47 protein-coding genes and 1 tRNA gene (1 of these 48 only partly in view) are annotated in these 57458 nt (G+C 69.1%); 26 read left to right on the top strand and 22 right to left on the bottom strand.

Annotated elements, in window-relative coordinates:
* Positions 1-336 carry the 5' end (the start) of a (d)CMP kinase gene (gene cmk, locus AC1PME_RS09720; protein WP_307550204.1) on the bottom strand. 336 nt of this gene lie to the left of the window's left edge, so only the first 336 of its 672 coding nucleotides appear in the window; it begins with the start codon at positions 334-336; the stop codon falls past the left edge of the window.
* A gap of 172 nt (positions 337-508) precedes the next feature.
* Between cmk and ykgO the strand changes: the two genes are divergently transcribed.
* The 6 genes from ykgO (at position 509) to AC1PME_RS09690 (ending at position 5148) form a co-directional block, all read left to right on the top strand.
* Positions 509-634 (top strand): type B 50S ribosomal protein L36, encoded by a 126-nt coding sequence (gene ykgO, locus AC1PME_RS09715; RefSeq protein WP_010342887.1) that lies wholly within the window; start codon positions 509-511, stop codon positions 632-634.
* A 127-nt stretch (positions 635-761) separates the two neighbouring features.
* Positions 762-1091, top strand: a complete 330-nt coding sequence (locus tag AC1PME_RS09710; protein WP_307550202.1) for a hypothetical protein — start codon at positions 762-764, stop codon at positions 1089-1091.
* Between the two features lie 165 nt (positions 1092-1256).
* The gene (locus tag AC1PME_RS09705) at positions 1257-2294 is read left to right on the top strand and encodes an agmatine deiminase family protein (RefSeq protein WP_307550200.1); all 1038 of its coding nucleotides are present in this window, start codon (positions 1257-1259) and stop codon (positions 2292-2294) included.
* Between the two features lie 142 nt (positions 2295-2436).
* Positions 2437-3321, top strand: coding sequence for a carbon-nitrogen hydrolase (locus AC1PME_RS09700; protein WP_254457860.1), 885 nt, complete (start codon positions 2437-2439; stop codon positions 3319-3321).
* Positions 3322-3332: 11 nt separating this feature from the next.
* Positions 3333-3869 carry a GNAT family N-acetyltransferase gene (locus AC1PME_RS09695; RefSeq protein ID WP_254457859.1) on the top strand — a complete coding sequence of 179 codons (537 nt, stop codon included), beginning with the start codon at positions 3333-3335 and terminating at the stop codon, positions 3867-3869.
* Entirely contained in the window at positions 3862-5148 is a 1287-nt protein-coding gene (locus AC1PME_RS09690) for a TraB/GumN family protein (RefSeq protein WP_481097972.1), read from the top strand. The genes AC1PME_RS09695 and AC1PME_RS09690 overlap by 8 nt, the downstream gene beginning before the upstream one ends.
* A 140-nt stretch (positions 5149-5288) precedes the next feature.
* Here the strand turns inward: AC1PME_RS09690 and AC1PME_RS09685 are convergent, their stop codons facing one another.
* The 3 genes from AC1PME_RS09685 to AC1PME_RS09675 are packed head-to-tail and all read right to left on the bottom strand — an operon-like array spanning position 5289 to position 12996.
* A complete protein-coding gene (locus AC1PME_RS09685) occupies positions 5289-8375 on the bottom strand; it encodes an efflux RND transporter permease subunit (RefSeq protein ID WP_481097971.1) in 3087 nt (1028 codons plus the stop codon).
* Entirely contained in the window at positions 8372-11878 is a 3507-nt protein-coding gene (locus AC1PME_RS09680; protein ID WP_481097970.1) for an efflux RND transporter permease subunit, read from the bottom strand. Before AC1PME_RS09680 ends, AC1PME_RS09685 begins: the two co-directional genes overlap by 4 nt.
* A complete protein-coding gene (locus AC1PME_RS09675; RefSeq protein ID WP_481097969.1) occupies positions 11878-12996 on the bottom strand; it encodes an efflux RND transporter periplasmic adaptor subunit in 1119 nt (372 codons plus the stop codon). Before AC1PME_RS09675 ends, AC1PME_RS09680 begins: the two co-directional genes overlap by 1 nt.
* Before the next feature lie 194 nt (positions 12997-13190).
* Between AC1PME_RS09675 and AC1PME_RS09670 the strand changes: the two genes are divergently transcribed.
* Positions 13191-13574: a c-type cytochrome gene (locus tag AC1PME_RS09670; protein WP_481097968.1), complete on the top strand. Its 384-nt coding sequence runs from the start codon at positions 13191-13193 to the stop codon at positions 13572-13574.
* A 7-nt stretch (positions 13575-13581) separates the two neighbouring features.
* Positions 13582-14043 carry a c-type cytochrome gene (locus AC1PME_RS09665; protein ID WP_017911097.1) on the top strand — a complete coding sequence of 154 codons (462 nt, stop codon included), beginning with the start codon at positions 13582-13584 and terminating at the stop codon, positions 14041-14043.
* A gap of 654 nt (positions 14044-14697) precedes the next feature.
* Here AC1PME_RS09665 and AC1PME_RS09660 read toward each other — a convergent pair.
* Both AC1PME_RS09660 and AC1PME_RS09655 read right to left on the bottom strand, forming a co-directional pair.
* A complete protein-coding gene (locus AC1PME_RS09660) occupies positions 14698-16425 on the bottom strand; it encodes a hypothetical protein (protein WP_481097967.1) in 1728 nt (575 codons plus the stop codon).
* A 13-nt stretch (positions 16426-16438) separates the two neighbouring features.
* Entirely contained in the window at positions 16439-17035 is a 597-nt protein-coding gene (locus AC1PME_RS09655) for an NfuA family Fe-S biogenesis protein (RefSeq protein ID WP_019800223.1), read from the bottom strand.
* Between the two features lie 86 nt (positions 17036-17121).
* On the opposite strand from AC1PME_RS09655, the gene AC1PME_RS09650 reads away from it, so the two are divergent.
* From AC1PME_RS09650 to AC1PME_RS09635, 4 genes are all read left to right on the top strand, one after another.
* Complete coding sequence (locus tag AC1PME_RS09650; protein WP_254457853.1) at positions 17122-17463, top strand: 4a-hydroxytetrahydrobiopterin dehydratase; 342 nt, start codon at positions 17122-17124, stop codon at positions 17461-17463.
* Between the two features lie 5 nt (positions 17464-17468).
* Positions 17469-17909, top strand: a complete 441-nt coding sequence (locus AC1PME_RS09645; protein ID WP_430543955.1) for an energy transducer TonB — start codon at positions 17469-17471, stop codon at positions 17907-17909.
* A 97-nt stretch (positions 17910-18006) separates the two neighbouring features.
* Positions 18007-18828 (top strand): zinc transporter ZupT, encoded by an 822-nt coding sequence (zupT, locus tag AC1PME_RS09640; protein WP_481097966.1) that lies wholly within the window; start codon positions 18007-18009, stop codon positions 18826-18828.
* 127 nt (positions 18829-18955) lie between these two features.
* Complete coding sequence (locus AC1PME_RS09635) at positions 18956-20767, top strand: DUF3300 domain-containing protein (protein ID WP_481097965.1); 1812 nt, start codon at positions 18956-18958, stop codon at positions 20765-20767.
* Positions 20768-20817: 50 nt separating this feature from the next.
* Here the strand turns inward: AC1PME_RS09635 and AC1PME_RS09630 are convergent, their stop codons facing one another.
* A complete protein-coding gene (locus AC1PME_RS09630) occupies positions 20818-21807 on the bottom strand; it encodes an RluA family pseudouridine synthase (RefSeq protein ID WP_048490262.1) in 990 nt (329 codons plus the stop codon).
* A 394-nt stretch (positions 21808-22201) separates the two neighbouring features.
* Here AC1PME_RS09630 and AC1PME_RS09625 point away from each other — a divergent pair, with 394 nt between their 5' ends.
* Entirely contained in the window at positions 22202-25714 is a 3513-nt protein-coding gene (locus AC1PME_RS09625) for an Rne/Rng family ribonuclease (protein ID WP_481097964.1), read from the top strand.
* 427 nt (positions 25715-26141) lie between these two features.
* On the opposite strand, the gene AC1PME_RS09620 is transcribed toward AC1PME_RS09625, so the two are convergent.
* Complete coding sequence (locus tag AC1PME_RS09620; protein WP_481097963.1) at positions 26142-26789, bottom strand: response regulator; 648 nt, start codon at positions 26787-26789, stop codon at positions 26142-26144.
* A 461-nt stretch (positions 26790-27250) separates the two neighbouring features.
* On the opposite strand from AC1PME_RS09620, the gene AC1PME_RS09615 reads away from it, so the two are divergent.
* The 3 genes from AC1PME_RS09615 to AC1PME_RS09605 all read left to right on the top strand — a co-directional run bounded on the left by AC1PME_RS09615 (position 27251) and on the right by AC1PME_RS09605 (position 29096).
* Positions 27251-27397, top strand: a complete 147-nt coding sequence (locus AC1PME_RS09615; RefSeq protein ID WP_254457847.1) for a hypothetical protein — start codon at positions 27251-27253, stop codon at positions 27395-27397.
* A gap of 129 nt (positions 27398-27526) precedes the next feature.
* The gene (locus tag AC1PME_RS09610; RefSeq protein ID WP_481097962.1) at positions 27527-28381 is read left to right on the top strand and encodes a helix-turn-helix transcriptional regulator; all 855 of its coding nucleotides are present in this window, start codon (positions 27527-27529) and stop codon (positions 28379-28381) included.
* A 76-nt stretch (positions 28382-28457) separates the two neighbouring features.
* A complete protein-coding gene (locus AC1PME_RS09605; protein WP_254457845.1) occupies positions 28458-29096 on the top strand; it encodes a LysE family translocator in 639 nt (212 codons plus the stop codon).
* Positions 29097-29121: 25 nt separating this feature from the next.
* Here the strand turns inward: AC1PME_RS09605 and AC1PME_RS09600 are convergent, their stop codons facing one another.
* Positions 29122-30309 (bottom strand): DUF2252 family protein, encoded by a 1188-nt coding sequence (locus AC1PME_RS09600; protein WP_481097961.1) that lies wholly within the window; start codon positions 30307-30309, stop codon positions 29122-29124.
* A 316-nt stretch (positions 30310-30625) separates the two neighbouring features.
* Here AC1PME_RS09600 and AC1PME_RS09595 point away from each other — a divergent pair, with 316 nt between their 5' ends.
* A complete protein-coding gene (locus AC1PME_RS09595; RefSeq protein WP_254457843.1) occupies positions 30626-31204 on the top strand; it encodes a DUF3617 domain-containing protein in 579 nt (192 codons plus the stop codon).
* Positions 31205-31349: 145 nt separating this feature from the next.
* Here the strand turns inward: AC1PME_RS09595 and AC1PME_RS09590 are convergent, their stop codons facing one another.
* Genes AC1PME_RS09590 through AC1PME_RS09575 form a run of 4 tightly spaced genes read right to left on the bottom strand, consistent with a single transcriptional unit; the run spans position 31350 to position 34362 of the window.
* Positions 31350-32651: a hypothetical protein gene (locus AC1PME_RS09590; RefSeq protein ID WP_481097960.1), complete on the bottom strand. Its 1302-nt coding sequence runs from the start codon at positions 32649-32651 to the stop codon at positions 31350-31352.
* Entirely contained in the window at positions 32644-33237 is a 594-nt protein-coding gene (locus AC1PME_RS09585; protein ID WP_307550167.1) for a hypothetical protein, read from the bottom strand. The genes AC1PME_RS09590 and AC1PME_RS09585 overlap by 8 nt, the downstream gene beginning before the upstream one ends.
* The gene (locus tag AC1PME_RS09580) at positions 33224-33802 is read right to left on the bottom strand and encodes a hypothetical protein (protein WP_307550165.1); all 579 of its coding nucleotides are present in this window, start codon (positions 33800-33802) and stop codon (positions 33224-33226) included. Before AC1PME_RS09580 ends, AC1PME_RS09585 begins: the two co-directional genes overlap by 14 nt.
* Positions 33799-34362: a hypothetical protein gene (locus tag AC1PME_RS09575; protein WP_481097959.1), complete on the bottom strand. Its 564-nt coding sequence runs from the start codon at positions 34360-34362 to the stop codon at positions 33799-33801. The genes AC1PME_RS09580 and AC1PME_RS09575 overlap by 4 nt, the downstream gene beginning before the upstream one ends.
* A 417-nt stretch (positions 34363-34779) precedes the next feature.
* Here AC1PME_RS09575 and AC1PME_RS09570 point away from each other — a divergent pair, with 417 nt between their 5' ends.
* Positions 34780-35571 (top strand): DUF5343 domain-containing protein, encoded by a 792-nt coding sequence (locus tag AC1PME_RS09570; RefSeq protein WP_481097958.1) that lies wholly within the window; start codon positions 34780-34782, stop codon positions 35569-35571.
* Between the two features lie 514 nt (positions 35572-36085).
* Here AC1PME_RS09570 and AC1PME_RS09565 read toward each other — a convergent pair.
* The 4 genes from AC1PME_RS09565 to serS form a co-directional block, all read right to left on the bottom strand.
* On the bottom strand, positions 36086-36445 hold the full coding sequence (locus tag AC1PME_RS09565) for a hypothetical protein (RefSeq protein ID WP_481097957.1): 360 nt from the start codon (positions 36443-36445) through the stop codon (positions 36086-36088).
* 123 nt (positions 36446-36568) lie between these two features.
* A tRNA-Ser gene (locus AC1PME_RS09560) sits at positions 36569-36658 on the bottom strand.
* A 213-nt stretch (positions 36659-36871) separates the two neighbouring features.
* The gene (locus AC1PME_RS09555) at positions 36872-37861 is read right to left on the bottom strand and encodes a LysR family transcriptional regulator (RefSeq protein ID WP_160947841.1); all 990 of its coding nucleotides are present in this window, start codon (positions 37859-37861) and stop codon (positions 36872-36874) included.
* Between the two features lie 398 nt (positions 37862-38259).
* Positions 38260-39540, bottom strand: a complete 1281-nt coding sequence (serS, locus tag AC1PME_RS09550) for a serine--tRNA ligase (protein WP_481097956.1) — start codon at positions 39538-39540, stop codon at positions 38260-38262.
* Positions 39541-39671: 131 nt separating this feature from the next.
* Between serS and AC1PME_RS09545 the strand changes: the two genes are divergently transcribed.
* Complete coding sequence (locus AC1PME_RS09545) at positions 39672-40325, top strand: energy transducer TonB (protein WP_254457835.1); 654 nt, start codon at positions 39672-39674, stop codon at positions 40323-40325.
* Between the two features lie 106 nt (positions 40326-40431).
* Positions 40432-40683 (top strand): hypothetical protein, encoded by a 252-nt coding sequence (locus tag AC1PME_RS09540; protein WP_481097955.1) that lies wholly within the window; start codon positions 40432-40434, stop codon positions 40681-40683.
* Positions 40684-40888: 205 nt separating this feature from the next.
* Here the strand turns inward: AC1PME_RS09540 and AC1PME_RS09535 are convergent, their stop codons facing one another.
* Positions 40889-42367 (bottom strand): aminotransferase-like domain-containing protein, encoded by a 1479-nt coding sequence (locus AC1PME_RS09535; RefSeq protein WP_481097954.1) that lies wholly within the window; start codon positions 42365-42367, stop codon positions 40889-40891.
* 1030 nt (positions 42368-43397) lie between these two features.
* Here AC1PME_RS09535 and AC1PME_RS09530 point away from each other — a divergent pair.
* The 4 genes from AC1PME_RS09530 to AC1PME_RS09515 are packed head-to-tail and all read left to right on the top strand — an operon-like array spanning position 43398 to position 50164.
* Positions 43398-45218, top strand: a complete 1821-nt coding sequence (locus tag AC1PME_RS09530) for a TonB-dependent siderophore receptor (RefSeq protein WP_481097953.1) — start codon at positions 43398-43400, stop codon at positions 45216-45218.
* 2 nt (positions 45219-45220) lie between these two features.
* Positions 45221-46969 carry an ABC transporter ATP-binding protein/permease gene (locus tag AC1PME_RS09525; RefSeq protein ID WP_481097952.1) on the top strand — a complete coding sequence of 583 codons (1749 nt, stop codon included), beginning with the start codon at positions 45221-45223 and terminating at the stop codon, positions 46967-46969.
* 53 nt (positions 46970-47022) lie between these two features.
* A complete protein-coding gene (gene trxA / locus AC1PME_RS09520; RefSeq protein ID WP_242159037.1) occupies positions 47023-47355 on the top strand; it encodes a thioredoxin in 333 nt (110 codons plus the stop codon).
* 1 nt (position 47356) lies between these two features.
* The gene (locus AC1PME_RS09515; protein ID WP_481097951.1) at positions 47357-50164 is read left to right on the top strand and encodes a S9 family peptidase; all 2808 of its coding nucleotides are present in this window, start codon (positions 47357-47359) and stop codon (positions 50162-50164) included.
* A 342-nt stretch (positions 50165-50506) separates the two neighbouring features.
* Here AC1PME_RS09515 and aroA read toward each other — a convergent pair whose 3' ends face one another.
* The 3 genes from aroA to serC all read right to left on the bottom strand — a co-directional run bounded on the left by aroA (position 50507) and on the right by serC (position 54708).
* Positions 50507-51823 (bottom strand): 3-phosphoshikimate 1-carboxyvinyltransferase, encoded by a 1317-nt coding sequence (gene aroA / locus AC1PME_RS09510; RefSeq protein WP_481097950.1) that lies wholly within the window; start codon positions 51821-51823, stop codon positions 50507-50509.
* Between the two features lie 561 nt (positions 51824-52384).
* Positions 52385-53542 (bottom strand): prephenate dehydratase, encoded by a 1158-nt coding sequence (gene pheA, locus AC1PME_RS09505; RefSeq protein WP_254457827.1) that lies wholly within the window; start codon positions 53540-53542, stop codon positions 52385-52387.
* An 80-nt stretch (positions 53543-53622) separates the two neighbouring features.
* Positions 53623-54708: a 3-phosphoserine/phosphohydroxythreonine transaminase gene (serC, locus tag AC1PME_RS09500; RefSeq protein ID WP_254457826.1), complete on the bottom strand. Its 1086-nt coding sequence runs from the start codon at positions 54706-54708 to the stop codon at positions 53623-53625.
* Positions 54709-54862: 154 nt separating this feature from the next.
* Here serC and msrP point away from each other — a divergent pair, with 154 nt between their 5' ends.
* Positions 54863-55831, top strand: coding sequence for a protein-methionine-sulfoxide reductase catalytic subunit MsrP (gene msrP / locus AC1PME_RS09495; RefSeq protein WP_254457825.1), 969 nt, complete (start codon positions 54863-54865; stop codon positions 55829-55831).
* Between the two features lie 134 nt (positions 55832-55965).
* Positions 55966-56595, top strand: coding sequence for a protein-methionine-sulfoxide reductase heme-binding subunit MsrQ (msrQ, locus tag AC1PME_RS09490; RefSeq protein WP_307550141.1), 630 nt, complete (start codon positions 55966-55968; stop codon positions 56593-56595).
* On the opposite strand, the gene AC1PME_RS09485 is transcribed toward msrQ, so the two are convergent.
* Positions 56564-57361: an FHA domain-containing protein gene (locus tag AC1PME_RS09485; RefSeq protein ID WP_254457823.1), complete on the bottom strand. Its 798-nt coding sequence runs from the start codon at positions 57359-57361 to the stop codon at positions 56564-56566. The genes msrQ and AC1PME_RS09485 overlap by 32 nt on opposite strands.
* Between the last annotated feature and the right edge of the window lie 97 nt (positions 57362-57458).

Raw genomic sequence — 57458 nt, 5'->3', positions numbered from 1 at the left:
GGCGCGCACCTCGGGAATGGCGGCGATCGCCGAGGCCACCGCGCCGGTGGTCTCCAGGCGCAGCTCGTCGGTGGCGTCGGCGCCATTGATCCGGACCCGCAGGCCGCCGCCGGCGACCTCGTCGAAGTCCACTCGGGTATCGAAGGTGCAGCGCACCAGGGCGGCGGCGTCGGAAATGTCCAGGTTGGCCCAGCTGGCCGCAACCCCGACCGCCCGGTACAGCGCCCCCGAATCCAGGTAATGCCAGCCCAGGCGGGCGGCGACGATGCGGCTGACGGTGCCCTTGCCGGCCCCGGAAGGGCCATCGATGGTCAGGACGGGAGCGGGCTCGTTCATGCGGTTCCTCGGGACGGGGGCGGCGCATTGTAGCGCCGACGCCGGCCCGGCTGGCGCAAGCAGTTGAAACCATGAAGAAAACCAGGCTACAATCGCCGGCTTACTGATCCCGCGACATGGTTTCGGCCGTGCCGCCCTCCTTCGAATCCACAAGTTTACGCCGAGGTGTGCCATGAAAGTCCTGTCCTCCCTGAAGTCGGCGAAGGCCCGTCACCGCGACTGCAAGGTGGTCCGCCGCCGCGGCAAGGTCTTCGTGATCTGCAAGTCCAACCCCCGTTTCAAGGCGCGTCAGCGCTGATCCGACCCGGCCTGCCCTGCCGCACCGCGCGCAGCGGTGGCCGGTCGTCGACGAAAGCCGCCTTCGGGCGGTTTTTTGTTGCCGAAGTTTGCTGTAATCGGCGTTCGTCCTCTGGGGAGTCCACCTGATGAAGCATCGTCTGTCCATCCTGCCGCTGCTGGCCGTGTTGGGCCTGGCCGGCGGCGCCCACGCCGAGACCTTGCTGGTCGATCGGGTCAAGGAGGAACCCGCCGCGGCGCTGCCGACGCGCGGCCTGAGCATGGCCCAGGTGCAGGCGCGCTACGGCGCCCCGCAGCAGAGGCTGGAGCCGCGCGGCGGCCAGAAGCGGCAGTGGCCGACCATCAACCGCTGGGTCTATCCCGCCTTCACCGTGTACTTCGAGAAGCAGAAGGTGGTGGACGTGGTCGCCAACAAGGCCGATTCCAACGAGATCGGCCCGAAGCCGGCGATCCGCTGACGCCGGTCCCGCGCCCGCTGGCGGGCGCCCCTGCCGGACGCTCCGGCGCGGCCGTGTCGCGGTCGCCCGGCCGTGGTCCCGCACAAAGCCCCTGCATCTGCCGGTGCCGGGATATGAATGCCACGCCCTGGCGCGATGCCGGGCACAACCTGAGTAGTCGTCGCAATGTCTGATCGCCTTCGCCTTCCCGCGGAATGGGAACCCCAGTCCGCCATCCTGATCGCCTGGCCGCATGCCGGCACCGACTGGGCCGAGCGCCTGGCCGAGGTCGAGGAGACCTACATCGCCCTGGTCGCGGCGATCGTGCGCTTCCAGCGGGTGCTGATCTGCGTGGCCGATGCCGACCTGCAGACCTATGCCGAGGCGCGGCTGCGCTCGGCGCGGGTGGACATGCAGCGGGTGCGTTTCGTCGAGGCCGACTACGACGACACCTGGCTGCGCGATTCCGGGCCGATCACCCTGGCGCGCGCAGGCGGCGGCTTCCAGTTGCTGGATTTCCGCTTCACCGGCTGGGGTGGCAAGTTCCAGGCCAGCCGCGACGACCAGCTGGTGAGCGTGCTGGCCGAGCAGGGCCTGTTCGCCGACAGCGACGTGCGCCGCATCGATTTCGCCCTGGAAGGCGGCGCCATCGACTGCGATGGCGCCGGCACCCTGCTGACCACCTGGCAGTGCCTGCACGAGCGGCACCCGCAGCGCAGCCGCGAATCGCTCAGCCATGACCTGGCCGAGTGGCTGGCCCAGCAGCGCGTGCTGTGGCTGGATCACGGCTACCTGGAAGGCGACGACACCGACGCGCACATCGACACCCTCGCCCGCTTCGCCAGCGCCGACGCGATCGTCTACCAGGCCTGCGACGACGCCGGCGATTCGCACTACGCGGAGCTGCAGGCGATGGGCGCGGAGCTGGCCGCGCTGCGTACCGCCGACGGCGCGCCCTATCGCCTGTTCCCGCTGCCGTGGGCGCAGCCGGTGATCGACCAGGGCCGGCGCCTGGCCGCGTCCTACGCGAATTTCCTGATCGTCAACGGCGCGGTGCTGATGCCGGCCTACGGCGACCCGGCCGATGCGCAGGCGCAGGCGGTGATGGCGCAGGCCTTCCCGCAGCACGAGATCGTCCCGATCCCGTGCCGCGCGCTGATCTGGCAGAACGGCAGCCTGCACTGCATCACCATGCAGTTGCCGGCCGGCCTGCTGGCGGACTGAGCCGCCGCGCCGCCGCCGCCCACTGGCGCAGCGCCGACCACACCCTGCCGCCGCCATGCGCGGCGCGGGATTCATCTCCCCGGAACCTGCCGCGCGGCCATCCGCGCTACCATGCCGGTTTACCGCGAACCTTGATTCCGTAATGAGCCGAAACACTCTTTCCGTCGCGCTGATCCAGGAGCGCAACCACGGCGACGCCGCGGCGAACCTGGCAGCGATCGAATCGCGTGTGGCCGAGGCCGCCGCGCAGGGCGCGCAGTTGGTGCTGCTGCAGGAACTGCACAACGGCGCGTACTTCTGCCAGCACGAGTCGGTGGACGAATTCGACCTGGCCGAACCGATTCCCGGCCCCAGCACCGAGCGCCTGGGCGCGCTGGCCAAGCGCCATGGCGTGGTCCTGGTCGGCTCGCTGTTCGAGCGCCGCGCCGCCGGCCTATACCACAACACCGCGGTGGTGTTCGAGAAGGACGGCAGCCTGCTGGGCAAGTACCGCAAGATGCACATCCCGGACGATCCGGGCTTCTACGAGAAGTTCTACTTCACCCCGGGCGACCTGGGCTTCACCCCGATCCAGACCTCGGTCGGCCGCCTCGGCGTGCTGGTGTGCTGGGACCAGTGGTACCCGGAAGCGGCGCGGCTGATGGCGCTGGCCGGCGCCGAACTGCTGCTGTATCCCACCGCGATCGGCTGGGACCCCAACGACGAACAGGCCGAGCAGGAACGCCAGCGCGATGCCTGGATCCTCAGCCACCGCGGCCATGCCGTGGCCAACGGCGTGCCGGTGCTCAGTTGCAACCGGGTCGGCCACGAGCCGTCGCCGCTGGGCGCGGCGGGCATCCAGTTCTGGGGCAACAGCCACGTGCTCGGCCCGCAGGGCGAGTTCATCGCCGAGGCCGGCAGCGAGCCGACCGTGCTGGTCTGCGACGTGGACCTGCAGCGCAGCGAGCACGTGCGGCGGATCTGGCCGTTCCTGCGCGACCGCCGCATCGACGCCTACGGCGACCTGCTGAAGCGCTACATCGACTGAGCCGCCCCGCCTTGGACGACCTGCAGCTGCGTGCGGCCGAGGCCGCCGACGTTCCCGCGATCACCGCGCTGTACGCCGACGAGGTGCGCCGCCACGTCAACACCTACGAGGACGTGGCGCCGGACCAGGCCGAGATGCTGCGGCGCATGCAGGACGTGACCACGCGCGGCTATCCGTACCTGGTCGCCTGCACCGCCGACGGGCGCCTGGCCGGCTATGCCTACGCCAGCAGCTACCGGCCGCGCGCCGCGTATCGCTGGACCGTGGAGGACACCGTCTACGTTGCTCCCGCGCTGCACGGCCGCGGCGTCGGCTCGGCGCTGTTGCAGGCGCTGATCGCCGCCTGCGAGGCGCGCGGCTTCCGGCAGATGATCGCGGTGATCGGCGAGCCGGGCAATCACGCCTCGGTCCGCCTGCACCAGCGTTTCGGCTTCGCGCCGGTCGGCGTGTTCCGCGGACTCGGCCGCAAGCACGGACGCTGGCTGGATACCCTGCAGATGCAACGCCCACTGGGCCCCGGCGCCGACGAGGCGCCCTCCGATGAGTGATGGAATGAACGCAATTTCCCAGGCCGACGGCGACGACGCGCTGTTCGACGGCCAGCCCTACCGCATCGTCGAACGCGACGGTGTCCGCTATACCCTGCTCGGCACCGCGCACGTCTCCCTGGCCAGCGTCGCTGCGGTGGAACGGGCGATCGGCAGCGGCCGCTTCGACGCGGTGGCGGTGGAACTGGACCCGCAACGCCTGCAGGCGCTGACCGATCCCGACGCGCTGACCAAGCTGGACCTGGTGCAGGTGATCCGCAAGGGCCGCGTGGCCCTGTTCGCCGCCAACCTGGCGCTGGCCGCCTACCAGCGACGCCTGGCCGAGCAACTGGGCATCGAGCCCGGCGCCGAGCTCAAGCGCGCGGTGCTGCTGGCGCGCGAACGGCAACTGCCGGTGTACCTGGTCGACCGCGAGGTCGGCCTGACCTTCAAGCGCGCCTCCAGCCGGCTCGGCTTCTTCGGCAAGCTGAAACTGGCCAGCAGCCTGCTCGGCGGCCTGTTCGCCTCCGACGAGGTCGGCGAGGCGGAGATCGAGAAGCTCAAGCAGGGCGACATGCTCGAAGCCAGCTTCGGCGACTTCGCCAGCGAAAGCCCGGCGCTGTACGAGACCATCATCGCCGAGCGCGACCGCTATATGGCCACGCGCCTGCGCGAGGAACAGGCGCAGCAGCGCGCGCTGGCGCTGCCTGGCGCCGCCGAGCCGCTGGACGGCAGCGCCGGCGTGCGCGAGGTGCTGGCGGTGGTCGGTGCCGGCCACCTGGCCGGCCTGGCGCGGCACCTGCAGGGCGACCAGGACGATCCGGCGACGCTGCGCAAGGCGCTGGAAGACGTGCCGACCAAGAAGAAGGTGCCGTGGATCACCCTGACCCTGACCGCACTGGTGCTGGGCGGCGTGGCCTGGGGCTACTGGCACGGCGGCTTCGCGTTGGGCACCGACCTGCTGCTGCAGTGGGTGCTGTTCACCGGCGGCCTGGCCGGGCTGGGCTGCATCCTGGCCGGCGGCCATCCGCTGAGCGTGATCGCCGGCGCCATCGCCGCACCGCTGAAGCCGTTCCGCCCCGGCGTGCCGGCCGGCGCGTTCAGCGCCCTGGTCGAAGTGCACATGCGCAAGCCGGCCTACGGCGACTTCCTGGCGCTGCGCGACGACGCGCAGAACCTGCGCGGCTGGTACCGCAACCGCGTCTCGCGGGTGGTGCTGACCTTCCTGCTGACCAACCTGGGCAGCATGCTCGGCGTGTGGCTGGCCGGCTTCCGCATCTTCGGCAAGCTGGCGGGTTGAGGAATCCCGCGCGGCGGCCGACGTCGCCGCGCACGTTTTGCCCTTGTGGGAGGGGCTTCAGCCCCGACGCTTCAACGGTACGGCGTCGGGGCTGAAGCCCCTCCCACGGTTGGTTTTCGAGCGGGCACGCCGCCCACGCATCAGGACGCCGGATGCGCTGCCGCGGCGCGCTGCCCACGCGCGCGCCGCACTAAGCTCGCCGCGCCATTGCTGAGATCGTCCAGGATCGCGTAGATGGTCGGCAGGAACAGCAGGCTGACCACGGTCGAGAACGCCAGGCCGCCGGCGATGGCGCGCGCCATCGGGTAGTAGGCCGGGCCGTCGCCGAACATCTGCGTGGTGGTCAGCGAGATCGGCACCATCGCCAGGATCGCCGTGCCCATGGTCATCATGATCGGCCGCAGGCGCTCGCGCGAGCCCTCGATCAGCGCCTCGGTGCGGCCCAGGCCGCGCCGGCGCAGGTTGTTGATGTGTTCGATCATCACGATGCCGTTGTTCACCACCACGCCCATCAGCACCAGGATGCCGATGAAGGCCATGATCCCGAAGCTGGTGCCGGTGATCCAGAACAGCCAGAACACGCCGAACACCGAGAACAGCACACCGCTCATGATCGCCACAGGAAACAGCAGCGATTCGAACATCGCGGCCATCACCACGTAGATCATCACCAGCGCGATCAGCAGGTTGAACAGCATCTGCCGGCTGGCCCGGTCGTCGTCCTGGCCTTCCACGCCATCGAAGCTGTAGCGGTAGCCGACCGGGAAGTCGACCGTCTTGAGCGTGTCCTCGATCGCCTGCTTGGCTTCCGGCGCGGTGACCTTGGCGCCGAGGTTGGCGGTGATGGTCAACGTGGTCTGGCGGTTGGTCCGGGCGATCTGGGTCGCGGCCGCGCGCGGACGCACATCGACCAGGCTCAGCAACGGCACGCTGCGCCCGTCCTGGGTACGCACGTTGAAGCTGTCCAGGTCCTCGGGGGAGGTCTGCTCGGCGCCGGCGAAGCGCACCCACACCGGCACCTCGTTGTCGCCCTGGCGGAACTCGCGCAGCGACGCCCCGCGCAGCGCCAGGCCGACGAAGCTGGCCACCTGTTCGGCGCTGAAGCCGAACGCGGCGGCGCGCTCGCGGTCCACCCGCACCGCCAGCTCGGTGCTGCGGTCGCCGCTGTCCACGCGCACGTCGCGCAATTCCTTGCGCCGTGCCAGCAGCGGCACCACGTCGTCGGCGAGTGCGCGCAGCGCCTCGGTGGAATCGCCGACCAGTTGCACCTGCACGGTCTGCCCGCCGCCGTTGCCGCCATCGCCGTCGTTGCTGTTGCCGACGTGGAAATCCACCAGCGCCGAGCGCGGCAGGTCCTTGCGGATGCGTTCCATCAGCGCCGGCAGGTCGCGGACCTGCTTCAGGTCCACGGTCAGGGTGGTGCTGCTGCCCTCCTCCTCGCTGAACCAGGAATACACCTGGGTCACGTGGTACTGCGCGCGCCGCGCGTCGATGAAGCGTTCCAGCCGGGTCACTTCCTCGGCCATCTGCTCGCGCGTGTAGGCGCCCTTCCACTGGTAGCCGATGAAGACCTGCTCGCCGCCGTCGCCGCCGAACATGTCCTGCTTGGTCTGCATCATCGGGATCACGCTCAGCGCGCTGATCAGCACGATCGCGCTGACGCTCCAGCCGCGATGCGCCAGCGACCAGGCCAGCACCCGCGCGTAGCGGCGCTGCAGGCGCGGGATCAGCCCGTGCGGGGCATGCACCAGCGCCGGGGTGCGCATGCGCGCCGACAGCATCGGGATCAGGCTCACCGCCACCAGCCACGACGCCAGCAGCGACACCGAGATGGTGATGGCGATCTGCGACATGAAGATGCTGATGTTGTTGGTCTCGCCGAACAGGTTCGGCAAGAACACGATGCAATGGCACAGGGTACCGGCCGACAGTGCGATGGCGACGTTGCGGGTGCCGACGATGGAGGCGCGCTGCGGCTGGTCGGGCATGCGCTCGCGCTCCTGGTAGATGCTCTCCACCACCACCACCGCGTTGTCCACCAGCATGCCGACCGCCAGCAGCAGGCCCATCATGGTCAGGATGTTGAGGGTGACCCCGGCGAAGTACATGAAGCCCAGGGTGATGGCGAAGCAGATCGGGATCGCCAGGGTCACCATCAGCGTCGACGGCCAGTGGCGCAGGAAGAAGAACAGCACCGTCACCGACAGCAGCAGGCCCACCGCGCCGGCTTCGGCCAGTTCCGCCAGCGACGCGGTCACCGCCTTGCCCTGGTTGTCGATGACCTTGATCTGCACGTCGCTCAGCGCCGGCTGCTTGCGGATCTGTTCGACCTCGGCCAGCACCGCGCGCGAGACCTCGACCAGGTTGGCGCTGCGCTCCTTGAACACGTCCAGGCCCACCGCCGGGCGCCCGTCCAGGCGCCGGCCGTAGCTCATCCGGGTCGGTTTCAGGCGCACGTCGGCGATGTCGCCCAGGCGCAGGCCCTTGGCGTCGATGACCAGGTCGCGCAACTCCTGCAGGTCGCGCAGTTCGCCGACCGGCTGCACCCGCAGGCGCTGGCCGTTGTCGTCGATCTGCCCGGCCGACAGCGAGAAGTTGAGCTTGCCCAGGCGCTCGCTCAGCGCATTGAGGCTGAGGTTGTGCGCACTGAGTCGGTCCGGGGCGATGGCGATCTCGACCTCGTTCGGCGGCGCCCCGGACACCGACACCTTGGCCACCCCGGGAATGCGTTCCAGGCGACGCTTGAACTCGCGGTCGAGCATGTCGTACGCGCCGGTCAGGTCGGCCGCGCCGGCCAGGCGCACCTTCAGCACCGGCTGGTCGCTGCTGGACCACTTGAACACGTTGTAGCGCCGCAGGTCCACCGGCAGATCGGCGCGGATCGCATCGATGCGTTCGCGCGCGTCGGAGGCGGCGATGGCGATGTCGCGGTCCCAGTCGGAGAACTCGATGAAGATGTTGGCGCCGTCGGCGGTGGCGGTCGAGCGCATGCGCTTGATCCCGGTCATCGTCGCCAGCGCCTCCTCGGTCGGCCGCACCAGGTTGCGCTCGACCTCGTCCGGGGTCGAGCCGGTGTACGGCAGCTGCACGAACAGGAACGGCGCGGAGATGTCCGGCAAGGCCTCCAGCGGCAGCCGGAAGGCGGCGATCAGCCCGACCACCACCAGCGATACGAAGCACATGATGGTGGTGACCGGACGGCGGATGCTGAACTCGGCGACGCTCATGCCGGTGCGCCCTCGCCGTTCTGCAGGCGCCGCTCGCCCTGCTCGCGTTGCCGCGCGCGCCGCCCGCGCTCGGCGTAGTACGCGTCGCTGCGGCGATCCAGGCGGTCGTAGACCACGGGGATCACCAGCAGGGTCAGCAGCGTGGACACCAGCAGCCCGCCGATCACGGTGATCGCCATCGGCGCGCGCACCTCGGCGCCCTCGCCGCTGGCCACCGCCAGCGGCAGGAAGCCGAACAGCGTGCACAGCGTGGTCATCACGATCGGCCGCAGCCGCGAGCGTGCGCCTTCGATCAGCGCCGCGCGCTTGGCCACGCCGTCCTCGCGCAACTGGTTGACCTTGTCGATCAGGATGATCGCGTTCTTGGTCACCAGGCCCACCAGCAGGATCAGGCCGATGAACACCACCACCGACACCGGCTTGCCGGTCAGCAGCAGCGCCAGCACCGCGCCGACCAGGGCCAGCGGAATGGTGAACAGGATGACGAACGGATGCAGCAGCGATTCGAACTGCGAGGCCATCACCAGGTACACCAGGAACACCGCCAGGCCGAACGCGAACAGCAGCGAGCGCGCCGACTGCGCCAGTTCCTCGCCCTGCCCGCCGATGTGCATGCCGACGCCGGCGCCGAGCGGATCGCGCGCCACCATCTCGCCCACCTCGCGCACCGCGCCGCCCAGGTCGATGTCGCGCAGGTTGGCCGAGACGATCGCCACGCGGATCTGGTCGGCGCGGTGGATCTCGCTGGGGCCGGTGGTGGCGACCACATCGGCGACTGCGTCCAGGGTCACCGGCCGGCTGCTGCCGGGATTGACGATCAGCCGGCGGATGCTGTCGACGCTGGCGCGGTCGCTCTGCTGCGCGCGCACCAGCACGTCGATCTTGCGGTCGCGGAAGCTGTAGCGGGTGGCGACGTCGCCGCGCACCTTCTTCACCACCACGTCGGCGATCTGCCGCGTGGTCAGCCCCAGCGCGCCGGCGCGCTCCTGGTCGAAGCGGATCTGGATTTCCGGGAAGCCTTCCTCCACCGTGGATTTGACGTCGGCGAAGTGGCCGTTGCCACGCAGCAGCGCCGCCAGCTTCTGCCCGGCGTGCTGGATGGTCGGCAGGTCCTGGCCACGCAGTTCGATTTCCAGCGGGGTGGAGAAACTGAACAGCTCGGGCCGGCTGAAACCGACCTGCACGCCCGGATGGTTGCGCATCGTCGCGCGCATGCGCTCGCTCTGCTGCGCCTCGAACTGCGCACTGCCGCCACCGGCCATGGCGATGGTCAATTTGCCGATGTTCTCGCCGCTCTCGGTGGGATTGGCGTCGAGCCGGGTGCCGCTGCCGCTGACCCCGTACAGCGCCTGCACACCAGCATCCTTGCCGTGCACCTGCTGCAGTTCGCGCACCAGTGCATCGGTCTGCCGCAGCGGCGTGCCGGCCGGCAGCTTCACGGTCATCTCGAAGCGGTCCTGCGCCAGCTGCGGGATCAGGTCGGCGCCCAGCAGCGGCGCCACCGCCAGGGTCGCGGCGAAGGCGAGCGCAGCCAGCCCCAGCACCCAACCCGGACGCGCCAGCGCGCCGGGCAGCAGCCGCAGGTAGCCGCGCTCGGCCAGCGCATACGGCGCCATCGCCAGGTCGCTGGCCTTGCGCATCACCGGCGCGACCACCGCCACCGCGCCGCGCCACAGCCGCACGCACAACCAGGCGACGCCGAAGAACACGCCGCGTGCCGCCGCGCCGGCACCGTGCCGGCTCCAGGCCAGCGGCTTCAGCCAGCCGCGCTGCGGCCGCCAGCGCGGCGCCGCCGGCTCCGCAGGGAACGCCAGCGGCGCACGCCCCTTGAGCGAGCTGAGCATCGGGATCAGGGTCATCGACACCACCAGCGAGATCGCGATGGCGATCGCCACGGTCAACGCCTGGTCGCGGAACAGTTGCCCGGCCACGCCCTCCACGAACACCAGCGGCAGGAACACCGCGATCGTGGTCAGGGTCGAGGCGACCACCGCCATGCCCACCTCGCGGGTGCCGACGATCGCCGCATCGAGCACGCTCAGCCCGCGCTCGCGCGCCTTGGCGATGCTTTCCAGCACCACGATCGAATCGTCCACCACCAGGCCGGTGGCCAGCGCCAGCCCACCCAGCGACATCACGTTGAGGCTCAGCCCGAGCTGGCCCATGAAGAAGAACGTGGTCACGATCGACACCGGCAGCGACAGGCCGATCACGAAGGTGCTCCAGCCGTCGCGCAGGAACAGGAAGATGATCAGGATCGCCAGCACGCCGCCGATCACCGCATCCTTCTTGACGTCGCCGATGGCGTGCTCGATGAAGCGCGACTGGTCTTCCAGCGTGGTCAGCTCGGCGTCGGCCGGAATCTGCGCCTTCAATTGCTCCAGGCGCTGGCGCAGCGCCGCGGCGGTGGCCACGGTGTTGGCGTCGCCTTCCTTGTAGATGGCCAGTTCCACCGCCTCCTTGCCGCCCAGGCGGATGATCGCCTCGCGTTCCTTGTAGCCCTGCCGCACCTGCGCCACGTCCTTGAGCCGGATCGGCATGCCGCCGGCGACTGTGGTGGTATTGCTGGACGTCGCGCTCTGCGCCGCCGACGCCGCCGCCAGCGCTGCTTCCGAGCCGGTAGAGGCCGCGATCGCGTACATCTGCTGCAAGGCGGCGTCGGCCGCGTTGCCGCCGGCGCCCTGCGTCGTGAGCAACAGGTTGCGGATCTCGTCCAGGTCGGCGAACTGATTGACCGTGCGCACCAGGTAGCGCTGCGTGCCCTGCTCCAGGCGACCGCCGGAGAGATTGACGTTCTCGTCCTTGAGCCGCGCGATCACCGTGTCGATCGGCATGTTGAGCTGCGCCAGCCGCTGCTGGTCGATGTCGACCTGGATCTCGTCCTCCAGGCCGCCGCCGACCTTGACCGCGGCCACGCCCGGCACCGGCTCCAGCTTCTTCTTCAGGTCCTCGTCGGCATAGCGGCGCAACTGGGTCAGCGCGCGCACCGCCTCGGCGTCGCTGTGCGCGGCGGTCTTGCTCGACAGCACCAGGCGCATGATCGGCTGGGTGGAGGGATTGAAGCGCAGCAGCACCGGCGCCTTGGCCTCCAGCGGCAGCGACAGCGCTTCCATCTTGTCGCGCACCTCCAGGCTGGCCTGGTCCATGTTGGTGCCCCAGGCGAACTCCAGCACCACATCGCTCTGCCCGGTGCGCGACACCGACTTGAGCTTGCGCAGGTTCTTGACCACGCCGACCGCTTCCTCCACCGGCTCGGTCACCAGCGTCTCGATCTCCGACGGTGCGGCACCGGCGTACTCGGTGCGCACGGTCAGAGTCGGATAGCTCAGGTCCGGCAGCAGATTGACCTTGAGCCCGTGCAACGCGATCGTGCCGAACAGCACCATGGTCAGCGTGATCATCGCGATGGTCACGCGGCGGCGGGTGGCGAATTCGACCAGGCCGCCGCCGTGCGCACCGGCAGGCGCAGGCGGTGCGTGCGCGTCGGAACCGGCGCCGTGCATCAGCGCGCTCCGTCGGCGCTGGCCGGCGCGGCGTCGGCCACTACACGCTGCGGCGCGATCACCTGCACGCGGCTGCCGTCGCGCAGCGCGACCTTGCCGGCGGTGACCACCTGGTCGCCGGCCTGCAGGCCCTGGCGGATCTCCACCCACGGGCCTTCGGCATAGCCCAGCGTGACCGGCACCCGCGCAACCTTGCCGGCGACCACGCGGAACACCGCCGGCTCGCCGTCGTCGAGCAGCGCCAGCCGCGGCACCACCAGCGCATCGGTGCGCTGGTCGTAATCGATGCGGATGCGGCCGAACATGCCCGGCTGCAACGCCTGCGCGCCCTCGTCGAAGGCGCAGACCACGCGGAAGGTGCCGCTGCCGGCATCCACCACCGGCGCGATGCGGTCGACCCGGCCGCGGAACTGCTTGCCCGGCAGCGCATCGGCCAGCAGCGTCACCGGCTGCCCGGCCTTGAGCGTGGCCAGTTCGCGCTCGGGCACGTTGAGCGTGGCTTCCAGGCGCGAGTCGTCGACGATGCGGAAGATCGGCGTGTTGATCTGCACGAAGTTGCCGGTCTTGATCGAGCGCGAGGCGATCACCCCGGAGATCGGCGCCGTCACCGTGGCGTAGGACAGCTCCAGCGCGGCCAGTTGGTGTTGCGCACGCACGTTGGCCAGGTCGTACTTGATCTGGTCGACGTCGGCGGCGCTGACCAGTTGCTGGCCGACCAGTTGCTGCGAGCGCCGGTAGTTGTTCTCCAGCTTGCGCAACTGCGCCTCGCTCTGCGCCAGCGCCAGCCGCGCGCGGTCCGGATCCAGCCGCACCAGCGGCTGCCCGGCGCGGACCTGCTGGCCTTCCTCGGCCAGCACCGCCAGGGCCACGCCGGCGGTCTTGGCCACCACCTGCGATTCGGCGCGCGCCTCCAGCGCCGCGGTGCCGCTGTAGCTGGCCGCCACCGCACGGCGGCTGGCCGCGGCCACTTCCACCGGCACCGCCTCCGGCGCCTTGTCGCCGTCGGCGGCCTTGGCCTGCGCCTCGGCGGCCGGCTTGCAGGCGCCGAGCAGCAGCGTGGTGGTGACCAGCAGCGCGGCAGCGCAGCTGGCGGTGCGGCGCGAGAGCGGTCGCGTCATCGTCGTGTCCCCGGTGGATGGCGTAAATGGTGTTGTAGATAAGTAGATCACCAATTGGCATCCTGTCGAATGCCCCAAAGGTCACGGGTCGCCCGCCGCGGCCAGTTTCGGAGCCGCGGAAGGTGAGGCTATACTCGGGCCGTTCCGTGTTCCCCCACGCCGGAACCCCAATCCGTCCTCCGGACCACGAAACCATGCGCACGCAGCCGCTAGCCGCTTGTTTTGCTCTGGCCGTACTCGTTTCTGTTGGGGCCGCCCCGGCCATGGCGCAGACCGCGCCGGCACCCGCCGCTCCCGCCGCCGCTACCGCGGCACCCGCCCCCATTCAGGGCAACGCCGCCAACGGCCGGGTGCTCACCTACACCTGCCAGGGCTGCCACGGCGTCACCGGCTACAAGAACGCCTATCCCAGCTACCGCATCCCCAAGATCGGTGGGCAATCGGCGCAGTACCTGACCCAGGCGCTGACCGAATACCGGCTCGGCAAGCGCAAGCATCCGACCATGCAGGCCCAGGCGGAAAGCTTCTCCGACCAGGAGATCGCCGACATCGCCGCTTTCCTGTCCACCCTCAAGTAGGCCTCCCATGCCGAACGCCGCGCACGCCTTGCGTCCCGCCCTCGTCCTGCTTGCCGCCCTGTGCCTGGGGGCCTGTTCGCAATCGCAGGTGGAATCCACCAGTAAATCCGCCGGCGACCCGGGCCACGCCAGCGGCGAGCACGGGTCCGGCTCCTCCGCCGGCCTGCCCGGCGGGCGCATCGACGCCGGCGACAAACTGGCCCACGCCAAGGGCAAAGCCACCGGGCAGAGCTGCATCGACTGCCACGGCGCCGACGGCAACGCGCCGATCGACCCGACCTATCCCAAGCTCGGCGGCCAGTACGGCGACTATCTCGCGCATGCGCTGCAGGCCTACCGCGGCGGTACACGCACGCATCCGCTGATGAGCCCGCAGGCGGCGCAACTGAGCGACCAGGACATCGCCGACCTGGCCGCCTACTTCGGCTCGCGCAGCAGCCAGTTGCGCGATTTGCACGGTGTGAACTGAGCGGGCGAGGCCTGAAGGGTCAGGCGCAGCGTCGGATGACGTGCACTGTCGCCTGCACCGCGCTGCGCCCAACGCGAACGACGCAAGGGCGCACGGCGTGACCCCGAGGCGCCACGGTCGACGCGTGGCCATCGCATCGCCGCTTTTACTCGCTGCGCGACCGCATTCCAGCCCTATCCATGCGTCCGGCATCACGTCTCATGGCGGCTCTTGATGCACACGAAAAGCATCTTGGCCGATGCTGCCGCGGGGAGCGTCTAGGCACACGCGTAGGAGCGGCTTCAGCCGCGACTGGGCTTTCCCGCAAATCCGTCGCGGCTGAAGCCGCTTCTACGACACAGCACGATGCGCGGCAGGTGATTGAAGGTGCCCTTTCGCCGCGACGCGTCCTCATCGCGAAGGCCCAAAGACAACCTGCTTCCGCCACAAGCACGCCGGATGCGCACGCCTTGTGGGAGCGGCTTCAGCCGCGACGGCTTTACCGGGGAGGCCCGTCGCGGCTGAAGCCGCCCCTACAGGAGCCGTTGCGGCGTTATTAGAGAGCTGCTCTGAAGCCGCTCCCACAGGGCAAGCTGCGTCCGGCTCACGTGTGCTGAAAGCAGGCGATTGGAGGCGCCCTCATGTTGTGCCAGGTGGGCACACCGCCACCGCCGCTCAGCGGCTGCCGTTGTCTTCCTGCAACTCACGCTTGAAAGGCACGTTCGGCGGCGGCCGCGCGCCGGCCGGCTGCTCGTTGAGATTGGGGTCGGTGATGCTGCAGCCACCGCCGACCTGCAGGATCGAGATCACGCAGGAAATGCTGCTGCCGGTGCCGGGAATCGGGATCTTCACCGACTTGATGCCGCGCCGCACCCACTCTTCCAGCAGCGTCGCGTTCGGCAGCCAGTACTTGTCGAACGAGGTCGGCGTGTAGTCGTACGGCGGACGCTTGAGCCACTCGCCGGCCTTTTCGATGCGCTCGCGCGTCCAGGTGTCGGTCTCGGAACCGGGCGCGCTGCGCGCCGGCGCCTGCTCGTTGCCGCGCCCCTCGGCCAGGCGCACGCTGCCGTCGGCATTGAACAGGCCACTGCCCTTGCTGGCGCCGGCCCCGGCATCGCCGGGGCGGTTGCGCGCGGCCGCGCCCCAGTCGTCGCCGCGCTGCGGCGTGGCCCAGCCGCCATCGCGGGCGACCGGCGCCGGACCGCTGCCCGCGGCCGTGGCCTGGCTGCCCGGTGGCGCGGTGCCGGCCACGGGCGCCGCCGACTTGGCGGTGGCGGTGGCGCTGGCGGTGGCGGCGACCGAGGCGGCGGCTGCCGGCTGCGCGGTCGGCGCAGTGGCCGGTGCCGCCTCCGGGCTGGCGACCGGGGCGGCGGCCGGCATCGGTGCAGGCGCACTCGCGGTAGCCGTATCGGTGCGCGGCGTCGGCACTTCGATCTGCCGCACCTGCGGCACCTCGGCACTGCGCAGCACCGGCGTGGGCGCCGGCGTGCGCAGCTGTGGCACCGGAATCTGCACCTGCGGCAGCGGTGCCGGCACCTCGCGTTCGCGCACCTGCACCTGCGGCGCGGCCGGGCGCGGCACCACGATGTCGCGCGGACGCAGTTGCGCCACGGTCGGCACGTCGGTGACCACCTCGACCTCGCGCACCGGCACCTGCACGTCGGGCGGCACGATCGCGCGCGGTGCCGGCACCGGCACGCGCACGCTCGGCGGCGGCGGCAACACGAAGTCGCGCGTGGGCGTGGGCGTCTCGGTCACCTGCAGCGGCTGCTCGGCCGGCGGCGGTGGCGCACTGGCCGTGGCTTGCGCGGGTGCTGGCGGAACGGGTGCCGGCGCTGCGGCCGCTGGCGGCGCAGGCGCAGCAGCGGCTGGCGGCGTCGGGTGCGGCCGCGCGGACACGGCGCGCTGCGCACGCGGCGGGGCCGGCGACGTCGCGGCGGCGGTCGCCTCGGCCGGCGCACCGCCGCCGCTCTCGGCAGGCGTGCCGCGGCCGACGAATTCCACCTGCACGCGTCCGGCCTGATCCGCGTCGGCGCGCGGCGGCAGCCAGCGCACGAACGCGACCCACAGCAGGAACACCGCGAACAGCAGATGCAGCAGCAGGCTGAGCAGCACGGCGATGCGCCGCCACCAGCGCTGGTCGTACGGCGCCGGATCCCAGTGCTGCCACCACAGGCGGCGGAACGCCTGCCACAGCGGCAGCGCCGGCAGGCGCAGGGTCGCAGGCGGCTGCGCCGGCGGCATCGCCGCGATCAGCTCGGGGGCCGCGAACGGCCGCGGCACGGCAGGTTGCGCCGCGATCCAGTGCGCCCACCCGTATGGCAGGCCGGTGCGGCGGTCGCGCAGCAGCTTGCGCGGCGTGCGCGCCAACAACACATCCAGGATGTCGGTGGCGCGCGTCACCGGCAGCGGGACGTCAGGCGGCCGAATCGCGCGGAATGTAGGGAGCGCTGCCGCTGTCGTGGTCGGTGGCGTCGCGCACCGCGGTCACCCCCGGCACGCGGCCCATCAGCGTCTTCTCGATGCCCTGCTTCAAGGTGACGTCGGCCATGCCGCAGCCGTGGCAGCCGCCGCCGAAGCGCAGCAACACCACGCCGTCGGCGGACACTTCCTGCACCGCCACGCGGCCGCCGTGCTGGGCCAGCTGCGGATTGACCTCGTTCTCCACCACCCAGCGCACCCGCTCCACCAGCGAGGCCGCCTCGCCCGGGGCCTCGCCCTTGATCTTGGGCGCCTTGATGGTGAGCTGCTGGCCGGTGCCCTGGGTGACGTAGTCGATTTCCGCGCCGTCGAGCCAGGCGACGCTGTCGGCGGCCACGTACAGGGTGAAGCCGGCGCAGTCGATCGCCCATTCGTCGCCGGCCAGGTCCGCCGGTTCGGCGAACTCCAGCCGCGCATCGGCGCGCGGGGTGCCGGCATCGACCGCGCTCAGGCGCACGCCCATGCCGGGCACGGCCTCGCGTTCGAGCAACTTGCGGAAATGGGCCTGTGCGTTGTCTGAGATCTGGATCATGCGGGTATTCTAGACCCTTCCACGCCCTGCGCTCATCGCAGGCGTTATGTTTGACCGGCCCCGCCCGTTCCGCCGCAGAGACCCCCATGAACGACCTGATCCCGCTCGTCCAGGCCCATTGCTCGCCCTGCAAGGGCAGCGAGTACAGACTGACCCAGGCGCGCCTGGCCGAACTGCTGCCGCAGGTGCCCGGCTGGGAGGTGATCGAGAACGGCAACGCGATCAGCCGCACCTTCCGCTTCCCCGACTATTACCGCACCCTGGCCTTCGTCAACGCGCTGGCCTGGATCGCGCACCGCGAGGACCACCATCCCGACCTGGGCGTGCACTACGACCGCGTGGTGGTGCGCTATTCCACCCACGACGTCGGCGGCCTCAGCGAGAACGACTTCATCTGCGCCGCCAAGGCCTCCGCCCTTCCGGAATGACCCCCATGACCGCTGTCGCCCGCCCCCTGATCCCCCTGTTCTCCCTCGCCTGCCTGAGCGCCGTGCTGCTCAGCGCCTGCGGCCAATCCCAGCAATCGCAGCAACACACCGTGACGCAGCCGCCGACCGAGGTCGCCGCGGTGAAGACGCCGCCGCCGGACTACCCGATCGACGTGGCCTGCGCCGGCATCGGCGGCAAGGTGGTGCTGAAGGTGGTGGTCGGCGTGCAGGGCACGCCGACCGACGTGGCCGTGGTCACCGGCAGCGGCCAGGCCAAGCTCGACGCCTCCGCGCAGGAGGCCGTGCGCGGCTGGACCTTCAAGCCGGCCACCCGCAATGGCCAGGCGGTGCCGTGGACCATCCAGGTGCCGGTCAACTTCAACCCGCCGCAGCCGCGCCCGGACCGGTGCTTCGCGCTGGACGCGCAGGCGCACAAGGCCGGCTGAGTTGGCGCCGCGCCCGCGCGGGCGCGGCACATCCCTTCACGCGACACCCGCACCGCGCCGGGTTTGATCGACGCCTCGTTCTCGGAGCCGCCGGCGCATGCTGGAGATCCCGCTGCACAATGTCCTGGTCGCGCTCGGCGTGACCCTGGCCGCCGGCCTGGCCACCGGCCTGGGCAGCGTGCTGGTGTTGTTCAGCAGGGGGCCCAATCCGCGCCTGCTCGCCTTCGGCCTGGCGTTCTCCGCCGGCGCGATGGTGTACGTGTCGCTGACCGAGATCCTCGGCAAGTCGATCGCCGCCTTCAGCGACGCCTTCGACCCGCGCCTGGGTCAGGCCTATGCCACCCTGGCGTTCCTGGCCGGCATGGTGCTGATCGTGACCATCGACCGGCTGGTGCCCAACCCGCACGAAAGCCTCAACAGCCGCGATCCGCTGTTCCGCGACGACAACCGCGCCTACGTCAAGCGCGTCGGCCTACTCACCGCGGTGGCGATCACCGCGCACAACTTCCCCGAGGGCCTGGCCACTTTCTTCGCGACGCTGGAAAGCCCGGCGGTGGGCATGCCGCTGGCGTTCGCCATCGCCGTGCACAACATCCCCGAAGGCATCGCCATCGCCGTGCCGGTGCATTACGCCACCGGGCGCAAGTCCTACGCCTTCGCCGCCAGCCTGCTGTCCGGCCTGGCCGAGCCGATCGGTGCGCTGATCGGCTATGTCGCACTGGCACGCTTCCTGTCCGATGCGGTATTCGGCGCGGTGTTCGGGCTGATCGCCGGGGTGATGGTGTTCCTCGCCCTGGACGAATTGCTGCCGGCGGCCAAGCGCTACGCGCAGGGGCACGAAACGGTGTACGGCCTGGTCGCGGGCATGGCCACGCTGGCGCTCAGCCTGGTGCTGTTCCGCCTGTCCGCACCGGTCTGAACGCACCGGCCGGCGCCGGCTGAACGCGCGCTCGCTGGCCCGTGCGACAGCGCCGCGCAGAAAGGTCGCAGACACCCAAGGCAGCGCATCCTGCGGCCACCTTCGCCCCGCTCCGATGAGGTGTCGCATGGATCTCCGTCCCCTGCCCCCGGCCAGGCTGGCCCTGTTCACCGCGCTGAGCGTGGTGGTGCTGGGCGCGTGCCAGCGACATGACGCGTCCGCCCCCGCGGCACAGGCCGATGCGCCTGCCGCGGCACCGGCGGCGGCGCCCTACGTGCCGCCGACCGCCGACCAGCTGTATCAACTGGTGGCGCCGATCGCGCTGTTCCCGGACAAGCTGCTGGCGCAGACCCTGGCCGCCTCGGTATACCCGGACCAGGTGGTGTCCGCGCAGGACTGGCTGCGCAACAACCGCACCCTGTCCGCCACCGATCGCCTGCAGGCGGCCGCGGCGCAGCCGTGGGATCCCAGCGTCAAGGCACTGACCGCCTTCCCCGACGTGGTCGACCAGTTGGCCAGCAACGGCGACTGGACCCGCGCGCTGGGCGATGCCTACGCCCACGATCCCAACCAGGTGCTGGATGCGGTGCAGGTGATGCGCCAGCGTGCGCAGGCGCAGGGCCACCTGCGCAGCACCCCGCAGCAGCGCGTGCAGGTGGTGCAGCGCAGCGTGGTCGAGCCGGCGCCGGCCTATGCCGACGCGGTGCCGCCGCCGACCCGCACCATCGTCATCGAACCGGCGCAGCCGGACGTGGTCTACGTGCCGCGCTACGATCCCGACGTGGTCTACGGCGCCCCGGTCAACGTCTACCGCGAGTACCGCTACCGTCCGCCGCGCCCCTACTACGACACCGGCGACCTGGTCACCGCCGGCCTCATTTCCTTCGGCGTCGGCGTGCTGGTCGGCGACGCCCTCGAGCACCACCACCACAGCGTGTTCGGCTGGCTGGAACCGGCGCCGCCGTGGCACAGCTGGGGCTGGAACAACTGGGGGGTGAACTGGGACGCGCCGCCGTCGGCGCCGAACTACGTGGTCTACCGCAACAGCGTGTACGCGCCGCGCACCACCATCATCAACAACCATTACGACAACCGCAGCTACGTGCACAACGACTACCGCGGCGCGCCAACGCCGGCGATGCCGATGGGCGGTCCGGGTGGGCAGCAGGCCTTCGCTGCCGCGCATGCGCCGGGCGCCGCGCTGACCGCCGCGGCGATGGCGGCGCGTGCTCCGGCGGCGGCGTTCGGCCCGGCACGCGCCCAGCCCGGCGCGATGCCGCAGACCATGCCGCACTTCACCAGCCAGATGCTGCAGGCCGGCCGCCCGGTGGCGGCGATGCCACCGCCGATGCAGCGCCCATCGGCTGCGGGCCTGCCGGCGGCCATGGCCGCCGCGCGCGATCCGCGCTTGCTGCCCGGCTTCGCCCAGCGTGCCGCCGCACCGCAACGCTCCCTGGCGATGGCCCAGCCGAATGCGCCGCGCACCGCCCCGTCGATGCCGGTGCCGCAGTTCCACGGCCGGCCGGTGCCGCAGGCGCTGACGCCGACACCGGTGACCCGCGAGGCATTCGCCAATCGCGGCGGCATGCCGGAAGCGCGCTACGCCGACGCGCCGCGGCGCGGCGACCCCGGCATGCAGCCGTCCGGCTTCGCCCGCGAGATGGCACGCACGCCACCGCCGCGCGAGGCGATGCCGGCCGACGCGCCGCGCGCCCAGGCCTGGCGTGCGCCGGCGCCCGAACGCCAGGCGCGCGCCCCGGAGATGCCGCGCGAGGCGATGCGCGCGCCGATGCCGGAACCGCGCCAGGAGCAGCGCGTGGCCCGGTTCTTCCCGCCGCCGCGCATGCCCGCGCCGCGGCCGGCCGACGCGCGGTCGGCACAACGGCCGACACCCGCCCACCACGACGGGCGCCACGACCACGATCATCACGAAAGCTGAGCGCAATGCGCGGGCGGCAGCGCTGCCGCCCCGCCCCCGGCGCGCGGGCCTCAGCCGAGGCGGTTCAGCGCCTCGGCCAGCTCGTCGGCCAGCGGCGCATTCAATAGATAAGGCGTCTTGCCGTCGTCGAGGCTGAACTCCAGCGACGCCGCATGCAGGAACAGGCGCTTGAGCCCGATCTGCTCGCGCAGGCGCTTGTTGACCGCCGGATCGCCGTACTTGTCGTCGCCGGCCACAGGATGTCCCAGGTGCTGCGCATGCACGCGGATCTGGTGGGTGCGGCCGGTCTCGATCCGTACCTCGCAATAGGAATGCCCGCCGCGCCGTTCCAGCACCCGGAAATGGCTCAGCGACGGCTTGCCTGCCGCGTTCACCTGCACGTGGCGCTCGCCGCCCTGGCGCAGGCCGATGTGCAGCGGCGCGTCCACGCTCATGGTGCCGTCGGGCATGCGCCCGACCAGCAGGGTCAGGTAGCGCTTGCTGATGCCGCGGCCCTGGACCCGGTCGTCCTCGCGCATCAGCGCCTGCAGCTCGGTCAGCGCCGAGCGCTTCTTGGCCACGATCAGCAGCCCGGAGGTGTCGCGATCGAGCCGGTGCACCAGCTCCAGCGACTGATTGGGACGCAGCGCACGCAGCGTCTCGATGGCACCGAAACTGATGCCGCTGCCGCCGTGACTGGCGACGCCCGAAGGTTTGTTCAGCGCCAGCAGCCGCGCGTCCTCGTAGACGATGGCCGCCTCCAGCCGGGCCATGAACGCGTCCGGCGGCGCGCTCTTCTCGCCCTCCTCGGCCAGCCGCACCGGCGGGATGCGCACCTCGTCGCCGGCCTCGAGCTTGCGCTCGGCCTTGGTGCGGCCGCCGTTGACCCGGACCTGGCCGCTGCGCATCAGCTTGTAGATCAGGCTGCGCGGCGCGCCCTTGAGCTGGCCGAGCAGGAAATTGTCTACGCGCTGCCCGGCCCTGTCTTCCGGGACCTTGAGAATGCGCACCGCGCTGGTCGCGACATCGCGCGGCTTCGGAGGGATCGGGGGGGAAGTCATCGGGCAGTTTATTCTGTTACACTCGGGGGGCGAGATAAGGGTTTGATTTCGTTGGAAGTTAGTTGAGGGCCAGAAGCCCGGCTTACGACGATTCCGGCACAGTGCGCGACCACCGCCCCCGGGGCGGCCATGTTAGCGGCTCACCGGCCTACCCGGCCATCGCCGGATGCCGCAAGCGTCCGCGCTGAACATGCCCCGCGTGGCGCCCAGCCTGGCTGGAGTCGCCGCCGGTCCTGAACCACCTAAAAGCAAGAAGCGCTCCCGCGGTTCGCCGTGGTGTCGTAGCGCTGGAAACCCAAGACGCCCACCCCGCGCCTGCGCGATGGGCGACGAAGCGTGACCAGAAGCGAAACCCCATGGCGTTCCGCGCGGTAGCAGCGCGAGGAACGCAACAATGAAGCGAATGCTGATCAACGCCACGCAGGCAGAAGAACTGCGTGTGGCCATCGTGGACGGCCAGACCCTGTACGACATCGACATCGAGCAGCCGTCCAAGGAACAGAAGAAGTCCAACATCTACAAGGGCCGCATCACCCGGCTCGAGCCCTCGCTGGAAGCGGCCTTCGTCGAATACGGCGGCGAGCGCCACGGCTTCCTGCCGCTGAAGGAAATCTCCCGCGATTACTTCCAGGCCGGCGTCGACCACAACAAGGCGACGATCCGCGAGCTGCTGCGCGAGGGCCAGGAAGTCGTGGTGCAGGTGGACAAGGAGGAGCGCGGCAACAAGGGCGCGGCCCTGACCACGTTCATCTCCCTGGCCGGCCGCTACATGGTGCTGATGCCGAACTCGCCCAGCGCCGGCGGCGTCTCGCGCCGCATCGAAGGCGAGGACCGCGCCGCGCTGAAGGAAGCGCTGGACAAGCTGAACATCCCCGACGACATGGGCGTGATCATCCGCACCGCCGGCGTCGGCCGCGATGCCGAAGAGCTGCAGTGGGACCTGGACTACCTGCTGCAGGTGTGGAAGTCGATCGCCGAGGCCGCCCTGGCCAAGCCGGCGCCGTTCCTGATCTACCAGGAATCGCGGCTGATCATCCGCGCCCTGCGCGACTACCTGCGCGCCGACATCGGCGAGATCCTGGTCGACACCGAGGAGATGTTCGGCGACGCCAAGGAGTTCATGCAGCAGGTGATGCCGCAGAGCCTGCGCAAGCTCAAGCACTACACCGACGACATCCCGCTGTTCAACCGCTTCCAGATCGAGTCGCAGATCGAGGCCGCCTACGAGCGCAGCGTGCGCCTGCCCTCCGGCGGCTCGATCGTGGTCGACCAGACCGAGGCGCTGACCGCGGTGGACGTCAACTCCTCGCGCGCCACCAAGGGTAGCGACATCGAGGACACCGCGTTCCAGACCAACCTGGAAGCGGCCGAAGAGGTCGCGCGCCAGCTGCGCCTGCGCGACCTCGGCGGCCTGGTGGTGATCGACTTCATCGACATGGCCTCCAACAAGCACCAGCGCGAGGTCGAGAACCGCCTGCAGAACGCGCTCAAGTACGACCGCGCGCGGGTGCAGATCGGCCGCATCTCGCGCTTCGGCCTGCTGGAGATGAGCCGCCAGCGCCTGCGTCCGTCGCTGGGCGAATCCAGCCAGATCGTCTGCCCGCGCTGCGACGGCCACGGCCGCATGCGCAGCGTCGAGTCGCTGTCGCTGTCGATCATCCGCGTCGCCGAAGAGCATGCGATGAAGGAGAACACCGGACAGGTGCTGGTGCAGGCCCCGGTGGAGATCGCCAACTACCTGCTCAACGAGAAGCGCCGCGCGCTCAGCGAGATCGAGAAGCGCCACGACGCGCCGATCGTGATCGTCGCCGACGAGCAGTTGCACACCCCGCACTACGAAGTGACCCGCCTGCGCGAGAACGAGCTGGGCGAGGAAAGCACCAAGCCCAGCTACCAGCGCGGCACCCCGCGCAAGCTGCCGGTGCACGCGCTGACCAAGGCGCAGTTGAACATTCCGGCGCCTGCGGTGACCAATGTGAAGCACTCGCAGCCGGCCCCGGTGCGCGAAGTGGCCGAGGAACCGGTGGCCGCGCCGGCACCGGCGCCGGTCGTCGCGCCCGCCCCGGTCGCACCGCCGGCCACCGGCGTGGTCGGCTGGCTGAAGCGCATCTTCGGCGCCGGCGACAACCCGGCACCGGCCCCGGCCGCCGCCGAGCCGGCGCAGCGCCAGCGCCCGCAGGACGGCAACCGCAACCGTCACGACCGTGGCGATCGCAACGACCGCAATGCGCGCCGCGACGGCAACCGCACCGGTGGCCAGGGCGGTAACGCCGCCCGCGGCAACGGCAACAACGGCGGCGGCAACGCGCGCCGCGACGAGCGCCGCGCCGGCAATGGCGCCGCCGCGTCGGCCGCGCAGCAGAACCCGCAGCCGAAGGCGCCGCGCAACGAGCAGGCCGCGCAGCAGGCCAAGCCGCAGCAGCCGCCGCAGACGCCCAAGCCGCCGAAGCAGCAGCAGCCGCAGAACCCGCCGCGCCAGCCCAAGCCGCAGCAGGAGCCGGCACAGGCCACCGTGCAGGGCGACAAGCCGCCGCGCCAGCCGCGTGCCGACGAGGCCGTCGCCAAGCCGCAGGCCGCGCCCGTGACGCCGGTGCAGGACGCCACCACCCTGGCCGCCGCCGCGGTCGCCGGTGGCGCGATCGCCGCGTCCCAGGAGCCGGCAGCGGCCGTCGAGACCGCCGCCGCCGCACCCGTGCAGCCGGCGCCGACCGCTACGGCAGCCGGCATCGACGAGCGTGAAAGCGCCGCGGAAACCGCGCAGGCCGTGCCCGCCGGCGAAGGCGCCGATGGCGAGGACGGCACCGGCGACGCCGGCGGCCGCCGCCGTCGCGGCCGTCGCGGTGGCCGCCGCCGCCGCCGTGGCAATGGCGAAGCCGGCGCTGCCGGCGATGCCAGCGGGCTGGACGATGCCGATCTGGATGCCGGCGACAGCGACGGCGAAAGCACGCCGGCGCCGAGCCGCAGCCAGCCGGAGTTCGACTTCGACGACGACGCTGCCGGCGACGACGCCCCGGCCAAGCCGCAGCCGCCCGTGCAGGAGAAGCGCGAGCCGCGCCGCGAGCGTCCGGCCGCCGCCAGCGCGCCGGCACCGGCCAGCGATGTCGTGCCGGCAGCTGCGCCGGTCGCTATCGACCCTGCGCCCGCGCACAGCGCCGCCGCGGCGGTGCAGCCGGCCGCTCCTGCCGACACCGTGACCGCCGCGCCTGCGCCGACCGCGCCGGTCGCCACCACCTCGGGCGCCAGCGATGCCGCCGCGGCCCACGCCGACACGGTAGTGGCTGCTGCGGCTCCGGCAGCCGTCGCCGAGACCACGCCGGTCGTGCAGGAGAGTGTCGCCAGCGACCACGCGGATGCGCCGACCGAGCGCGCAACGTCCGCCGTCGCGCCTGCCACGCCGCAGCCGCACGCGATCGGTACCGTCGTCGAGCAACCGACCGCCACCGCCGCCAAGGCGCCGGTCGCGGAAGCGGACGCCGCCGATACCACGGCCACGGTCGAGGATCCGGCGGGCGTGACCGCGCCGTCGGCGGCCACCGTCGCGCCGAGCGCGGCGCCGGAAGTCGCCGCCGCACCCAGCGCTCCCGCGGAGCCGCGTGCGCAGGAGGTAGCCCCGGTCAAGCCGGCTTACGCACCGGTGCAGACCACCCTGCTCGACGCCTTCGCCGACGCACCGGCACAAGCCCCGCACGGCGGCGAAGCGCCGGCCGCCACATCGACCGCGCCTGCATCGGTCACCCCGGCGAGCGACAGCAGCGCCGCGGTCGCCACGCCGGCCGCGCAGGAGCAGGTCGCAGCTGCAGACGAGGCGGACAAGAAGGAACGTGCCGCCACGGCCGCGCAGTCCGCAGCGCATGCGTCGCAGGCCGCGGACAAGGCGGACGGCGACGAGCACAAGGAGCGCGGCTGATCCACGCTGCGTCCGCTGCGGCATGAAAGAAGCGGCCTTCGGGCCGCTTTTTTCATGGGCGCGATGACGCGCTCCCCTTGAGGGCGCTCAGGACGATCGCGCTTGCGCCGACCAACGGCCACGCGGTGTCCCCGACGGCGGCTCGCGCGAGCGCCACTGCAGCGTCGGCACGGGACGCGCGCATGCAAGGGCACCTCTGAACCCGCTTCCGTCGCCATCGAGCCGGATGCCGCATGTCCCGTAGGAGCGGCTTCGGCCGCGACGGGTTTCCCGGTGACGCCCGTCGCGGTTGAAGCCGCTCCTACAGGACCATTACTAGCGGTGCCCTGCAGTCGATCAGCAGCCGCGAACGGATCCGTTCGATCGCGCCCACACAACGCAAAAGCGGCCCGAAGGCCGCTCTCGTGCAGACCCGGACACCCCGCGATTACAGCGGGTGCGCCGGATCCAGCAATCCGTACTGGGTGGCCAGCCGCGCCAGGGCGATGTTGTCCTGGATGCCGACCTTCTCGAACAGCCGCGCCTTGTGCGTGTTGACGGTCTTGGCGCTGAGGCTCAGGCGCTTGGCGATGTCCTCCTGGCGCAGGCCGCGGGTCAGCAGCAGCGCCACTTCCAGCTCGCGCGGGGACAGCGCGTCGAACGGCGAACCGCCGCCTTCCAGATTGGCCAATGCCAGGTTCTGCGCGATGTTGGCGCCGAGGTAGCGCTTGCCCATCGCCACGTCGCGCACCGCGCGCAGCAACTCTTGCGCATCGCCGGCCTTGCCGACGTAACCGGACGCACCGGCTTCCAGCAGGCGCTTGGGCAGCGGGCCGTCTTCCAGCACCGACACGATGATGACCTTGGTGCCGTGGTCGCCCTTGACGATGCGCTCGGTGACTTCCAGGCCGCTGACGCCGGGCATGTGCAGGTCGCACAGGACGATGTCCGGCTTCAGCTGCCGGATCTGCGGGAGGGCCGTTTCACCGCTGTCGGCCTCGCCGATGATCTCGATATCCGTTTGATTCGACAGGATCAGCCTCATGCCCGTTCGGACAAGAGCGTGATCATCGACCAGAAAAACCCTGATGGCCATCTCGTATAACCCCAACGCAGCGGATACCGCACGATCAGACTATCTGCGTGAATTATTCAGGGCAATACGATTTCGTAGACAAACAACGACGCTTCACGATGTGCTCATCCGCACCTCGCGAAACGTCATGCTGGCGTCATCAAAACCCTGCCGAGCTTACTCAAGGCTCGGCACGCAGGGTCGAGTGACCTGCCTGCGCTCTCCTGTGGGAAGGCGCACGACGGTTCCTGCGTCAGGCGGGGCCAGTATGCTGGCGCGGCGGGGAAAGCGTTATCAGGACAATCCTGATCTGACGTAAGAATTATCTGACATCCACCCTACCCGCTTCCGGACACCGCGTCGCTGCGGCGGCCGGACAGGGCCGCCGCGATTTTCCGACACGCGGTTCGGAAACGGACGATACGGGACGCTCCGTACGACGCGCCCACGACCGCCGAGGCCGCCCGCGGCGCACTGCCCGGGTGAACACGATCCGTCCGTCTGCCGCGCAGGACCACGCCGCCTGCCTGGCGCTGTTCGACAGCCCGCTTCCGCACTTCTTCGACCCGGCCGAGCACTTCGTCAACGACATCCGCAGGCGCTTTTGCTCGATCGACATGTTGCGCTGAACGCCGCTTCGGTCCGCGCTTGGCCTGTGCATGCACGCGCATCGAAGCCGCTACCGACGTCCGGCTGCGGCAGTTGGGTACCATGCCGACATCGCGCAAGCGCCCTTTTCGTCCCAGCGACGCATTGCCATGCCCCGTTCCGCGCCGTCCGCACCGACCATGCGCGCCGATCCAGCCCCGCTGTTCTGGCGCGACCCGGCGCTGCCGTTCGTCGAAAGTCGCCGTGCCTGCGACAGTCGCGCCTGCTACAGGCCGCACCTGCATCCGACCTACTCCATCGGCGCGGTGGACAGCGGCAACAGCCTCTTCCGCGGTGCCGAGGTCGGCCCGATCGCCCTGCATCCGGGAACGCTGGTGTTCGTCCCGGCCGAGCGTGTGCACGCCTGCAATCCCGCGCCGGATTCGGCGTGGAGCTACCAGATGCTGCATCTGGATGCGGACTGGCTGCAGGCGCTGCGCGAGGAAGACACCGACGCCGCCACGCGTGCGGCCGAGTCGATCCGCATCGTCGATGCGCCGGCGGCCTACGCGCGCTTCTGCCAGCTCAATACGCTGCTGTTCTCCGACGCCGAGGCCGGCGCCAAGGAAGCCGCGCTGATCGCGTTCCTCGGCGACCACGACACCGCGCAGGGCCTGCGGATCGAGCCCCCTTGCGCGCCAGCGCACCTCGCCGCGCAGCTGCGCCCGGCGCTGCAACGCCTGCGCAGCGCCCCGGCCGCCGACATCGCCCTGCAGGAACTGGCCGAGCTGGCGGCAATGAGCCGCTATCGCCTGATCCGTGCATTCCGCACCGTCACCGGGATGACGCCGCATGCCTGGCAACTCAATGCGCGCATCAATCTCGCCAGGGCGCGCATCCGCCAGGGCGAACCGTTCGCGCGCCTGGCGCAGGAGCTGGGCTTCTCCGACCAGGCGCATTTCCAGCGGGTGTTCAAGGCGCATGCGGGCGTGCCGCCGGGCCGTTTCCGGCCACCACGCCCATAGCGGCAGCGCAATTTCGTTCAATCCGCGCCTTGCCGCGATCGGCACACTGCGCCGCACCGCGTTCACGTGTGGCCCGATGGAACAGTTCCTGATGATCGCCGCAGCGCACTTCCTGGCGCTGCTTTCGCCCGGCCCCGACTTCTTCCTGGTCGCCCGCACCTCGCTGGCTGCCGGCTGGCGCGTCGCCAGCGGCGCGTGCCTGGGGATCGCCCTGGCCAACGGCGTGTTCATCGTCGCCGCCTTCGCCGGCACCGCGGCCTTGCGCGCGGACAGCCGCGTGTTCGTGGTCCTGCAACTGGCCGGCTGCGCCTACCTGCTGTATCTGGGCCTGCTGTTCGTGCGCCACGCCGGCCAAGGCACGCTGGAGATCGCCGCCCAGCCACGCCGCGCTGCGCCCGCGGCGTCGGGCGCAGCGTGGTGGCGCGCGGCCGGCATGGGCGCGCTCTCCGGCCTGCTCAATCCGAAAAACGCGCTGTTCTACGCCAGCCTGGCGGCGATGCTGACCGGGCCGCACGCCAGCGTCGGCTGGAAGACGTTCTACGGGGCCTGGATGTTCGGCGTGGTGCTGCTGTGGGACATCCTGGTCGCCGTCCTGATCGGCAACCAGGCGGTGCTGCGCCGCTTCGCGCAGGCGCTGCCATGGCTGGAACGCGGCTCCGGCATCGTCCTGATCCTGCTCGCCGTGGGCGTGCTGGTGGCGCTGGCGCTGCGCTGAGGCATTCGCGCTGTCGTGTTCGCCCTCACGCGGCCAGCGCGTAGCGGCGGCAGTGTTCCAGATAGCCGGCTTCGTGATGGCCGGCGAGCGCGACCACGCTTTCCCAGAGCCACGACGGCGCGTCGATGGCCTTGCGGCGATCGGCGTCCAGCAGCCGCAGCCATGCGGTGCGGGTCCTGGGCTTCATCTGCCGCGCATGCGCCTTGCCGACGACGAAGGCGAGATAACGCGCCGAGCGCACCGCTTCGACGTGATTGAACTGGTCGACCTCCAGCTTCAGGTCGCGCGGCGAGAGCTCGCGAATGAACAGCGAGCGGCCCAGCATCCGCACCGGCAGCATCCTGCTGCCTAGGTACGGCGACAGCGCCCGCGCCGCGGCGGTCACCCGTTCGGCGTTGTCCGCCGGCATCCGCGCACCGGGCGCGGCCGGTGCGATCGGCGCGACCGCTTCCTTCAGATCGACCAGCGCATAGGACCAGTGGCCCTTGCCGGTCTTCAACGCGACGATCGCCGCGTAGCGCAGCAGGCCCAGCGAACTGCAGCCCTTCATCCAATACGCGGCATCGACCAGGCGCACTTCGCGGTCCTTGGGCTTTCCCTTCAGCGACAGCACCATCTGCGCCACCGCCGGGTCCGCGAACAGCCGCTGCAGCGCCTCGCGCTCTTCCGGCGCCAACGCCCAGAACTTCTCGCCCAGCGGGATGCGCGGCTCCACCGCCTGCAGGCGTTCCTTGGCCAGGTGGCGCCAGCGCCGGCCGAAGGCCTCGCGGCGGATGCTGCGCACGGTCTCGGGTTCGGCACCGGGGTGATCGCGGGTCGGATCCTCGATGGCGGCGCGATAACCGTCGATCATCGCCTCCATCATCCGCGCGGTGGTGACGCCGGGCAGGTCAGATCCGCGTGCCGCGGTGGCCAGCGACAGGCCCAGGCGGATGAGATCGTGCGCGGGATTGCCGATCACGCCCTGGTCGAGGTCACGGATCTGGATCTCGACGCGACCCTCGCCGTCGGCGACCGGCCCCAGGTTGCCGAGATGGCAGTCGCCGCAGATCCAGATCGCCGGGCCCGTCGGCACGCGCCGCGCCGCCGGCGACGCCGCCAGCCATTCGTAGAACCTGGCGGTATTGCCGCGCACGTAGGCATGCGCGGAGCGGGCCATCTTCGAGGTGCGCTTGTTTTCGAGAATGGCGAGGCGTTCGGCGGGGCTGGGCATGGTCGAAGCGGAGCAGATAGCGTATGGGTCACGCATGACGGCGCAGACGCTAGCAGAGCCGAACGCAATGGACCGTGCACGGCAGGCGCGCCCGCAACGCGTTCCGCTGTCGCCGGGGACCGCGCGGCGGTGGCCCGAACGCAGCCGCGCGGTGCGTCGCGGGTCCGATCGGCTGCTCCCGTGACTGGGCGAGCCTGCGGCGAGCGGTCCGCGCCCGCACGCCGGCCTGGGCAGGCGCCAAGCGGAGACGTCGACGTGATCTTAATCACACCCCCCGCTATGCTCCGCGCACCTCACATAACTTAGGGAGAAGTTCATGCGTCTGACCATGCCGGCAACGCTTGCTGTCTGTGTGCTGCTCGCCGCCTGCAGCAAGGGCGGCGACAAGAACGGCGACAATGTCGCCATGTCCAACGCCTCCGTCGCCGACGTGGCCAAGGTGCAGGCGGCCAAGCTGCAGCCCGGCGAATGGGAGATGCGGATCGAGCAGGTGAGCAGCGAGACCACCGGCGGCTCCGGCAACACGCCGCAGATGCCGAAGATGCCGCCGAGCACCGCCAAGGTGTGCCTGACCGCCGAGCAGATCAACAATCCGTCGAGCATCTTCGGCAGCGCCTCGCCGATGCAGAAGAACTGCGTCTACGACACCTTCAACATGAAGGACGGCAAGATCGACGCGAAGATGCATTGCACGATGGGCGACATCAAGGTCGAAGGCACCAGCACCGGTACCTTCACCGCCACCGAGATGGCGTCGGAATCACACTCCACGGTCAGCGGGCTGCCCGGCGGCATGTCGATGAAGACGCACATGAAGCTGGACGGCAAGCGCCTGGGCGAGTGCCAGCCGGGCGACCTGAAGGCGGGCGAGCCCAAGGCGCCGGCAGCCGGCTGAGCCAGCGCGTCCGCGCGGGCGATCAGGGAGACGCGACGCCGATCCCCTTCTTTGCAGCGCCGCGATGGTTCACCATCGCGGCGTTTTTTGTTGGCGCCTGCACAGCACCGCCCGCGGCGCCGCGAACACGGCGCGATGCCGTGGACTACTTCAACGCCCGCCAGGCCCGGCCGGCACGGAAGGCGCGCTCCAGCGTCGCCGCGAGCAGGCAGATCTTCAGCGTCTGCGGCAGGATGCCGTCGCCAGGATCGCTGGGCGTGCCCAGCACCACCGAGAGCTGGTTGGCGATCGCCTGCCACACCACCTGCGGATGCGGGCCGATCAGGCGGGTCAGGCCCATCCAGGCCCAGGCCGAGGCCCAATCCAGGGCGCGATACAGCACGATCAGCGTGACCAGCGCCGCCAACCCTGTCGCGCCGGCGAGCTGCACGCTGTTGGCGGCGGCGCGATAGCGCGAGACCGTGCCCGCCCAGAAATGCCCGATGAAGTCGCGCAACCAGGTCGGCAGCTTGCGCCACAGCCCGAGCGTGCCGTCGACCTTGCGCGACCACCTGCCGGAGGCGTTTAGTTCGGCGTTGTGTACGTCGTAGCGGTAGATCAGCGCAGCCAACGCCAGCCAGACCACCGGCAACAGGGCCGAGAAGAAGATCACCACCAGCGTGTCCGCCACGCCCGGCGGCGCCTGCTCCACCGCACCCGGCAACGCGGCATGCGCAACGCCGATCGGATGGCTGATGCCCTGCCACAGTTGCTGGCCGAGATCGGCGATACGCAGATGCGCCAGCCAGCGGAACACCCCGCCCTTCCATTCGGTGAGCACGTACATGCCGACGAAGGTCCAGCCGGCTTCGCACAGCACGATCAGCACGTTCCACGCCGGATGCGTGCTGCGCTGCTTCTGTTTTTTCGCGGCGCGCCGGATCAGCCACAGCAGCGCCACCGAGGCCGCCAGCCACCAGCCGCCCGACACCTCGAACAGGGAGCCGGTGTAGGTCGGGTCGAACGGGTTGAACTGTCCCAATCCCTCGCGCCCGTAGGCGCGGATCGTCTCGCCGAGGAAGCCCCAGGCGGCGTAGTAGGCGAAGAACGGCACCAGCGCCTGCGACACGATCGTGGACAGGCGGCGCCAGCGCGCCCTGCCCGCGTCGTCCGCTGCCGGCGCATCGTGTTCGGGCAGTGCCGCGCTGGCGATCGCCGGCAAGGCCGGGCGCAGCGTCTCGAACAGCAGCACGATGACCACCAGCTTGACCAGCACCACCAGCGTCAGCGACAGCAGACCGGCAAGCCGGTTGCGATAGCCGATCCACACCGCGGCCTGCATCAGCAGTTCGTTGAGCAAGACCCCGGCCAGCGCCACGGCCAGCAGTTGCGGCAGGTAGCGGACCCACAGCCGCAGCGTGTCGCCGATCAGCCCCAGCGGCCCGCCGCGCAGCGCCGTCTCAGTCATGGCCTTGCTCCCGCGCGAAGCGAAGAAAATGCGGGCGACCGCCGCGCGTGCTCACGGTGAGCTGCAGCTGCGCGGCCACCGCACGCGGGACCAGGTAGTAACCGTCGATCGCCAACGGCACGCCCGGCTTGGCCGCGGACACGGCCAGCCCATCGCAGGCCACGCCGGGCGGCTCGCCCGGCCTGGCCAGGGCACGCTGCAACAGGTCCGGCACGGTGTCGATCGCGGCCCAGGAACGGCCCGAGCCATCGACCAGCGTGAGCCTGCAATCGCTCCACTGCGCGCCGGAGGCGCCCGGCACGAGCGACAGCCGCGTGCGCACGAAGGTGCGATCGGCGGGCAGGCCCGCCACGAGCGGTAGCACATCGACCGACGCGAGCCGCACCGTCGCCCCGTCGTAGTCCGCGGCCTGCGCCGTCGCCACATCGACCGGCCGCCATTCGCGCGCATGCAGCAGTTCCACGGCGTCGCGCCAGCCGGTCGCGGCCATCGTGCACGGCACCAGCACCACCAACGCCGCAAGCGCGAGCCAGCGCATGCGCCGCTCGGAAACGGCAGGACCCACATCGCGTTCAGAGGCGTGCATGCAGCGCATCCAGATCGAGCACGTCGGTGACCGCCGCTCCGGCCGGCAACGGCGGATAGCGCACCTGCGCCTCGGCCGTCAGTTGCGGGTCGCGGTCCTCCGACAGCACCAGCGTGCCGCCTGCCGTAGAGAGCGCGGACGGCAGTTCGAACACCAGGACGTCCTTGCGTTCCAGCCCGGGCTGCAGCGTCTTGATCGACGACAGCACCGCATCGCCCATCTCCGCGCGGCCGCTGGCGCGATAGCGGCGCCCGTCGGGCGTCGCCCAGACCCGCCCGTACACGCGCGCGGTCGCGCGCGCGACCTTCGAACGCACCGGCACCACCAGCCACACGCCACCGCTGTCGCGCTGCTGCACCGCACCCGCCGCCTTGAAGCGGATCGCGTGCGCGAGCTGCGGCGTGCCGGCGGCCACGGCCAGATTGTCGGTCTGCACCCACGCGCCGGGCGCCCCGGACACCGCGATCGGACCGGTGATGCGCTCGTAGCGCGGCATCGTCCAGCGCATGCCGGCGAGCAGCACGAAGCCGAGCAGCAGGATCGCGACGGCGGCCAGCCGCTTCACGGCGCACCTGCCGGCGTACCGGGACGCGACGCCCCTAGCGGCAGTTCCACGACCCCGACCGGATGCGGATCGGTCCACAGCGGCTGCGCATAGAGATTGTCGAAGGCCTTGAAGGTACGGGCGGTGACATCGAAGCGCACGCGCCCCGGCGCCCGCTCCGTCGCCGGATAGGTCCAGACCAGCGCGATCTGTTCCGGCAGGCCCGGCTGCAATTCGGTCGTGGCCGCGCGGTCGCGTAATAGATAAGCCGTCGGCCGCGCATCGGCCCCGCGCGGCGGCGCCTTCAGCGCCACCGCCTGCACCAGCGAGCCGCTGGTCTGCGTGGTGCGATTGGTCGCCTGCAGATACAGCACGATCGCCTTGCGACCTTCGCGCGAGACCGTCTCGCCATTCGGCAGCCGATCACTCGCCTCCGCACGCACGAAGCGCAGCGACCACTCGCCCGCGGCAACGTCCTTGCCGGCCTGCAGCGCGGGCGGCACCGGCACCTCCCTGGCCTCGAACAACCCGATGCCCCACCCCACCACGATCGCGGCAATGCCACCGATCCCGGCCAGCATCCGTGTCCGCCACTGTCCTAAGGAAGCTTTGCTCACCAAACTGGGTGACCCTTTTGGAGCTCGGGCGGAACGTAGCACTGGCCAGCGAAAAGATGCAACCAAACCGTATAGTGGACTCATCAGCAAATTCACCAAGCCGAACACTGTGCGGCTGCAGCTCTCCTGCGTATTGAATCAGACGATCTCGCCCGGGCTTCCGTATGCCCCCCTGGACAGTCATCATTTGCGCAATTTCGCCCGGTCGCGCAACAGCAAAGCCGCCCGGGCGGCTTCAGACGAAATGAATTTCACAAATATAGATTTCACAAAATAACCTTATGCATCAAATATTTGCGAGTTATTTCAGGAATTTTTTTAAATAAGATTTTCGTCCATAAAGCCCGGGCTACTGGATCTAGTTGCACGATGTCTCGAGGCATGCTGAAATCCATTCGTCCGCTCGCCTCGGACGACAAGGGGATCCACATGAACGACAAGATTATCAAGCCGCCATACACCTCATATAAGAGCTTCTTGACCCTTATGAGTGATTTGCGGAATCACGACGTGCTGCCCGCAGCAATCGACCGCAGCTTCCTAAGCAAGCGTTCCGGCTCCGAACAGTCTGCGCTTATCGCAACGCTCAAGTGGTTCAAGTTGGTTGATGAGGTCGGGATCCCCACAACGCTTCTGGATGAGTACATCGCAGCCGACGAGGAGAAAGCCAAGTCCATGCTCAAGGACATGGTGATTGAATCCTACGGCGCCATAACCAATGGAACTTTCAACCTGCGTAGCGCAACAGCTGCGCAGCTCGCAGAACAGTTCAGGCAGTATGCGATTAGTGGCTCAACACTGGCGAAGTCCGTAACTTTCTTCTTGGCAGCGGCGAAGGACGCGGGTGTCGTAGTCAGCCCTTTTGCGAAGGCGCCACCAATCGCCGGGAACGCAGGGAGCAAACGTAAGACAAAGCCAACGACCGCAGCGCAAGTCACTCCGACGCCAACACCCTATCCAATGCAGAAGACAACTCCGCTCGCGGGCGAAGGCATGATCTCTATCCCGATCCCGATCTTCGGCGGAAAGAATGGGCAGATCGTTTTGCCAGACAAAATGACCGAAAAGCAATGGAATTCGGTCGTAAAGATGACGCAGTACATCCTCGAGAACTATCGCGAGACGATGGGGGAGGAAGAGAACGAGGACGAAGAGGAGGATAACGACCTATGAGAAGAACAGAAGGCCGCCCGTTGAAGCCCGCTACCGCGGGCGGCAAAAAAAAGCCCCAACCCAAGTCCCCATCGCAAAATAGGCTTGAGTTGAGGCGCTAGGCAGGCAAAACGCCGGTGTGGATGGTCCGGTGTTGAGATCGCCTTTGGCGAGGCAGTCTCAACAATCCTCCGGACCTCCGCACTGGCATCACGGCATGGCAGTCGGGGGCGTCCCTCTGCTGGTTCCGAGGCCCTTACAGCAAGGGGAGTATAGCCCCTAGGACTTGGAATTCCGATATCGCCCTCACAAACCGGCTTTGCAGGAAGACTTATGTCCCACGCCAAGACGGTGCATGTGTGTGCGTATACGCGGTTCCGGAAGGGCCGCCTGGAGTACGTCACTTCACATTGGCGCAGCCCTCCGGGCTAGGCGCAACACCCGGGAGCGCCCTTCGGGGCGCCTCCCGTCCTTGCAAGAACGAGCCCTTCGCAAAAGCATTGCGCAAGATGCACTCGGCTAGCGAGAGCCATGCCTACCTATATCCCTTCGCCACTTGCTGAGCGGTGTCGCAGTGCTGATGGATCAGGCGCGTGTTCGCTGCCGTATAGCCATAGATGGCATGGATGCGGTCGAGAACAGCACCCTTCTCGGGCAGCACTTCATGGCAAAGCGGACACACGCCGCTTTGCTCCTTCATCTTGAACCGCTTCAGCCGACGCCGCTCCGCCGGCTTGCTCCGCTCGTCATATGCCAACTCCTTGGCGATCTTGCGGCGATAAGCGAAAAGCAACTCGGGATCGCCGTCACTCAGAGCGCGAAGCCGCTCGCGAATCTCAACCAGGAGCACGCGGGCTAGTTTGAGCTGTTCGGGTGTTAGGCGCGGGTTGGACATACGCGACGACAGCTCCTGCAGCCAGCAGGCATACTTTCCACCCGCCTAACAGACAACCTCTGACTCGGACATGGGCAAGAGAATTTCTGAGTCCGTAATAGTTTCCTACGGAAAAGCACTATCTGGCGGAGAGAGTGGGATTCGAACCCACGGAAGGTTTGACCCTTCGCCGGTTTTCAAGACCGGTGCCTTAAACCGCTCGGCCATCTCTCCGTTTGCGAACGCGGCGGTGCTGCGGAAGAACGTCGCAGCCGCTTGAAGCGCAGCGCCGCGGGAGCGCGACGCTGCAGTGCCTGCCCCACTCGAGGCGGTCGGTGCCGCTGACGGCACCCGATGCTCCCCGAACCCGGGGCCACCGACACAGGCGCGCATTTTCGCACGCCCGTGGCGGTTTTGCGCGACCGACGTGCGCGGCCGGCGTCTCGCTCAGCCCGCTTCGACCGCCATCGCGCCCAGGGTCGAGTGCTTGGCCTTGGTGCGTTCGGGGCAGTTGCCGCCGCAGTCCAGGCGCGAGGCCTCGATCTGGCGCGGCAGGTGTTCGGCGAGGAAGTCGATGAACACGCGCACCGCCGGCAGCAGGCCGCGGCGCGAGGCGAACACGGCGTGACAGATGCCCTGCGGCAGCGACCATTCCGGCAGCACCACTTCCAGTTCGCCGTTGCGTACGGCTTCGGCGCAGACGGTCTCGGGCAGCAGGGTGATGCCGAAGCCGTCCTTGACCATCGACTGCAGCAGCGGGAAGTCGAAGCCGGCCACGCGCGGCTGCAGGTCGACGCGGCGTACTTCGCCGGCCGGGCCGTGCAGTTCCCAGCGCTGCCGCGCCTCGTCCTCGCTGATGCTGAGGGTGACGTGCGAGGTCAGTTCCTCGGGGTCCTTGGGGCGGCCGGCGCGGTCCAGGTACTTGGGGCTGGCGACCAGCAGTTCCTGCACCTGGCCGAAGCTGCGCATCACCAGGCTGCCGTCGTCGTCCAGGCGCGAACGCACGCGCAGGGCGACGTCGTAGCCTTCGTTGATGATGTCGACGCGGCGGTTGCTGATGTTCAGTTGCAGCCGCACCTTGGGGTATTGGTCCAGGAACATCGGCAGCAGCTTGGGCAGCTGCATCTGCGCCAGCGACACCGGCACGCTGACCCGCACCAGGCCGCGCGGCTCGGCGCTGAGCCGGTCGACCACCTCGCGCGCGGCCTGCGCCTCGGCCAGCATGGTCTGGGCGTGGCGGTGCACGCTCATGCCCAGGTCGGTGACCGCGAAGCGGCGCGTGGAGCGCTGCAGCAGGCGCACGCCCAGGTCGCTCTCCAGCTGGCTGATGCGGCGGCTCAGGCGCGATTTTGGAATGCCCAGCGCCCGCTCGGCGGCAGCGAACCCGCCGTGGTCGACCACCATGGCGAAGTAGTACAGATCGTTGAGGTCATGCATGTTCTTTCGATATTTAGAACGATGGGGACAATCGGATCCGGTTCATTCTACTCCTACAACGAATTTCGCTGCAGGGACGCCGGTCGCGCTTGCGTCGCGATGCTCGGGCAGGGAGATAAGCGCGGGAAGGGTACCCCCGGCCGGGCTAGCGCGAGGTGACGGGCGTGGGGTTCGGCACACGCGGAAGGCCGCACACGGCGGGTGCTGCATGGCGCGGAAGGCAACGCGCGCGAATGCCCTGCCCCGCCCGATCGACCATATGCGGGCGCAAGGTGGGAGGCGACTGCCTCACGGGAACGCGCCTGCGCGCGGCGTCGCGCACGATGCGCCGCCGCCGCGACGACGGCGCCTGGGGAGACGCCGGGATCGCCCGAGGCCGACGCCCCGGGACTGGGCGATCAGCCGATCCGTTCGGCGCCGCCCATGTAGGGGCGCAGCGCGTCGGGCACGGTGATCGAGCCGTCGGCGTTCTGGTAGTTCTCCATCACCGCGATCATGGCGCGGCCGACCGCGGTGCCGGAGCCGTTGAGCGTGTGCAGCAGCTCGGGCTTGCCGGTGGCCGGATTGCGCCAGCGCGCGTGCATGCGCCGCGCCTGGAAGTCGCCGCAGTCGGAGCAGGAGGAGATCTCGCGATAGGTCTGCTGCGAGGGCAGCCACACTTCCAGGTCGTAGGTCTTGCTGGCGGAGAAGCCCATGTCGCCGGTGCACAGCAGCATCTTGCGGTACGGCAGGCCCAGCGTCTCCAGCACCACTTCGGCGCAGCGGGTCATGCGCTCGTGTTCGGCGGCGCTGTCCTCCGGGCGGCACACGCTGACCAGTTCCACCTTCTCGAACTGGTGCTGGCGGATCATGCCGCGGGTGTCGCGGCCACCGCTGCCGGCCTCGGAACGGAAGCACAGCGAGTGCGCGGTCATGCGCAGCGGCAGGCGCTCGGCCTCGACGATCTCGTCGCGCACCAGGTTGGTCAGCGAGATCTCCGAGGTGGAGATCAGGTAGCGCTTCTGTTCGCCCAGCGCGGTGGCGAACATGTCTTCCTCGAACTTGGGCAACTGGCCGGTGCCGTACAGGCTGTCGGCGTTGACGATCACCGGCACGTTGGTTTCCTGGTAGGCATGCGGGCCGGTGTGCAGGTCCAGCATGAATTGCGCCAGGGCGCGGTGCAGGCGTGCGATCGGCCCGCGCAGCACGGTGAAGCGCGCACCCGACAACTTGGCCGCCGCCTCGCTGTCCAGCCAGCCGTGGCGTGCGCCGAGTTCGACATGGTCCTTGACCTCGAAATCGAAGCTGCGCGGGCTGCCCCAGCGCTGCAGTTCGACGTTGTCGGCCTCGTCCTTGCCGACCGGCACGTCGGCCTGCGGCAGGTTGGGAATCTCCAGCGCCAGCGCCTCCAACTGCGCGCGGATCTCGTCCAGGCGATGCTCGGAGGCCTTCAGCTCGTCGCCGAAGCCGGCCACTTCGGCCATCAGCGCGGTCACGTCCTCGCCCTTGGCCTTGGCCTGGCCGATCGCCTTGGAGCGGCTGTTGCGCAGGCTCTGCAGTTCCTGGGTCCGCACCTGGATGCGCTTGCGGTCGGCCTCCAGGGCCTCCAGGGCGGCCACGTCCAGCGCATAGCCGCGACTGATGCGCAGACGCTCGGCGAGGTCGGCGGGCTGTTGACGAAGCAGGACGGGATCGAGCATGGGCGCGGGTGCTAAGGGGAGCGAATCGGGGATTATCGCCTGTCCGTCGCGGTTTTGCCGCCCCGGTGCCGACGCGGCGTGCGATTCACCGCGGCTATGCCAGAATCGGGCGGTTCCCCACGGTGAGCCTCATGTCCACGTCACCCTCGTCCTCCAAGCCCGGCATCGTGCTGCATTTGCCGCGGCGCCTGCTCGCGATCGTCGGCATCGCCTTCGCCGCCGGCCTGCTGCTGTTCCTGGTGGTGTGGCTGGTCGGACGCAAGGACAACGATTTCTACAAGCCGCAGCCGGCGCAGGTGCAGCAGGACACCGAACAGGTGAAGCCGCTGCCCGAACCGCTGCCGGCCGGCAGCGCCGCCAGCAGCATGCCGCAGGCCAAGCCCGCGCCCGCCGACGACGCGCCGAAGCTGGTGGAGACCGCGCCGGCGCCGCCGCCGGCCACCGAGGCGCCGGCCCCGGCCGCGGGCAGCGACGCCGCCGGTGGCACGGCCACCGCGCTGGCGCCGGGCGACCGCCCGGTGCCGCTGGAAGGACAGACCCCGCCACCGCGCTACCCGCCGGCGGCGCTGCGCCGTGGCGATGCCGGCACCGTGGTGGTGCGGGTCGAGGTCGATGCCAGTGGCGCGCCCGCCGGCGTGGCCCTGGTCCGGCGCAGCGGCTCGCGCGACCTGGATCGCGCGGCGATGGAAACGGTACGCCGCTGGCGGTTCCGCCCGGCGCAGCAGAACGGCCATGCGGTGCCGGCCAGCATCGAGATCCCGTTCGACTTCAAGCCGGGGCCGTAACTGAACCGGCACCCGGACGCGCAGGCCGCGTTCACATCGGGGTGACACCGCAGGGACGGGGCCTGGGCGACACTGGCCCCGCTCCCACGCCACCGGAGTTGCCGCCATGCCCACCTCCTACAAGCCGACACAGCCGCTGGATGCGTGGAAACGCGGTGCTGCGCGTCCGGCGATCCAACGCGAGCCGCGTGCGCGCGCCGATCGCGGCTCGCCCTGGGCCTGGGTGATCGTGATTGCGCTGGTCCTCGCGATGGCTGGCTGGTGGCTGGCGCTGGAGCAGAACGACGAGGACAGCGGCGCCCCCTCCACGACCTCCACACCGAAGGCAGACCCGCCGCGCCCGCAGCCGGCGCACTGATCGCGGACGGGCCGCAATCGCACCTCTTCGTCGGCCAAGCCGGCGCGCTTCTCCTCTCCTTCCCTCTTCGTAACGCAGTCGACACGCAGGCTGGCTGCCACGGCGTGCCCCGACGTTGCGACGTCCTGACCCTGCCAACGTCGCCGCGCGAGGCGCTGCACCGAGCAAGGCACGCGATCAGCAGACGCTCACACGCTTTCGCCTGTCACGCCTTCGCGCGCGTCGCCTGCTGCCCAGCGACCGCGGCGACGGCCGCCGCGATCCGATCGAGCATCGCATCGTCGGTGTGGGCGATGTTGAGGCGTACGTGCTGGTCCACGCCATGGCTCGAGAACGCCCTTTCGTGCGCCAGCATCATGCCGTCTGCACGCAGCATGTCCGCCACTGCAAGCGCGTCGACGCCTTCGCCGAACGCGACCCACAGGTACATGCCCGCCTCCGCCTCCATCGCCCGCCAGCCGCGGGCGCGGATCTTGGCAAGCAACGCATTGCCGCTGGCAGCCAGCTTTTTTTGCAGCCTTTCGCAGTGCTGCTCGTAGCCGCCCTCGGTGAGCAGGTGGTGCACGAGCTGGTCCGTGAGCAGAGAGGAATGGATGGAGCCGACCGAGCGCATCAACAGCAGCTTTTTCATGCGCTCGCTCCCCGCCGCCAGAAACCCGGCGCGCAGCCCGGGGGCCACGGTCTTGGAAAAGCTGCCGATATGGATCACCCGCTCCAGATGATCGAGCGCGGCAAGGCGCGTGACCGCGCCGAGCTTGCTGCGCGGAAGCAGGTCGCCATGGGTGTCGTCGTCCACGATCCACATCGCATGCTGCTCGGCGAGCTTGAGCAGCTGATGGGCCTTGCGTGGCGACATGCTGGTGGAGGTCGGGTTGTGCAGCACCGAGCTGCAGAAGAACGCTTTCGGCTGATACTTCTCGCACAGGTCCGCCAGCTGCTCCAGGTCGGGACCATCCTGCAGGCGGCGCACACGCAGCACCCAAAGGCCGCTGGCCATGAGCCGCTGGGTATGGATGAACGATGCCGGCTCCTCCACCACCACATACTGCCCCTGATAGAGAAAGGACCAGATCACCAGGTCCAGGGCATCGGTGGCGCCCGCCGTTGTCACGATCTGCTCGGCGCTCGCGCTGATGCCGATCGTACGCAGCCTGGCACTCAGCGCCTCGCGCAGGGGCAGCCAGCCGCCGATGTCGGAGTATTCGAACAGGCTCCTGCGCGGCCGTGCGGCCAGCGCCTGCAGGGCCTGGGCCAGCGCCTCGGTGCCGATCCATTCGACGGGCAGCGTGCCCAGCGCCGAGCCGCCATGCCGCTGGTCCGAGTGCAGCAGGTGGCTCCAGGAAACCGGCGCCGTAGGCCCGGCCCACCCTGCGGCCGGGGCCGATTTGCCCAACTGGCGGGCCTGCGGCGACACATAGAAACCCGAGCCACGACGGGCTTGCAGATAGCCGGCCGCCACCAGCTTGTCGTAGGCACGCAGCACGGTTTCATTGCTGATGGCCATGCTGGCGGCCATCGCCCTGACCGACGGCAGGCGCTCACCGATCTCCAGCGACCGCTGTTCGATCCGCTTGCTGATGTCGTCGAAGATCCGGTCGATCAGCGGCCCGCTGACGCGGCCGGCCGACGGCGCGGCCTTGCGCTGTTGCTTGGAACCGTTCTTCGCTGGACGGGGAGCTGGCATGGACGGAGCGTGTACTGGAGAAAAGGGGGAAGGTGGAGCCACGGGATCATAGACCGTCGGCCCCCGGACTGGCCGCATTCGGCAAATTGATGCCTGCAGTTGCCGGCCGCCTTGCCGGCTTGCCCATTCAGCGACGACGTCTGGCGCACCAACCCGGGGCGAAACCTAGCCTTGGAGCGCACCTCAACGTGTCGCAATGCACCAAAACCGTTCAATACACGATGGGCAACCCGCGCGTATACGCGCCGCTCCCTACCCGCGTGTGACATCACGATAAATTCATCTGTACCAAACACTTTTCGCGTGGCATGCTCGGCCAATGCACCTGCTGACGGGGATGGCGTGCCGGGAGGGTCGCCCCGGGGTGGATCGCATGAAAAGCGTACTAAACACCTGACTTGTAGCTACGGAACACCGCATCGCGTCTGTTGAGCGCGATCTGCCACCCACGCCACTCCAGAGGATTCCACCGTGTCTCCCATCAAGTCCCCGCTCCGTCCGGCTCCGTTTCGTTCCACCGCGATGTACGCCGCCCTCACCCTCGCCCTGCCAGCGAGCGTGCATGCCCAGCCGCAGGACAGCCCGGCCGCCACGACGCAGGCCGGCCCGACGCCCATGAACTTCACCATTCCGGCCGGCCCTCTCTCTGCCACCCTGCAAGCGATCGCACGGATCAGCGGGACCGCCATCCAGTTCCAGGACAAAGACGTACAGGGCATCGGCGCCCCCGCCATCTCCGGGCAGACGACCGCGCAGGGCGCGGTGCAAGCGGCCGTCTCGGGCAGCGGGTTGACCATGGCGTCGGCCTCCGATGGCTCGATCCGCGTGTTCGTGCAGCAACTCGATTCCGTCACCGTCACCGCCAAGCGCGACGAGGCCGAAACCGGGTTCCACGCCTCCAGATCCTCTACCGGTACGCGCGGCGACTCCGATCTGCGCGACGTGCCGCAGTCGATCACCGTGCTGACGGCCAAGGTGCTGGAGACCCAGCAGTCCGCCACCGTCGAAGACGCGTCGCGATGTCGCCGGCGTGGTGGTGCAACCCGCGACGCAGGGGTCCAGCGGTTTCAACATCCGCGGCTTCGGCGCGAACGCCGCCACGCTGTCCAATGGGCTGACCGATCCCAATTCGGTCAAGACCAACGTCGCCGGCGTGGAGCGCGTCGAGGTGCTCAAAGGACCGCAAGCCCTGCTCGCCGGTGCGAACGCCATCGGTGGCACGCTGAACATCGTGACCAAGAAACCGACGACCGACTCCATCCGCGATGCATCGGTCAGCTATGGCAGCCATGCCGAACGCACCGGCACCCTCGACCTGGCCGGCGCCATCAACGGCAGCAAGGAATTCAGCTACCGCCTGATCACCTCGGCCACGCGCGCCAGTCGCAGCTCCGCAGGGTACGACGGACGTTCGCAGCACTACGGATTGGGCGAGGTGCGGTGGAAGACGGCGGATACGGATTTCATCTTCGGCGTGTCGGCCGACGACTCGCACACGCCAATCGACCGGTACACGGTGGCGATCCGCGGCTTCATCGAGCCGCCTCCCTCCACCCTGCCCGGCAACAAGAGCAATGGCGTCGATGCCGACACGCGCTCGGTGTTCTACACGTTGCAGCACTCCTTCTCGAACGCACTGGAATTCAACAGCCGCATGCAACGCGTCAGCACCGACCTGGATCTGGCGCTGTGGACACCCCAGTTTCCGGTCAGCGTTTCCAACCTGCTGCTGAGCTATAGCGGCACCATCAGCCGCTCGAACCAGACCACCACCAGCGGCGATCACTACCTGAGCTACCGGTTCGTGACCGGGCCGGTGGAGCAACGCCTGGTGGCCGGCGTCAACCATACCGATTACAGCTTCGACCAGACCCAGTACAACGGCCCGAGAGCGGTGGTCCGCTTCGACCAGCCGACCCAGTACCCCTTCCCTGCCCTGGTGCGTAGCGATGGCAGCCGCTCCTACCGCAGCTACTCGCCGCAGGAACAACTGGGCCTGTACCTCCAGGACACCCTGAAATGGGAGCAATGGACGCTAGTGGCGGGCTTGCGCCACACCCGCATGGACACCGGACCCGGCTTCACCACCGTGTACACGAATCCCCCCACGCCCGACATGACGACACCCAAGCGATCGTTCAGCAAGAACACCGTCAATGCCGGACTGATCTACAACCTGGACGCGAACATCTCGATCTACGGCAGCTACGCCGAAGGCTTCATGCCGCTGTTCTCCGACCTGACCATCTGCGGCACGTCGTCGTCGTCCACCCCGCCCACCCAGTCCAAGAGCAAGGAGCTGGGCATCAAGAGCAACGTGGACGACCGTTTTTCCTGGTCGGCCGCCGTGTTCCAGATCGATCAGTTCAACCTGCTGCAGCGCAACCGCGCGCTCAACTGCAACACCCTGATCGACGGGCAGCGATCCAGAGGCGTGGAACTGGAGGCAGCGGGCAACCCCATGCCCGGGCTCAACCTCATCTTCAACTACTCCTACAACAAGCGCGAGAGCCTGTTCGATCCGAACCTGCTGCCCGGCGCAGGACCGCGCACCCAGGTCAGCCTGTGGAGTACCTACGATTTCCAGTCGGAGCGATTGCGCGACCTGAGCGTCGCCTTCGGCATCAGCGCATGGGACGACTCCGTCCTGGGCATCAGGAAAGGACAGCCTAGCGCACCCGGTGGCGCCCGCATCGATACCGGCATCGCCTACACCCAGCCGAGGTGGTCGCTGCGTCTGGGCGTGAAGAACCTCGCGAACCGAACGCTGTACGGCTTTTCCAACTCGACCCTGTTTGTTCCCGTCTACGACAAGCGTACGTTCACGCTCACCTATCAGTTCAAGCTCTGACCATGAACGTGCAACGCCACCGTCCCCGCCTGCGCGACCTGATCCTGCCCTACTGGACGTCGCGCGAAAGCTGGCGCGGCTGGGTGCTTCTCGCGACACGGATGTTGCTCATGTTCACCAGCGTCTACGTCGCCGTCTGGGCCAACCAGTTGTCGGGCCAGGTGGTGGATGCACTGGTGAAGCGTGAGTGGAACGACATCTGGCGCAGCCTGGGCCTGTCATGGATCGCCGGCATCCTGGCGATGCTGGTCTCCATGGTGCTGCTGTTCGCGATCACGGAACTGCAGCAGTACGAGTGGCGCACCGCCATGACACGCTGGTTCGTCGACGCCTGGACCCGCCAGCGCACGTACTACGCCATCGAGCGGGATGGCGGCCTGGACAACGCGGACCAACGCATCTCGCAGGACATTCCGCGGTTCATCGAGCTGACGCTGCAGTTGTTCCTCAACCCCATCCAGGTGGTTGTCGGAGCCGCGTCCTTCACCGTCATCCTGTGGAACCTGTCCGGCACGCTGCGCTTCACGCTCTGGGGCATCGACTTCGCCATTCCCGGCTACATGGTCTATCTGGTCTATGCGTACTCGGCAGGTTCGCTGCTGATCTCGCATCTCACCGGCCGCCCGTTGATCTATCTGTTCAATCGCCGCCAGACCGTGGAAGCCAATTTCCGCTACCGCGGCATGCAACTGCGCGAGAACGCCGAGCAGATCGCCTTCTACGACGGCGGCGCGCAGGAAAAGCAGCGGCTGGATGCATCCTTCGAGGACGTAAGGGCCAACTGGCGGGACATCATCGCGCGCAACGTCAAACTGATCCTGGCGCGCGAAACCTACTCGACGATCTTCTCCTCCCACCTCCTGCCGACCGCGGCAGCGCTGCCGCGCTATCTCTCGGGCGCCATCACGATGGGCGACGTGACGCGCGCGGGCGGCGCCTTCACCGCCGTCAGCAGCAGCCTGGCCTTCTTCAGCCATGCCTACGTCACCTTCACCGAATGGTGGGCCCTGGGCAACCGACTGCGCGATCTGCTGGGCGCCATCCAGGAGGTCAACGCGCCCTCCCCCGGCATCCACATCGGGCGTGCCACCGGCGATGCCATCGCAGCGCAGAACCTCGCCCTGCACAAGCCGGACGGAGAACAGTTGGCCGCCATCCCAGAACTGCGCATGCGCCGGGGCGAACGCTGGCTGGTGCGCGGCACCTCGGGGGTCGGCAAGAGCACCTTGCTGCGCGCCGTCGCCGGCATCTGGCCTTACGGTGAGGGCGAGATCGGCCACCCGCAGGGCGGACAGCTGATGTTCCTGCCCCAGCGCAGCTACATCCCGCAGGGCACGCTCAAGGCCGCGCTGTGCTATCCGGGGCAGCCCGAGGATTTCGACGACGCGCGCGTGCGCCAGGCGCTGCATGAAGTGCGCCTGTCAGCGCTGGCGGATCGGCTTTACGACAGCGACCGCTGGCAGCAGAAGCTCTCCGGCGGCGAGCAGCAGCGACTGGCGATCTGCCGTGCGCTACTGCACCGGCCCGACTATCTGTTCCTGGACGAGGCGACCAGCGCGCTGGATCCGGACACCGAACAAGCGCTGTACCAGGCCCTGCTGCACGCGTTGCCGAACGGCACGTTGATCAGCGTCGCGCACCGCGAATCGCTGGCCTCCTACCACGACCACGTGCTGGACCTCACGCCGCGCCGCTGCGAAAGCGGCAGCCAGGCCGGCGACGGCGCAGAACCCTCTCCGACGCCGGCCTGAATCGGCCTTCGCACATATCTGGTTTCTTTTCTCCGTCACCACAGGACCGAACCATGTCTTCCCACGTCACCGCCATCACCGAAGCGAGCTTTGCAGAACACGTCCTCCAATCCTCCGGCCCCGTCCTGGTGGACTTCTGGGCCGAATGGTGCGCTCCCTGCAAGCAGTTGCTGCCCATCCTGGACGACATCGCAGAGGACTACGCCAGCGATGCGCGCGTGTGCAAGATCAATGCGGACGAAAACAAGGCAACCATGCAGCAGTTCCACGTGCGCGGCCTGCCCACCATGATCCTGTTCATGGACGGCCAGGAAAAAGCCCGCCTGGTCGGCCTGGTCTCCAAGACCCGGATCGCCCAGCTCATCGACGACTGCTTGGAAGGCTGACATGCCCCTGCGCGCATACCATGGCGACCCAGACCTGCGCCGGCAGGCGATCGACACGCTGCAATCCCTGGAAAAGGCCGGGCGATGGGAGCATCGCCCGCTGTACTGGAACGGCGAGGTCGGCAGCTTCATCGGCAGCCTGCTGCAAGGCGACGACCTGGACCGCTGGGAAGCCGATTACGGCCTGCCGAAGTGGCTCGCCCTCACGATCGATTCGATGGTCGCTGCCAATTCGACGCTCGGTGTGTCCTGGGGCATCCACCTGATGCAGGGCATTGCGCCTGGCATGGCGATGGACACCGCGGGTAGCCGCAGCCTCCTGGAGCTGCTCAACGGCCAAACCCACGGACTGAACCACCTGGACGCTGCCGCGGGCCTGGCCGAAGCGCTGGAAGGCGTGGCCGCGCTGCATGCGGCACGCCTGGCGGGCCAGGACATCGACAGCGCCAGCTGGCGCAAGGCACGCCGCGCGGCGGTCGCGCAAACCGATGCGCAGACGCCCGGGTCGGTGGCCGCATCCGTGGGAACGTGCATCGAAGCCGCGGCCTGGGACCCGATGCAGTCCCGCAGCGCCGTGTCGGACACGCTGCGCGGCTGGATGAACGCACGTATCGCCGCGAACATGGCCGTCTACCCCTGGGGCCAGGCAGAAGACGACGACATGAAGCAGGTGCTGGAAACCTTGCATGCGGAAGACGTGGCCGGCCGCGAGCCCGGGGACACCAACTACACCAATGTCTTCACTCTGCTGGAGCAAAAGCATCCCGAGAAAGCGAAGCGGCTGAGAGCCTACTACCGACAACAGAAGAGCCAGTACGGCAAACAGTGGCGCCAGGCGGCGCTGGTGATGCAGAACATCCTGCATGCGGCCGACGGCGACGCGCCCGCAGCGCTCATCCCCCGCAAGCACCTGTTCGCCAACCCGGCGCGGGCCTCCATGAGCATCAGCCCGGACGGGCAATGGCTGGCATGGCTGGCAGACGGCGATGGCGTGATGAACATCTGGGCCGCGCCCAGCAGCAACCCGCGCGAGGCCCGGCAGATCACCCGGGACACGCGTCGCGGCATCCAGAGCTTCAATTGGACCTACGTTCCCGGCATGCTGCTGTTCTCGCAGGACCGCGATGGCGACGAGAACTTTCAGGTGTTCGGCGCCGACCTCTCGGACGGGAGCCTGCGCGCCTTGACGCCTTCGGCGGCCGGCGTCCGCACGGGCGTGCAAAGCATCAGCCGGGAGCGGCGCGAGGAAATCGCGATCGTCTCGAACGCGCGCGACGCACGCTTCTTCGATGTGCATGTGCTGAATCTGCACACCGGAGAGATGCAGTGCATGGAAGAGAACACCGGCTTTGCCGGCTTCGTGGTGGATGCGCGCTACCAGGCGAAGCTGGCCGTGCGCAACACACGCGATGGCGGCAGCGAATGGCTGCGGCGCGATGCCGCCGGGGTGTGGCAGCCCTGGCAGGTGTTCTCGGCGGAAGACGGCCGCAGTTCGGCCCCCTCCCATTTCGACGTCGAGGGCCGCACGCTGTACGCCTACGACAGCCGCGGTCGCGACACCGCCGCACTGGTAGCGATCGATTGGAACAGCGGCGCCATCACCGTGCTGGCTGAAGACCCGCGCGCCGACATCGGCGGCATGATCACCGATGTGGCCAGCTACCGTCCCCTGGCCTACGGCGTGACCTACGAGCGCTTCAAGCTGCACATGCTGGACGACGCGATCGAGCGCGACATCGAAACCCTCGACGGCTATGCCGGTGATGGCGAATGGCGCCTGACCTCGCGCACCGAAGACGACCAGCAATGGGTCGTCGCCCTGTCGTCCGATACGCGACCGTCCTCCACATGGCTGTATGACCGCAAGAAGCAAGCCATGCAGCACCTGCTGGATCTGCGTCCCGAACTCACCTGGGTTCCGCTTGCGCGGATGCAGCCGGTGGTCATTCCGGCGCGCGACGGCCTTTCGCTGGTGTCCTACCTGACGGTGCCCGCAGGCTCCGAGGGGGGCGACCTGCGCACCACCTCGCCGTTGCCGCTGGTGATGCTGGTGCACGGCGGCCCCTGGTCGCGCGATGGCTTCGGCTTCAACCCCATGCACCAATGGCTGGCCAACCGCGGCTACGCGGTGCTGAGCGTCAACTTCCGCGGCTCGACCGGCTTCGGCAAGCGCTTCGTCAACGCCGCGGACGGCGAATGGGGCCGCAAGATGGACGAGGACCTGGAAGACGCCGTGACCTGGGCCATCGAGCGCGGCATCGCCGATCCCAAGCGCTTGGCCATCTTCGGCGGCAGCTACGGCGGCTACGCGGTGCTGTCGGCGCTCACCCGTTACCCGTCGCGCTACGCCTGCGGCATCGACGTGGTCGGGCCGTCCAACCTGGAAACGCTGTTGGCATCTATTCCGACCTACTGGGAGGCGGACCGCATCCGCCAGCACCGTGCGATGGGCGACCCGGCCACCGCGGAGGGACTGGCTCAACTGCGCGACCGCTCGCCCCTGCATCGCGCCGCGCAGATCTGCGCGCCGCTGCTCATTGCCCAGGGCGCGAACGACCCGCGCGTGAAGCAGGCGGAGTCCGAGCAGATGGTCGCCGCCCTGCGGCAGAGCGGTATCGCGGTGACCTATGCGCTCTACACGGACGAAGGCCATGGCTTCGTGCGGGAAGCCAACCGCATGTCGTTCAATGCGCTGTGCGAAGACTTCCTGGCCCGCCACCTGGGTGGCCGCGCCGAAGCGTGGTCGGCAACGGACTACCCAGGCCATTCGCTGCTGCTGGCGCACCATACCGCACGCCATGTCGCATGAGGGGCGCTGTCGCCACCGGTTGCGCGCTATCGCGTTCTGCACGTAGCGCGCATCCGACAGCGCGTCTGGTCCACTGACCGACGGGCATTGCGTGGACGCATCGAGCCAATCGCGCGGCGGCCTGAAGGGCCGCCGCAGGTTTTTCGTCGCACCGGGAGTGGGGGCAGGCGGCAGGTCGCCGGTGGCCGAGCGGCGATCGCGGAGGCGAGATGCGCCACGGCGCCGGCACCGTGTGTCCGCGTTCCACCGCGCACGCGTTCGCGACACGCACGCGAATCGCTCCGGGTGCGCAGCGCTCGAGTCATGCACCCCGGCCTGCGGTTACGCAGGCCGGAAGCGTCCTCAATCGGCTGCGCGCAATCCGAATCCGGCGCCGCGCGCCAGGCTGTCGAAGCCCGGGAACGACGTCGCCACGTTCGCCACGTCCTCGATCCGCACCTCGCCCTGCGCCAGCTGACCGGCGATGGCGAAGGCCATGGCGATGCGATGGTCGCCGTGGCTCTCGATGGTCCCCGCGCCTAGCGTGCCGCCGTGGATGGTGGCGCCGTCCGGGGTTTCGTCGACGACGATGCCGAGGCTGCGCAGGCCGGTGGCCATCGCCGCCAGGCGGTCCGATTCCTTGACCCGCAGTTCCGCCGCGCCGCTGACCACGGTCTGGCCGTCGGCGGCAGCCGCGGCGACGAACAGCGCCGGGAACTCGTCGATCATGTCCGGCACCACGGCCTCAGGAATCCGCGCACCGCGCAGCGGCGCGTAGCGCACGCGCAGGTCGGCGACCGGCTCGCCGCCGTGTTCGCTGTGGTTGTGTTCGACGATGTCCGCGCCCATCAGCCGCAGCGCCGCAAGCAGGCCGGTGCGGCGCGGATTGAGCCCGACCGCCTTGAGGGTGATGTCCGAGCCGGGAATGATGCTGGCGGCGACGATAAAGAACGCCGCCGAGGAGAAGTCCGCCGGCACCGCGATGTCGGTGGCGCACAGGCGCTGGCCGCCGCGCAGCCGCGCCTGGCCCGGCGCGAACGCGATCTCCACGCCGAACGCGGACAGCATGCGCTCGGTGTAGTCGCGGGTGGGATGCGGTTCCTGCACCGAGGTAACGCCTTCAGCGTAGAGCCCGGCCAGCAGCACCGCCGACTTGACCTGGGCACTGGCCACCGGCGAGACGAAGTCGATGCCGCGCAGCGGCTGGCCGCCATGGATGCGCAGCGGCGGCACGCCATTGGCCTCGGTGTCGATGCGCGCGCCCATCAGCGCCAGCGGCTCGGTCACCCGGCGCATCGGCCGCTTCGACAGCGACGCATCGCCGACCAGCACGCTGTCGAACGGCTGCGCCGCGAGCAGCCCGGCGAGCAGGCGCATGCCGGTGCCGGCGTTGCCGCAATCCAGCGCGCCCTGCGGCGCCTGCAGCCCATCCACGCCCACGCCATGCACGATGCGCTGCGACGGCGACGGCGTCTCGATCCGCACCCCGAGCTTGGCAAAGATCGCCGCCGTCGCGCGCGTATCCTCGCCCTCGAGAAACCCCTCGATCCGCGACGTGCCATCGGCCAACGCCGCGAACATCACCGCCCGGTGCGACACCGACTTGTCCCCCGGCACCGTCAGCGTGCCCTGCAGCGCAGTGCCGCGCGTTGCGATCCAGCCTTGCTCGTTGCTCATCATCGTTCCTGAAAGTCCAACCACCCGAATATCCACTACCACCCGACGACACGGATGCCGCTAACGCGCGTTGGCGCTACCGCTACGACTACCGTACCCACTCCCTCACCGCTGTTGCTGTTGCTGTTGCTGTTGCTGTTGTTCTTGCTGTTGTTCTTGCTGTTGCAGTTGCTCTCAATCCCCCGTGAGGGCTGGCGGACACGACGGGTAAAACCCCGCCAGGGGCGACGCGCAGGATGCGCGTCGTTTTCGGCAGGCACATGGATGTGCCTTCCGAAAATTCCCGTCGTGTCCGCGGACCCCGCGCGCAGCGCGGGGCAGCCCGCCCGGGGGTGTGTTTCTTTTGGTTACTTTTCTTTGCACAAGCAAAGAAAAGTAACTCGCGCAAAGCGCGAAAGCCTTTGCCTTTAGCCTTTGCCTTTAGCCTTTGCCGTTGCAATTGAAGAAGAGATTTCACCTTCCAGGGAACGCCTGGTCGCGGCTGAAACCGCTCCTACAGGCCCGCCTCTCGTCGTGCCCAAAGCGCCCTGCAGCGGTCAGAGCCGAAGCAACAGAGCAACCACCTCAAGGCACCGCCACCGGATACGACCCCAACACCTTGATCTGCGCCGAATGCGCCTTCAACTCCGCCAACGCCGCCTTCATCGCCTCATCCTCCACATGCCCCGCCAGATCGATGAAGAACCCGTACTCCCACTTCGCCTGATGCGAAGGCCGCGACTCGATCCGGTTCATGCTGATCCCATGCCGCGCGAACGGACTGAGCACATCGAACAGCGCACCCGGCTTGTCGTGGATGAACACCAGCACCGAGGTGCGATCGTGCCCGGACGGCGGGAAGATCTGCCGCCCGATCACCAGGAAGCGCGTGGTGTTGTCCGCGTCGTCCTCGATCGACTTCATGATGACCTTCTTCAGCGCATACACATGCGCCGCGCTCTCCCCGCCGATCGCCGCCGCATCGTCGGCATTGCGCGCGCGGCGCGCGCCCTCGGCGTTGCTGGAGACCGGAATCTTCTCCACCTTCGGCAGATTCGCGCGCAGCCAGCCGGCGGTCTGCGCGAACGACTGCGGATGCGCATAGATCCGCTCGATCGCGTCCAGCCGCCCGCTGCGCGAGAGCAGGAACTGGTGCACGCGCAGCTCGGTCTCGCCGCAGATCTTCAGATTGGAGGTCAGGAACATGTCCAGGGTGACCTGGATCGTGCCCTGCCCCGAGTTCTCGACCGGCACCACCCCGAAGTCGGCGTTGCCGCTTTCCACTTCCTGGAACACTTCCTCGATGGTGGCCATCGGCAGGCCCACCGCCGAACGGCCGAAGTGCTTGAGCACCGCCTGCTGGCTGAAGGTGCCTTCCGGCCCCAGGTAGCCGATCTTCAGCGGCTCCTGCTGCGCCAGGCACGCGGACATGATCTCGCGGAACACGTGCACCAGCACTTCGTCGCTGAGCGGGCCCTGGTTGCGGTCCACCACCATGCGCAGCACCTGCGCCTCGCGCTCGGGGCGGTAGTAGTCCACCGCGGCGGCGAGCTTGCCCTTGGCCTTGCCGACCTGGTGCGCGAACTGCGCGCGCTCGGCGATCAGCGCCTGGATGGTGCGGTCGATCTCGTCGATCTTGGCGCGCACGTCGGCCAGGGCCGGCGTGGCGGCCGGCGCCGGTTCGGCGGACTTGGATTTGGCCGGCTTGGCGGCGGCGGGGGATTTCTTCGGCTTGGCGGCCATGGATCGGGGGTTCCTCGGTGGTCCGGATCGCCGCAGCGATCCGGTCGCGGCTGACGCCGCTCCTGCAAAAGATCGGCGACTCAGCCGTGGCGCTGCTGGAAGTCGTGCATGAACGCGACCAGCGCCTGCGCACCGGCCAGCGGCATGGCGTTGTACAGCGACGCGCGGATGCCGCCGACCGCCTTGTGGCCCTTCAGCGCCAGCAGGCCGGCCGCCTTGGATTCGGCGACGAAGCGCGCGGTGAGGGTCTCGTCCGGCAGGAAGAACGGGATGTTCATCCGCGAGCGCACCGCCGCCACGACCTCGTTGCGGTAGAAGCCGCCGGAGGCGTCGATCGCCGCGTACACCAGCGCCGACTTGGCCTGGTTGCGCGCGGCGAACGCCTCCACCCCGCCCTCGGCCAGCATCCACTTGAACACCAGCCCGGCCAGGTACCAGTTCCAGGTCGGCGGGGTGTTGAGCATGGAGTCGCGCGCCACGTGCGAGCGGTAGTCGAAGATGTCCGCGCGCGGCTGCCCGGCGCGTTCGAGCAGGTCGCGGCGGAGGATCACCACCGTGACGCCGACCGGGCCGAGGTTCTTCTGCGCACCGGCGTAGATCAGCGCGTACTTGCTCACGTCGATCGGCTCGGAGGCGATGCTGGAGCTGAAGTCGGCGAACAGCGGCACCGCGCCGACGTCCGGCGTGTCGCGGAACTCCACGCCGTGGATGGTCTCGTTGGCGGTGATGTGCACGTAGGCGGCATCGTCGCGCAGCTGCCAGTCGGCGCGCGGCGGGATGTCGCGGAAGCCGCCGGCCTCGCTGCTGGCGGCCACGTGCACGTCGACGTAGGGCCCGACCTGCTTGATCGCGGTCTTGCTCCAGTGCCCGGTCACCACGTAGTCCACGGTCTGCCCGGGCGCGGCGAAGTTCAGCGCCAGCAACGCCTGCTGGGTGGTGGCGCCGCCGGCCAGGAACAGCACGGCGTAGTCGTCGGGAATGCCGATCAGCCGGCGCAGGTCGGCGTCGGCCTGCGCCGCCACCTCCATGAATTCGGCGCCGCGGTGGCTCAGCTCCACGATCGAGGCGCCCACGCCGTTCCACTCCAACATCTCCGCCTGCGCCTGGCGCAGGACCGATTCCGGCAACGCAGCGGGGCCGGCACTGAAATTGAACGCGCGCGTCATGGGACACCTATCGGACAGGACCCCTAGTATGCCGCAGCGCAACAGCTTGTTGCCCGGGCAATTTAGGTTGCATTTGCATCCATTCGCCCGGCGTATGCGTAGTCTGTGCTGAAGTCCCCGTCACCGCTCGCCCCCTTCGCTCCAGGAGTCCGCCATGTCGTTGCGCGATGCCCTCACCGTCCCCAGCCGCGAGATCACCGACGAAGCGGTCTACCGCGAGCGACGGCGCTTGCTGCAGGCCCTGGCGCTGACCCCGGTGGCCGGCCTGGTCGGCTGCGCCGACGCCGAGCCGCCGGCACCGCCGAAGACCGTGGTGACGCCGGAGCAGGCGCGCAGCGGGTTCCGTACCAACGAGGAACTGACCCGCTACGAGGACGTGACCAGCTACAACAACTTCTACGAGTTCGGCACCGACAAGACCGATCCGTCGAAGGCGGCCAAGACCCTGCGCACCTCGCCGTGGTCGGTGAAGGTGTCCGGCGAGTGCGAGAAGCCCGGCACGCTGAGCCTGGACGACCTGCTCAAGGGCCACACGCCCGAGGAGCGGATCTACCGCCTGCGCTGCGTGGAAGGCTGGTCGATGGTGATCCCGTGGCTGGGGGTGCCGCTGGGCGAGGTGCTCAAGCGCTTTGCGCCGACCTCCAAGGCCAAGTACGTCGCCTTCACCACCCTGGCCGATCCGCAGCAGATGCCCGGCATCCGCTACAGCTCGATCGACTGGCCCTACAAGGAAGGCCTGCGCATCGACGAGGCCATGCATCCGCTGACCCTGCTCGCCACCGGCCTGTACGGCAAGCCGCTGCCGCAGCAGAACGGGGCACCGCTGCGGCTGGTGGTGCCGTGGAAGTACGGCTTCAAGAGCATCAAGTCGATCGTCGAGATCCGCTTCGTCGAGCGCATGCCGGAAACCGCCTGGCACGAGCTGCAGCCGTCCGAGTACGGCTTCTTCTCCAACGTCAATCCGGCGGTGGACCATCCGCGCTGGAGCCAGAAGACCGAGCGCCGCATCGCCGGCAAGGCCAGCAAGCTGTTCGCCGAGCGCATTCCCACCCGCCCGTTCAATGGCTATGCCGACCAGGTGGCGTCACTGTATGCGGGGATGGATCTGAAGAAATGGTATTGAGCGGAGGCCGGGAATGGCGAACCGGGAATCGGGAATGGGAAACGCGCGGCGCCGGGTGGTGGCGTCGCGCGATGGCTGGCACCACGGTCGGCGCGTCTCATGCCGCCTTTGCCCACACCGCGCGATGACGGCGCATGGCTAAGACCTCGACTTCGTTGATTGCCGCCAAGGCGGTGGTGCATGCGCTGGCGCTGGCGCCGATGGCGTACCTGGGCTGGCAGTTCTGGCAGGTGTGGCAGACCGGCGGCGACGCCCTGGGGGCCGATCCGGTGGCCGAGGTCGAGCACCGCACCGGGCTGTGGGCGCTGCGGCTGTTGCTGCTGACCCTGGCCATCACCCCGCTGCGGCAGTTGACCGGACAACCGGTGCTGCTGCGGTTCCGGCGCATGCTCGGGCTGTACGCGTTCTTCTATGCCAGCGTGCATCTGGCGGCCTACCTGGGGCTGGACCTGCGCGGCTACTGGACGCAGATCTTCGAGGAGATCGTCAAGCGTCCGTACATCACCGTCGGCTTCCTGGCCTGGCTGCTGCTGGTGCCGCTCGCGGTCACCTCCACCCAGGGCTGGATGCGCCGGCTCAAGCGCAACTGGGGCAAGCTGCACAAGGCGATCTATGCGATCGGCGTGCTCGCCGTGCTGCACTTCTGGTGGCTGGTGAAGTCGGACATCCGCGAACCGCTGCTGTACGCGGCGATCCTGGCGGTGCTGCTGGGCTGGCGCGGCTGGCGGGCGCTCAGCGCGCGCCGAACCACAGCAGGCCGCTGAGCGCGGCGGCCAGCAGCAAGGCGCTGAGCAACAGCCACGGCCAGCGCCGCACGGTGGCCGGGCGCGGGGCCACCGCCGGCGTCAGCGCCAACGCGGCCAGGGCCGGGTCGTCGCGCAGCGGCTCGGCACCGACCATCTGCGGCACTTCCAGCACGAACCGGTGCTGGGCATCGAACACGACCTGATCGCCGGGCTGCAGCCAGCAGCTGCGCACGGCGATGCCGTTGACCTGGGTCTGCGCATCGCCGAAGCCGCGCAGCAGCACCCGCTCGCCGTGCCGCTCCAGGCGCGCGTGCTGCTCGGCGCAGGCCGGATCGTCGATGCGGATGTCGCAGTCGCGCAGGCGGCCGACGCTGCGCACCCGGTCCACGGTGAAACTGCGGCCATGGTGCGGGCCGCCGACACCGCGCAACACCAGGCGCGGATCGTCGTGTTCGGCCTCGCTGACCTCGGGCAGGCGCTGCAGCGGCTCGCACTTGCCCTGCACCACCATCTCCACGCCGTCGGCGTAGACCGCGTCGCCGGCGCGCAGCAGGGCCATGCGCCGCACCGGGCGGCCGTTGACATGGATGCCGCGGCTGCCGTTGGCGACCTGCAGCCACAGCCCGCGCCGGTCGAGGCAGAATTGCGCCAGCAGCAACGCGCCCTGGGTGTCGTCGACCACGCTGACCTGGCCGGAGGCCAGCCGCACGATGCGATGCACGCCCGCGCGCAGGGGCCGGTCGGGATGTTGGCGGTTGCTGAAATGGACTTGCAGATCGTGCACGGCGGGCAGCCTAGCAGGTTGCCCGCGCGCGCAGAAGCGCGCGCGCTGGACAATGCATCGCGCATACGCACAATGCCTGATCGTTCACGCGGGCACC

The sequence above is a fragment of the Xanthomonas sp. NCPPB 901 genome (assembly GCF_056725085.1).
This window is presented reverse-complemented; position numbering and strand designations above follow the sequence as displayed.

Bases quoted from the DNA above. Each gene is read 5' to 3' on its own strand.
- ykgO (WP_010342887.1), top strand. From the start codon at position 509: ATGAAAGTCCTGTCCTCCCTGAAGTCGGCGAAGGCCCGTCACCGCGAC.
- AC1PME_RS09710 (WP_307550202.1), top strand. From the start codon at position 762: ATGAAGCATCGTCTGTCCATCCTGCCGCTGCTGGCCGTGTTGGGCCTG.
- AC1PME_RS09705 (WP_307550200.1), top strand. From the start codon at position 1,257: ATGTCTGATCGCCTTCGCCTTCCCGCGGAATGGGAACCCCAGTCCGCC.
- AC1PME_RS09700 (WP_254457860.1), top strand. From the start codon at position 2,437: ATGAGCCGAAACACTCTTTCCGTCGCGCTGATCCAGGAGCGCAACCAC.
- AC1PME_RS09690 (WP_481097972.1), top strand. From the start codon at position 3,862: ATGAGTGATGGAATGAACGCAATTTCCCAGGCCGACGGCGACGACGCG.
- AC1PME_RS09685 (WP_481097971.1), bottom strand. From the start codon at position 8,375: ATGAGCGTCGCCGAGTTCAGCATCCGCCGTCCGGTCACCACCATCATG.
- AC1PME_RS09680 (WP_481097970.1), bottom strand. From the start codon at position 11,878: ATGCACGGCGCCGGTTCCGACGCGCACGCACCGCCTGCGCCTGCCGGT.
- AC1PME_RS09675 (WP_481097969.1), bottom strand. From the start codon at position 12,996: ATGACGCGACCGCTCTCGCGCCGCACCGCCAGCTGCGCTGCCGCGCTG.
- AC1PME_RS09670 (WP_481097968.1), top strand. From the start codon at position 13,191: ATGCGCACGCAGCCGCTAGCCGCTTGTTTTGCTCTGGCCGTACTCGTT.
- AC1PME_RS09665 (WP_017911097.1), top strand. From the start codon at position 13,582: ATGCCGAACGCCGCGCACGCCTTGCGTCCCGCCCTCGTCCTGCTTGCC.
- AC1PME_RS09655 (WP_019800223.1), bottom strand. From the start codon at position 17,035: ATGATCCAGATCTCAGACAACGCACAGGCCCATTTCCGCAAGTTGCTC.
- AC1PME_RS09650 (WP_254457853.1), top strand. From the start codon at position 17,122: ATGAACGACCTGATCCCGCTCGTCCAGGCCCATTGCTCGCCCTGCAAG.
- AC1PME_RS09645 (WP_430543955.1), top strand. From the start codon at position 17,469: ATGACCGCTGTCGCCCGCCCCCTGATCCCCCTGTTCTCCCTCGCCTGC.
- zupT (WP_481097966.1), top strand. From the start codon at position 18,007: ATGCTGGAGATCCCGCTGCACAATGTCCTGGTCGCGCTCGGCGTGACC.
- AC1PME_RS09635 (WP_481097965.1), top strand. From the start codon at position 18,956: ATGGATCTCCGTCCCCTGCCCCCGGCCAGGCTGGCCCTGTTCACCGCG.
- AC1PME_RS09630 (WP_048490262.1), bottom strand. From the start codon at position 21,807: ATGACTTCCCCCCCGATCCCTCCGAAGCCGCGCGATGTCGCGACCAGC.
- AC1PME_RS09625 (WP_481097964.1), top strand. From the start codon at position 22,202: ATGAAGCGAATGCTGATCAACGCCACGCAGGCAGAAGAACTGCGTGTG.
- AC1PME_RS09620 (WP_481097963.1), bottom strand. From the start codon at position 26,789: ATGGCCATCAGGGTTTTTCTGGTCGATGATCACGCTCTTGTCCGAACG.
- AC1PME_RS09610 (WP_481097962.1), top strand. From the start codon at position 27,527: ATGCCCCGTTCCGCGCCGTCCGCACCGACCATGCGCGCCGATCCAGCC.
- AC1PME_RS09605 (WP_254457845.1), top strand. From the start codon at position 28,458: ATGGAACAGTTCCTGATGATCGCCGCAGCGCACTTCCTGGCGCTGCTT.
- AC1PME_RS09600 (WP_481097961.1), bottom strand. From the start codon at position 30,309: ATGCCCAGCCCCGCCGAACGCCTCGCCATTCTCGAAAACAAGCGCACC.
- AC1PME_RS09595 (WP_254457843.1), top strand. From the start codon at position 30,626: ATGCGTCTGACCATGCCGGCAACGCTTGCTGTCTGTGTGCTGCTCGCC.
- AC1PME_RS09590 (WP_481097960.1), bottom strand. From the start codon at position 32,651: ATGACTGAGACGGCGCTGCGCGGCGGGCCGCTGGGGCTGATCGGCGAC.
- AC1PME_RS09585 (WP_307550167.1), bottom strand. From the start codon at position 33,237: ATGCACGCCTCTGAACGCGATGTGGGTCCTGCCGTTTCCGAGCGGCGC.
- AC1PME_RS09575 (WP_481097959.1), bottom strand. From the start codon at position 34,362: ATGCTGGCCGGGATCGGTGGCATTGCCGCGATCGTGGTGGGGTGGGGC.
- AC1PME_RS09570 (WP_481097958.1), top strand. From the start codon at position 34,780: ATGCTGAAATCCATTCGTCCGCTCGCCTCGGACGACAAGGGGATCCAC.
- AC1PME_RS09565 (WP_481097957.1), bottom strand. From the start codon at position 36,445: ATGTCCAACCCGCGCCTAACACCCGAACAGCTCAAACTAGCCCGCGTG.
- AC1PME_RS09555 (WP_160947841.1), bottom strand. From the start codon at position 37,861: ATGCATGACCTCAACGATCTGTACTACTTCGCCATGGTGGTCGACCAC.
- serS (WP_481097956.1), bottom strand. From the start codon at position 39,540: ATGCTCGATCCCGTCCTGCTTCGTCAACAGCCCGCCGACCTCGCCGAG.
- AC1PME_RS09545 (WP_254457835.1), top strand. From the start codon at position 39,672: ATGTCCACGTCACCCTCGTCCTCCAAGCCCGGCATCGTGCTGCATTTG.
- AC1PME_RS09540 (WP_481097955.1), top strand. From the start codon at position 40,432: ATGCCCACCTCCTACAAGCCGACACAGCCGCTGGATGCGTGGAAACGC.
- AC1PME_RS09535 (WP_481097954.1), bottom strand. From the start codon at position 42,367: ATGCCAGCTCCCCGTCCAGCGAAGAACGGTTCCAAGCAACAGCGCAAG.
- AC1PME_RS09525 (WP_481097952.1), top strand. From the start codon at position 45,221: ATGAACGTGCAACGCCACCGTCCCCGCCTGCGCGACCTGATCCTGCCC.
- trxA (WP_242159037.1), top strand. From the start codon at position 47,023: ATGTCTTCCCACGTCACCGCCATCACCGAAGCGAGCTTTGCAGAACAC.
- AC1PME_RS09515 (WP_481097951.1), top strand. From the start codon at position 47,357: ATGCCCCTGCGCGCATACCATGGCGACCCAGACCTGCGCCGGCAGGCG.
- aroA (WP_481097950.1), bottom strand. From the start codon at position 51,823: ATGATGAGCAACGAGCAAGGCTGGATCGCAACGCGCGGCACTGCGCTG.
- pheA (WP_254457827.1), bottom strand. From the start codon at position 53,542: ATGGCCGCCAAGCCGAAGAAATCCCCCGCCGCCGCCAAGCCGGCCAAA.
- serC (WP_254457826.1), bottom strand. From the start codon at position 54,708: ATGACGCGCGCGTTCAATTTCAGTGCCGGCCCCGCTGCGTTGCCGGAA.
- msrP (WP_254457825.1), top strand. From the start codon at position 54,863: ATGTCGTTGCGCGATGCCCTCACCGTCCCCAGCCGCGAGATCACCGAC.
- msrQ (WP_307550141.1), top strand. From the start codon at position 55,966: ATGGCTAAGACCTCGACTTCGTTGATTGCCGCCAAGGCGGTGGTGCAT.